Consider the following 57,671-nt stretch of genomic DNA (forward strand, 5'->3'; position numbering starts at 1 on the left):
GAGAATAGCTATGCCTGCCATAGTGAACGTAGCTCGTTGCCAGGTTCTCCGGTTCCCTTTCTCAGGGAGCCTTTTTTTGTTTCTCGCATCATTCAAACCCAAACAGATGATAAAGCACGTTGTATAAATTGAACGTGTGGAAAATGAATTCGCAGAGAAAAAGGCAGAATGCGGCTTCAATAAAGCGGAAAATTTCTTTCCTGATCGCAGCGACGTCAAGCTTGCGGCTCAATTTGTGAAGAAATATAATTGAAAGTAGGGAGGATGAACAATGAGAACAAGAATCTACAATAAATGCACTGACGCAGAAATTACGGAATATTTGAAAAACGGCGGGGATACGCTGTTTATGAGCGTCGGGGTGACTGAACTTCACGGTCAGCTTCCGGTGGACTGCGAATCCATTCTGGCAGAAGCCGCCGCCATCATGATGGCGGAGAAGGCTGATGGGCTGGCGGTGATTAATCTTCCATTTTTTCATGCCGGGGCAACCGCGATCGGACAAAGTACGGTGAATATCTCCATTAAAGCGGGATATGATTACCTGAAAACTCTGGTTTATGCCTTTTATAAACTGGGATTCAAGCGGATCTTTTTCCTGAGCATGCATGGACCGGCCTATCTGACGATCAATTCCGTCTGCATGGATTTTTTTCATGAAACACAGAATCCAATATGTCATCTGGAGCTTGGCCACGTCATGGAAATCGCAAGAGAAAACGGTTGGGAATGCGGCGAGGATCGCATGGAAACATTCACAGATTTGATGTATGGTGCGTATAAAGCGATGAATCAGCTGGAGTTCATTCCGGTTCTGCCTGACTTTGATCGGGAAGCCTTCCTGACTAAACGCCGGGAAGGAAATGCGAAACAATGGTTTAAGAAAGATTTGCATAAACTGAATTCCGGCACCGGCGGATTCGGCTCCTTCTATGCGGAATTAGAAGAACATGGCGGACTGGAGTATTCTGTTACAGAAGAAGAACGCGAACAGCGCGGAGAGAAAGGGTTAAAGCTGCTGCAGGACATGATCGAAAAATTTGATCCCCGGCATTTCAGCACGCTGCTTCAAGCTCTGGATCAGGCGGTGAATGAAGAGATTGTTCCCCGTTATCCGCACTTAAAGATGGATAAGCCGTATAAATAAGAAATACGGAATATTGAGATTCTCATAAAAAAACCTGTTGTTTTTGCCTTATTGAAGGACAGAATCAACAGGTTTTTTACAATGTGTTCAGATAAAGTGTTCCGAAACCGATCAATCTGCGATGTGAAATCCCCGGTTTCAAAAGAGGCAAGTCGGAAAAAAGTGAACGCCCCACTGGCTGGGAGTGATCTCTTGCACTTTACTGAAAACTCTGCGAATGTGAGTTTGCGGCATCGAGTAATTCCTGCTGCTTTTGACGAAACACGCCGTTGACACCGTCAAAGATAAGCAAACCGGTGATTTTGGAAATCTCTTCCAATGAAGGCTCTGATTCATTCGCATCGAACCACTGCTGATAAACGGCGATCAAACCGGATGCGATGAATTCCAGCACATATTGCGGCAAAACCGTATCGTTGGGGAAGTACTTATCAAATTGAATCAGAAGATGATCTTTGATGACGCCTTTAATTTTATTTAACAAGTGACTATGCCCTGAGGATTGAAGCAGACAATGGAAAAACTCCGCGTCCTGATTGATCATCGCCGTCAATTTCTCGAACAGAGGATACGGATTCAGCCGTTCTGCGGAAAAATCCGTACTGTCCAGAATCTGAATCAGCGATTGGATGATTTCGTTTTCAATATCGTTAAGAACATCGTAAATCGAATCATAATGAGTATAAAAGGTCTTGCGGTTAATCAACGCGGTATCCGCTATTTCTTTAACAGTAATCTGTTCGATTCGTTTAACGCCCATAAGTTGAATGGTTGCGCCGATAATTGCTTTTCGGGTTTTGATCACGCGCTTGTCTTTTGCATTTAAGTTTTTTTCCATATCCTCACCTGATTTGAGCCTAGTATAATCCCCATGTGTTGCTTATGTCAATAAAGAAGCAGGTTTGTTGAACAAAAGCCTTTCTATTTCATTTCAGAGCAGAAAAATTTCTTAATAAAACAACAAATGCTGTGAAATAAGTCACATAAACCACGCTGCACAAGAATCTGACCGTTGTTTCAGATAACGATAGGGCTTATACTTCTATCATCCAATAAGTACCAGGTGTTGCTTATTCTCCAAAATGATAAAAAAACACCATGACTTGTAGTTTATAACGAGGAGGAAGTTCCTATGAGCGAATTTATTCTGATGACTGACAGCACGGCGGATATGCCGGAGTCTTTCTATCGCGAGAATCAGATTCCTGTTTTATCCCTGACTTATACACTTGACGATCATACCTATACGCTGGCGGACAGCCTGCCGATGACGCAATTTTATGACAAGCTCCGGCAGGGCGCAATGCCAGTCACTTCCCAGGTGAATCCTGAAGCGGCCTTGATGGGCTTTCGCGAAGCGGCGCGGCAGGATAAAGACATTCTGTGCGTGTGCTTCTCATCGGCGCTCAGCGGCACGTACAACAGCTGCCGGATCGCGGCCCAGATGTTGAGTGAGGAAGGCTTCAGCCGCCGGATCGTCGTGATCGACTCGTTGTGCGCTTCAACGGGAATGGGATTACTTCTTTATCAGGCCAATCAGATGAAAGTCAGCGGCGCTTCGCTGGATGAAACGGCATCCTGGATTGAAGCGCATAAGCTGAACGTCTGCCATGTGTTTACCGTGGATGATCTGAATCATCTCTACCGCGGCGGACGGGTGTCGAAGACCGCCGCTATCGTTGGCTCAATGATCAGTATCAAACCGATCCTGCATGTCGACGACGCCGGCACGCTGCAGGTGATCGGAAAAGTCCACGGCCGCAATAAATCATTGAAGACGCTGGTAGATCTGATGGAAGAAAAAATGGGCAGCTGGAAAGACAAAAATGAGATTTTCATGATCTGCCAGGGCGATGTCCAGCCGGAAGCTGAACAGGTTGCGCAGATGGTGAAAGACCGCTTCGGTATTTCCCAGTCGCTGATCAGTTATACCGGACCGGTGATCGGCAGTCATACCGGCGCGGGCGTTATCGGCTTGTTTTTCATGGGTGATCACCGATAATCCTATTGAATAAACGGATAAAGAAGACACGTCTTCTCCTTTTTCGGGCAAGCAGCTGTCAAAGGAAGGGGTTCGTGTCTTTTTGATTTAAGAAAAATTCCCAAGATCAAACAAAGCTGAAAAGGATATCAAAAAAAACAGCTTTCCTGCGGTATTCTGCAGGTAAAGCCGTCTCCTTAAATAAAGACCGCCGGTTTCACTTCAGGTATTGCAGCTGACGTGATCCCAGTCGTTCTGTCCATCGACGTCGATCAGCCAGTTCAGTCCCCAATGCCGTTCATAGACGACTTCGCTGTTCAAGCCGGCCGGAGCCGGTTCGCCTTTGATCCGCGCGTCGACGCACGCCCAGTCATAGCGGAAGATTAAATCCGCTTCGTCGAGAATGTCGTCGATCGGCCGCAGCTGCACGTCCTTCATGAATTCGTCAAACGTCGCTTTGGTGCTGACGACTTCGATTGCTTTCTGACAATCGCAGATCTGATCCGGGAAGGCCAGCGAATCGACCAGACCCAGCGCCCAGATCAGCGGCCAGTAGGCTTCGTATTTCCAAACCATGTTGACCCAGTCCTGTTCCGTTGCCGTACCGTTAAAGATCGCTTTTTCTTTCTCCGTCAGAAACAGCCGAACGCCGAAGCGGTCTAACAGTCCGGTCATAAACAATCGCGAGTCCTCAACGTCCTGTTGATTCTGTAAATCGCAGGCCAGCTGGATCGTGATCAGGCAGCAGATCGCCCGGCGCGCGATTTCCTCGGCGCTGCGCAGGCGGACGTCGTCGGCGGTTTCAATGACTGGCAGATGTTCAATATAAGGCACGCCCTGCTCTTTCAGCAAAGCGATGGATTGTTGCTTTCTCTCTTCAGCGCTTTTCATGGCAGCCTCCTTTTTTTATCTCCTCTATTCTATCACGAACAGGTGATGAAAAGCTGACGTCTTTGTCAACGATTGTTGAAATTCATGAATTTAACTTGAATATCGTTCAAGAAAAGCTTGCGGCAGTCCCGCTCACCCTCTATAATAAGGAGGAAGTAGTCATTCCCAAGCATTTTTTTAAAGAATGATGTACAATAGAAGCACTCTTGGGAAAGCTATATGAAGCGAGGTGTAAGAACATGCAACATGATAAAATTGTGATTAAAGGCGCGCGTGAAAACAACCTTAAGAATATTGATCTGACGATCCCGCGGGATAAGCTGGTCATCATGACAGGTTTGTCCGGATCAGGGAAAACGTCGCTGGCGTTTGATACGATCTATGCGGAAGGACAGCGTCGGTATGTCGAGTCGTTAAGCGCCTATGCGCGGATGTTTTTGGGCGGTGTGGAGAAACCGGACGTCGATTTGATCGAAGGCTTGTCGCCGTCGATTTCGATTGATCAGAAGACCACGAGCAACAACCCGCGTTCGACTGTCGGCACGGTCACGGAAATCTACGATTACCTGCGGCTTTTGTATGCCCGCGTGGGCGTTCCGTATTGCCCGGTTCATAACGAACCGATCGTTTCCCAGACGATCACGCAGATGGTTGACCGGATTATGGAACAGCCGGAAAAGACGCGGCTGGAGATCCTGGCTCCGGTAGCGCATCGGGAAAAGGGAACGTTTAAGGACGTCTTTGAGAAACTGTTGAAAGACGGTTATCTGCGGGCCCGCGTCGACGGACAGATGATTCTGCTGGAAGACGTCAAACCGTTAGAGAAAAACAAAAAGCATTCGATCGACGTCGTTGTCGACCGAATTGTGAAAAACGACGGTATCCGCTCCCGGCTGCATGATTCACTGGAAACGGCAGTCAAGCTGGCCAATGGCATCGTCGTGGTGCTGGCGGGCGAAGATGAGCTGTTGTTCTCTCAGAATTATTCCTGTCCAAAGTGCGGCTTCTCGGTTCCGCGACTGGAACCGCGGTTATTTTCGTTTAACTCGCCGCTGGGGGCGTGCGACGAATGCAAGGGTCTGGGCATCACCCAGCGGGTGGACATTGATTATCTGATTCCGGACCGGTCGAAGTCGATCCGCAAGGGCGGCATCGTGTATTACAAAAACATCGTCGACACGGAGAATATTGAATGGCAGACATTCAATACCTTGTGCCGGCATTACCATATCGACCTGGATAAACCGATTCGGGATTTCACGCCGGAAGAACTGGAAATTGTTTTATACGGTTCCAAAGAACCGATTGCTTACAGCATCGCTTCCCGTTCGGGCAACCGCTTCAGCCGCAACGATTACATTGAAGGCGTCAAGACGTTGATCGAGCGGCGTTTTGTCGAAACAACCTCGACGATGTCGCGTGAATGGTACGCCTCGTTTATGGCGGAGTCGCCGTGTCCGAAGTGCGGCGGCAAGCGGCTGAACGAGATGGCGCTGAGCGTGCGCGTGGGCGGCAAGAACATCTATGAATGGACGACGATGTCGGTCATTCAGGCGCTGGACTTTATGAAAAACCTGCAGCTGGATCCGATGCGGGCGGAGATCGCAAGACTGGTCATCAAGGAAATTGTCAGCCGGCTGACGTTCTTAAAGGACGTGGGTCTGGAATATCTGACACTGGACCGGCTGGCGGGCACGTTGTCCGGCGGCGAGGCGCAGCGGATCCGGCTGGCGACGCAGATCGGCTCACAGCTGACCGGCGTACTGTACGTGCTGGACGAGCCGTCGATCGGGCTGCATCAGCGTGATAACGCGAGACTGATCAAGACGTTGAAGAATATGCGCGATCTGGGCAACTCGCTGATCGTCGTCGAGCATGACGAGGAAACGATGATGGAATCCGACTGGATCGTCGATATCGGGCCGGGTGCGGGCGTGCATGGGGGCGAAGTGATCGCCAGCGGAACACCGCAGGAAGTCATGCAATGTGAAAACTCGATTACCGGCCAATATCTCAGCGGCCGCAAAAAGATCGACGTTCCGGACAAACGCCGCAAGGGCAACGGTTTGTTTCTGGAAATCAAGGGCGCGCAGGAGAACAACCTGAAAAATGTGAACGTCAAGTTCCCGTTAGGCACCCTGACCGTCGTCACCGGCGTCAGCGGCAGCGGCAAATCCTCACTGGTCAATGAAATCCTGTGCAAAGCCGTGCAGCATTCGCTCGGCCGCACGCGCATCAAGCCGGGCAAGCACAAAGCGATCCTGGGCTTGGAAAACATCGACAAGGTGATTGAGATTTCGCAGGATCCGATCGGCCGCACCCCGCGTTCCAATCCGGTCACCTACACCGGGGTGTTCGATGATATCCGCGATCTGTTCACCCAGACGCCGGAAGCGAAGCTGCGCGGCTATGACAAGGGGCGTTTCTCCTTCAATGTCCGCGGCGGCCGCTGCGAAGCGTGTCAGGGCGATGGCGTGAAGCGGATTTCGATGCACTTTCTGCCGGACGTCTACGTACCATGTGAGGAATGCCATGGCAAGCGCTACAATGAGGAGACGCTGCAGGTCACCTATAAAGGGAAGAACATCTACGACGTGCTGGAGATGACGGTTGAGGAAGCGATTGAGTTCTTTTCCTCCATCCATCGCATTAAATCCAAGCTTCAGACGCTGCACGACGTCGGTCTCGATTACGTCAAGCTGGGTCAGCCGGCGACGACGTTGTCCGGCGGCGAAGCACAGCGCGTTAAGCTGGCGAGCGAGCTGCAGCGCAAGGCGACGGGCAAGACCGTCTTCATCCTGGATGAACCGACGACCGGCCTGCATACCCACGACGTTAAAAAATTACTTGCGGTCTTACAGCGAATCGTCGATAATGGAGATACGGTCATTGTCATCGAGCACAATCTCGATGTGATTAAATGTGCCGACTACATCATTGATATTGGCCCGGAAGGCGGCGACCAGGGCGGTACGATCATCGCCAAGGGCACGCCGGAACAGATCGTCAAGGTGGAAAAGAGCTATACCGGCCAATATCTGAAATCCATGCTTGAGAAAGGATGAGGCTATGGAATACGAAGGCAAGGTCATGATCAGCGAGCTGCAAAGTTATTTTAAATTTGAACAGCTCTCTGGCAATGAGGAATCATTAAACCGATGGGTGATCGTTCCGGATGTCAATCGTCCGGGCTTGGAGCTGGCGGGCTTCTATAAGCATACCGAGCCGCGCCGGATCGTCATCATCGGTGATAAAGAACAAGCGTATATCGACACGCTCTCCGTGGAAATCCAGCGAGAGCGTTTTGAGCAGCTGACCGACGGGTATACGCCGACGATCATTCTCACCCATCACCGCGAATGTCCGCCGGTGCTGCTGGAAGTCGCGGGGTACAAGAATTTCCCGATTTTCCGCACGGCGATGACGACCTCCCGGCTGATGGTCGATCTGATCAGCTTTCTGGACGAACGTCTGGCGCCGTCCGACAGTATTCATGGTGTCCTGATCAGCGTCTATGGCAAGGGCGTGCTGATCTGCGGCGAAAGTGGCATGGGCAAGAGTGAAACCGCGCTGGAACTGATCCGCAAGGGTCACATTCTCGTCGCGGACGACCGCGTCGACGTGGTCCGCGTCCACAACAGCATCATCGGTCATTCCCCGGAGCTGCTTCAGGGAATGCTGGAAATCCGCGGCATCGGTATCATCGACGTTGCCAAGATGTTCGGCGCGAGCGCGTTATTGCCTTCGGCAACGATCGACCTGGTCGTGTCGCTGGAGAAGTTTGATTCCAGCGCAGAGTATGCGCGGGTGGGAATTGAAACGGAACAGTTCATGCACATTCTGGAGGTCGACGTACCGAAGATCGTGCTGCCGGTTAAAGAAGGCCGGACGATCGCGGTCCTGATCGAATCGGCGGTCACGAATTTCCGCCTGAAAGAAATGGGCTTTGACAGCGCGAAAGCGTTTGAAAACCGGGTGTACGACTACATCGAGCGGCAAAACGCCGCCAATGCCGTACCGCCGGAAACAGAAAAGGAGTAATCGACAATGCAGTTTTTTCCTGATCCGCAGACTTTTATCGCTATCGGAAGTCTGTCAATTAAATGGTACGCAGTGATCATCCTCTGCGGAGCGGTCCTGGCGTATTCTTTCTGCGTCAAGGAAATCAAAAAGATGGGGTATAAAGCCGAAACCGCGGAGGATCTGTTCCTCGGCTGTCTGATCTGCGGGCTGGTCGGCGCGCGGCTGTGGTACTGCGCGTTCTACAATCTGGAATATTACCTGGCCAATCCGATCCATATTCTCTATACGTTTGAGGGCGGTCTGGCGATCCAGGGCGGATTGTTCGGCGGGGTGCTGTTCGGTCTGTGGTATGCGCACAAGCATAAGATCAATTTCATGCGGATGGCTGACGCGATCGTGCCGAATGTGCTGTTGGCGCAGGGGATCGGCCGCTGGGGCAACTTCATCAATCAGGAGGCGTTCGGCCGCACGGTCAGCGAATCCTTCTACCGGTTTTTCCCGGAGTGGTTTAAAAACCAGATGTATATCCAGGGAGCCTACCGTGAACCGACGTTCTTCTATGAAAGTGTCGGCGATATTCTGGGCTTCATTCTGATCGTGTTTGTCTATAAGAAATATTCCAAACCCAAGCGCGGCGATATGGTCTACGCCTATCTGCTTTGGTATGGGGCGGTGCGGATCGTCGTCGAGGGTCTGCGTACAGACAGTCTGATGTTCGGCCGGCTGCGGATGGCGCAGGTGATCTCGGTCGTCTTCATCATCGTCGGTCTGCTGGGGATGCTCGGCGTCTTCCGCAAGGTCATGAAAAATCCGAAGCCGGTGATTCTGTTCGATCTGGATGGAACGCTGCTGAACACGGAACCGGCGATCTTAAAGAGCTACCGCGAACTGTTTAAAAAGTACAGAACAGAAGAAGAATTCACCCGCGATAAACAGCTGGCAGTGCTGGGGCCTTCGCTGCAGACGATGTTTGCGCAATATTTCCCAGAGCAGGATACCGAGCAGCTGGTCAAAGAATACCGCGAGCACAACCGCGCCGCGCACGCCGATCTGGTTAAGCCGATGGACGGAGCGGTCGAGCTGCTGGAAAGTCTGAAAGCGCAGGGCTATAAGCTGGGCATTGTGTCCACGAAGGTTAAGGAAATGGTTCTGCTGGGGCTGACGTTGAATCACATGGATCATTATTTCGATGTGATCGTCGGTCATGATGATGTGCAAAACGGCAAGCCGGATCCGGAAGGCATTCTGACGGCCTGCCGGCTGGTCAACGAGGGTCACGACAGCGTGATCTACATCGGCGACAGTCCGATGGATATTCAGGCCGCCCGTAATGCCGGCGTCTTCTCGGTCGGTTATCTGTTTAATCTGGAACGCCGGGAACAGCTGGAAAAGGAGAAACCGAACCGGATCATCGACGATCTGCGGCAGGTGGAAGCACTGGTGAAGGAGGATCTTGCATGGACTTACAATATGATGTAATCATCATCGGCGCCGGTCCCGCCGGCATGACCGCGGCGGTGTATGCCAGCCGTGCAGGTCTGAAAACGGCGATGTTGGAAAAAGCGGCGCCTGGCGGCAAGATGATTAAAACCTTTGAAATTCAGAACTGGCCGGGAATCAAGGAGATTAACGGCGCGGAGCTGGCGTATCAGATGTTCGAGCATTCCACCCATTTTGGCGCGGAATATCTCTATGGCGACGTCGAAAAAATCATCGACGGTCCGATCAAGCAGGTGGTCTGCGCGGATGGTCAGATCTATGCCGCTCCGGCGGTGATCATCGCCACGGGAACGCGCGAGCGGCTGTTGGGCATTCCAAATGAGAAAGAACTGACGGGCAAGGGCGTATCCTATTGCGCGGTGTGCGACGGCAGCTTCTTCCGCGATCAGCCGGTGACGGTCATCGGCGGCGGCAATTCTGCGCTCGAGGAATCGTTATATCTGACGCAGTTTGCCAGCGAGGTTCACATCGTGATCCGCCGCGACGTCTTCCGCGCGGAGCCGATCATCCAGCAGGCGATCGAACAGAACCCGAAAATCGATATCATCCGCAGCCATGTTCCGGTCGAAATTCTGGAACAGGAGGGGAAAGTCGGCGGCATCGTATTGAAAAATGTTCATGACGGGCAGCTGATGAAGCTGGAAACCAAAGCGGTGTTCCCGTACATCGGCGCAGATCCGTGCACGGAATTTGCGCAGGATCTGGGGATTCTGGACGAGCGTGGTTATATCCGGGTCAACAACAATATGGAAACTGCCCGGGCCGGCATTTACGGCGTCGGCGATGTGACGGCCAAGACGCTGCGGCAGGTGGTCACCGCGGCCAACGACGGCGCGATCGCCGCGCAGCAGGCTTTCCATCAGATTAAGCAGTAAGCGCATCGACATAATCGTCAAAGCGTAGAGTAAGAAGGAACGCGCAGGGAAACCGGAAATGGAATCCTGCGGATTCATGAAGAAGCAAAAAGGAGGAACGAAAAAGATGACATCAAGAACAATTCGATTTGCCAACGGCTTCAACGGCGAGCTGCTGCTGGACGAGGGCAGCGTCAAGATCGGCCGCGGGGCGGGCGAGGCAGCGCCTTACGACATGCTTTACGGCGCGCTGGCGTCCTGTTTGTACGCGACGTTCTCAGGCATTCTGGAAAAGAAACGGATTGAAATTGAAGGCGCGGAAATCGTGGTCGCAGGCGAAAAGCGCACAGAGGTTCCGACAACCTTAAAAACGGTGCATCTGACCGTAACGATTCACGGAACGGATAAGGAAGACGCGGTCCGCAAATCCTTTGATCTGGCGACGAAATACTGCTCTGTCTACCAGACGATCAGCCACGTGGCGGAAATGAGCTACGAGCTGCATTTTGCCTAAGCGTTACGAATTGAACCTGAACCTTATCCGGTTCAGGTTTTTTTCAATCATCTGCGGTTTTTGATGAAGGGAAAACGGCACGAAGAAAAGAGGAAAATTATGATCTATACTGTCACCTTAAATCCGGCGCTGGATTATTACTGCACCATGGAAACGTTCAAGCTGGGGGCAACGAACCGCTGTGTCACCGAGAGTCTGATCGGCGGGGGCAAGGGTATCAACGTGTCGCTGATGTTGGCGCAGCTGGGCGTGCCGACCACGGCGCTGGGCTTCGCCGCCGGGTTTACCGGCGAGGAATTGATCCGCCAGCTGCGGGATCAGGCCGTCAATGCGGATTTTATCCGCTGTGCGAGGGGGCAGACGCGGATTAACGTCAAAATCAGTGCGGGAGTGGAAACAGAGATCAACGGCCGGGGACCCCAGGTCAGCGCATCGGAAAGAGAAGCGCTGTTAGACAGGATCCGCCGGATTCAGCCCGGGGATACGCTGGTGCTGTCCGGGAATGTGCCGCCCACGCTGCCCGGATCGATTTATCAACAAATTCTGGCACAGGCTGCGGATCCCGCCATTCGCGTCGTTGTGGACGCCGAAGGCGAACTCCTGCGGGATACCTTGCCCTTTCATCCGTTTCTGATCAAGCCCAATCTTGCGGAACTACGCCAGCTCGTTGCCAATCCTCAAGCGCCTATATCGGATCAGATTGAGGAGCTGCGGGATCAGGGCGCCGGGCATATTCTGGTGTCGATGGGGGCGGAAGGCTCAGTCCTCTTTGCGGCCGGGGGCGGCGTCTATCGCCAGCTGCCGCTGGCAGGCCCGACCGTCAGTACCGTCGGGGCCGGCGATTCTATGGTCGCAGGCTTTCTGGCAGCGCTTGAAAATCCTGCCTGCACGCTGGAAGACAGTCTGCGCTGGGCAGCCGCCTGCGGCACCGCCACGGCGTTCAGCCGCGGGATCGCCCGGCGGGAAAGGGTCGAAGCTTTGCGGGATCAGATTCAGATCGAATTCTGAAAAACCGTTTCTATCCTGATGAATTCCGTGCAGATGAGGAATAAGGCTCGTCCTGCGAACGATCCGGATGGGTTCTTCCCTGGTTTTGGTTTCCATTGAAACCCGAACTTTTTCTGATGGAAATTCAGGCGCTGCTTCTTTATAGTGAAATCAGAGCATTGCAGAAAGAAGGTACAAATGAATGAGAAAGCTACTATCCCGTCAGATCGTGACAGAACAGGGCATCGTTGAAGGCAGTTTGACATTTCAAGGAGATACGATTACCGCCATTCAGCCGGAATCGCTGAATGAAGCGGAAGGAAGTGAAGCCTGGGCGATTTTGCCGGGCATCATCGACATTCACACCCATGGGGGCGGCGGATATCTCACAAATTATCTGGCCAATTCCGGCTCGATTGATGAAATCCGCAAGCTGTCCCGGTTCTATGCTTCCCGCGGCGTCACTTCGTTTATGGCGACGGTATCGCTGTGGTCCGAGGAGAAAATGGGCGCGATCATGTCTGGCATCGCGGATCTGGTCCATCATGAAAAAATGCCGGGCGCACAGATTCTGGGCATCAATCTGGAGGCGCCGTGTTTCAGCTTGAAGAAATCCGGCGCCGGGTTTATGACGCCGCAATGGATGCCGAATCCGAGCCGTGAACTGGCTGAGCGTTTCATCGAAGCCGGGCGCGGTTTGCTGAAATATGTAACGCTGGCCCCGGAGCTGCCGGGGGCGCAGGCGGCGATTGAAACGTATCGGAAAGCGGGAATTCAGGTGGCGGCCGGTCATACCGACGCTTCTTCGAGCCAGATGAAGCAGGGAATTGAATGGGGCGTGCGCAGCGTGAGTCATGCCGGCAACGCGATGTCGATGATCCATCAGCGGGACATCGGGGTGTTGGGCCAGCTGATGCTTCATCCGGAAGTGATGGCCGAGCTGATTTGTGATTTTATCCATCTCAGCCCGGAATTTATCCAGCTGATGCTTCGAGTCAAGGGCAGCGATCACTTGTGCATGATCGCCGACGCCTCGGAGCTGGCTGGCCTGGAGGAGGGCGTCTATGATACTCAGCCCCGGCCGGTGCGGCTGAAGCCGGATGGCCGGGTGGTTGTGGAGGGCAGCGACGTCCTGTGCGGAAGCAGTCTGTTCGTCATCGACGGTCTGCGCAATCTGACCTCCGCTCTGCACTTACCGTTGACGGAAGCGGTGAAAATGTCTTCGCTCAACGCCGCCCGGCATTTCCAGCTGGATTCTCGGATTGGCAGTCTCAAGCCGGGGAAACAGGCGGACTTGATCGTCATTGACAAGGAATTTCACGTCCTGGAGACCATTGTGCAGGGACGGACGGTCTATCGCCAGAATGATAAGATCGAACGGAATCCGGCGATTACAGATCTCAAAATCGGCTGAATGCCAAAATGGCAATAAAGGTCCGGAACACTCGGGGTTGACCGAGGAGTTTCAGATCTTTTTTTTGATTTCCTGCCAGCGAAATTCCCTGCATAAACTCCGGGTTTATCCCGTTGTTTTTGTATTTGACAATCAGGCAGTCTTGAAAATGCAGGGAAAAGAAACCTTTTACGCAGGAAAAAAGCCTGGAGAAATTACCGGTTAAACACGAATTCTGTGCGATGGTATTTGCTTCCCAAGCTCTTTACAATGAAGTTATCAGAAGCGTACCGCAGGATCTCTTCACACGATCCCAAAAAGAAAGATGAATTTCTGGAAAGAGAAAGCGAGGTGAAAGTGAATGATTCAGTTATTGCGGATTGACGAACGTCTGATCCATGGGCAGGTCGCTACGGCCTGGACGCGCCAGCTGGGGATCACCGCCGTGGTGGTGGCCAACGATGAGGCGGCAGCCAACGAGCTGGTTACCATGACGCTGCGAATGGCAACACCGCCGGGGATAAAGGTCGCGGTAAAAACCGTCCGGGAAGCGGTCAGCCTGTTCCACGACAAGCGCACGGCAGGGTTAAAGATTCTGATCGTTGTGGACAAGCCGTGCGATGCGCTGAAGCTGGTTCGGCAGGTGCCCGGGATTCCCTGTGTCAATATCGGCAACTTCGGCCGCGTTGGCGACCGCCGGGGACGCCGGGCGCTGACTGACAATTTCTCAGCCAGTGAAGAAGAGCTGGAACAGCTGCGGGAAATCGCCCGATCCGTCCGCTGCGAGGTGCAGGTGCTGCCGTCGCTGCCCAAAAAAGACCTGAAACAATTTCTTTAAGAAAGAGGAGGAAAATCCATGTTACAAAGTGCCTTGATTCTGGCGTTTGTGTACTACATCGTCTACCTGCTGGACTGCAGCATGGCCTGGGACGCTACCTGGCGTCCGCTGTTCGTCGCATTTCTGACCGGACTTGCGTTAGGGGATATGAAAACCGGTCTGATCATGGGCGCTTCCCTGGAAGCGATCTACATGGGCATCTCCGCGATCGGCGGCGTAATTCCTTCCGATCCCTGTTCAGCTTCGATTCTGTCGGTGGCCTTCGTCGTGCTGACCGGCGCAGATCTCAATCTGGCGCTGGCGCTGGCGGTGCCGATCGGCACGGTCATGCAGTATGTCAGCACGCTGATCTCCCCGATTGATATTTCGTTAGTCGGCTTGTTTGAAAAATTTGCCCGCGAAGGCAAGGATAAATCTTATACACTGCTGCATTATGCAAGCCTGTTTATCATCCGTCCGCTGCCGAAAACTCTGGTGGTTTTCCTGGCCGCTGCGCTGGGCGTGGAAAATCTGCAGGCGGTTACCAACCTGCTTCCAGCCTTCGTCATGAACGGGCTGAGCGTCTCCGGCGGCATGTTAGTGGCCGTCGGCTTCGCGATCCTGACCTCGATGATCTGGTCGAAAGAGCTGGGGATTTACTTCTTCATCGGCTTCGCCTGCGTCAAGTTCCTCCATCTGCCGATCATCGGCGTCAGTATCTTTGCCCTCGCCGCAGCGATTCTGAACTACACCCGCCAAGGCCAGATTAAGAAAATGAAGGATGAAATCATCGCGCAGCTGCCTGAAAATCAGGAAGGGAAGGAGGACCTGTTCCAATGAAAAAGACGTATACACCGGAAGAAAAGAAAAACCTGAGACACCTGTTCTGGCGTTCCGGTCATTTCTGGGCGACCTTCAACATGGTGAAGATGATGGGCCAGACCTATGCGTTCTGCCTGTTCCCGATTCTTAACGAAGTCTACGCCGGAAAGGAAGACCTGCGCCGGGAAGCGATGCTGCGCAATACCGAGTTCTTTAACTGCAATGCCAGTATGTCCGGTCTGTGTCTGGGCGTCAGCTACGCGCTGGAAAAAGAGCGGGCGGCCAATCCGGATTCCGTCTCGCCGCAGATGATTACCAACATCAAGACGTCCCTGATGGGACCGCTGGCAGCGATCGGCGATTCCCTGTTCTTCAACTGCATCCGCGTCATTTCCGGCGGCATCGGCATCGCGCTGGCCTCGCAAGGCAATCCATTAGGCGTCGTGTTGTTCGTGGCGATTTACGGCGGTCTGTTTCTGGCGCTGAAATGGACGCTGATCAAGCTCGGCTATGGCTTGGGTACCAACGTTATCACCGAAGCCTTCCATTCCGGCATCATCGGCATGATCACCCAGTCGGCGTGCATCATGGGCTTAATGATGGTCGGCGCGCTGGTGGCGCAGATGGTTTCCGTGCAGATTCCGCTGGTTGTCCCGATGGGCGGCGGCGCGGAGATGGTCGTCCAGACAATCTTCGACGAGATCATGCCGGGCTTGCTGGAACTGGGATTGTTGTTCGGCATCGTTGCCCTGCTTAAACGCAAATGGAAGCCGATCACCGTGATCGCGCTGATTCTGGTCATGGCGATCACCGGCTCATTCTTCGGCATTTTCTGATCGGCTCGCAAAAAAGGAAGTCCCCTTCCTTTTTTGTGTTGATTCAAGCTGAGAAGACAGGAATTCCCAAGAAAAGGAAAAATTTGGCATAGGATTGCTGACCTGAAAGAAAGCGGCGCAATGCTATAATGAGGAGGAAACAGGCATGAAAAGCAAAGGATGTTGGGCATGAACGCAAATTACCGGCAGCTGTCCCTGCTCTACGAATTTCTTAATCATACGGGACAATATCTGACTTATTCGATGCTGTGCGAACAGATGAACGTCTCCGAGAAAACAATCCATAACGATATTCAGGTGATCAACGATACCATCCGCAAGAATAACCTTCAGATCTGTCTGCGCAAGAACCGGGGATTTCTTCTGCAGGCGCAGGATCCGCGGGTGATCCGGGAGCTGAAAAACCAGTTCCGCTACCGGTTCTACAATGTCTACGATCTTCAGGAGAACTTCAAGCTGCGCATCAACACCATTTTGAAACAGCTGCTGATCAGCGAGGAGTATATCAAGCTGGAGACGATCGCCGATCGGATGTGGCTGAATCCGCAGTCGATTTCCCGGGAGATGAAGGAAGTCCGGAAAATGCTGGGCGATTACAATCTGGAACTGATCAGCCGCCCTTACCGGGGGATGAAGATCGAAGGCAACGAAATCAACTACCGGTTCTGCTACATGGATTCAATTTGTTACTACAACCACAAGGTAAAGATGATGGACGTGTTTCTGGACGTCGATCACAAGGATCAGATGGAAGGCGAGGAACGCGAGGCGATCGCGAAAATGGTTTCCGATTTGATCTGCACGCGGGAAATGGGGATCAGCGACCTGGAAACCCGGAAATGGATCGTCATGATCATGTTGTCGGAAAAACGCCGGAAGGCCGGCCATTTTGTGAGCTTTTCTGAGGAACAGGCGCAGCTGCTCGATCAATTCCGGCCGCTGTTTCCGTTGGATGATCTGGGTTCGCAGCTGGCAGCGTATTATGGAGAACCACTGCCGCCGCAGGAACAGCGCTTTCAGCTGTTGTTTCTCTTATGCAATCTGGACCTGTCCGATACGGCGATCGAAGAAACCCGATTCGGGCCTTTTTATGATTTGGCAGTCGTCCTGTTTGATAAAATCCGCAGAAAATTCGCCTCTTTAGACATTTTAAACCTCACGGCGATGGAGGCGATGAAGACGGAATTTCTGCGTTTTCTGATCCCGATCGTCGTGCGGATGTCGTTTAAAATCCCGGAAAACAACACGACCTCCGAGCTGGTGCGGATTGCCAAGCAGACGCCGGTTTCCTGTCAGATCGCGATCATCATTCACGATATCATTCAGAACTGGTTCGACTGCGATAGCGGCGAGGTCTCGCAATGTCTGATTTCACTGTTTATCTATCGTCAGATCAAGAAGATCGAGAATAAGCGGATGCAGCTGCGGCTGGCTCTGTATCCGGTCGCGAATGTGTTTGTCGGGGAGGCGCTAAAGGAAGCGCTGCTGGAACGGCTGCATTATTATGTCAAATCCGTGGATATTCTAAGAGAGCGGGAACTGGCGGACATTTCTTCGGAAACCGTGGACTTCTTAATCTGCTTTGACGAAAGCGTGCCGGTTTCCGTGTCCTCTTCCATCCCGGTTTTAAAAATTGACTACTATCTCAACAACGATGACTACCAGTCGCTGTATCAGAATATGATTCAGCCGTCGCTGAAATATGAAACGCCGTTCTCGCCGCTGAGCCGGGAGGACGTTTATCTGGACGCCCGTTTTTCCAGTATGGAGGAACTGAAGCAGACGCTGATCAGTTTTTATCTGGAAGAGCTTGACCAGCAGTGGCTGGCTTATTTATTGTATCGGAAATTTCTGCATCTGGACTGGCTGGTATGGGATGAGACGCTGAATATCATTCTGTTTACCTCGGAAAAAAGACGGATGATGACCAAGCTGTTCGATCTTGCGAAACCCTTGCCGGTCAAAAACAAGAAGATCAAACGCATCTATTTTTTCGTGATTCAGACCGGCGGCGACCCGATCCGGTTAAATACGGCGGAAACATTGATCCGGCGGATGACGGAGGGACAGCCCCGGATTCTGAGGGATGAGGCGGGAAGTCTGTTAGATCCGTATGCCTATTATATTCATCACCGCAAGGTTAAAATCAGCTGATCGGGAAGTCGGCCGGGCGTTTCGGAATAAGAAAGCGATAAGGTTACAAGGTTTGATAAGCCGCCGCCATCTTATTGACAAGGAGCCGCCGGATTTTGACTTCTCTTTTTTTGTGAAACAGATGCGCTCCTCAGGAATCTTTTCCGGACTAAACGCTGAAGCTGAAGAAGAAAGTTCTCCGAATAAAAATCGGCATGTTCCCGATTGAGAACCGCCAGGGGCTGTGGTAAAATACAGCTAACAAAACAAGAGGTGATCGAGATGAAGAAAAAGCGTGTAATCCTGGTCAGCGGAATGTCCGGCGCAGGCAAGACGAGCGCGACCAGCGTTTTGGAAGATATGGGTTATCACTGCATCGACCAGTTTCCCGTTCAGCTGTTAAGCCTGTTGGTGGATCTAATTGAAAGCAGTACCGATCCGCGCTATTCCTATCTGGCGCTGGCAACGTCGGCCAAGGATTTCCCGGAGTTCCTGAATGCTTTTGAGGGTGAGGATATGGATGTGCGCGTACTGTTTCTGGACGCATCCAATGATGTGCTGCTGCACCGCTACAAATCCACGCGGCGCACGCATCCGCTGCTGATCTCCAACGTCTGCAATACGCTGGAGGAAGCGATCAGCGTCGAGCGGCAGATGTTTCAGAATTACAAAGACACCGCGTTTCTTTCCGTCGACACGACGTTTTTAAAAGCGTCGGAACTGAAGCAGAAAATCGAGAAGTATTTCTCACTGAGCAGCGCGCCGGTCTTTTCGATCAGCTTCATCTCGTTTGGCTATAAGCACGGCGTCCCGCTGGATGCCGATCTGATGATCGACGTGCGCTTTCTCCCCAATCCCTATTGGGAAGTCGAACTGCGTCCCTACTCCGGCGACGATCCGCAGGTCTACCATTACGTCATGGACAAACCGGAAACCCGGGAATTTATCAAGCGGCTGCTGGAATTTCTCGATTACGCGTTTACCGAATATGTCAAGGAAGGCAAGAATCACTTCACCGTAGCGATTGGCTGTACCGGCGGCCAGCACCGCTCCGTCGCGATCACGAATTTCCTGTATGATCACTATAAGATCCAGTATAACTGCTATAAAGAACATCGCGATAAGCGGGGGCTGGATGAACAATAACCCGTTGAAGGTCGTCGTTATCGGCGGCGGGCATGGCCAGTCGGTCATCCTGCGCGGCATTAAATTCATTCAGGATATTCAAATCTCGGCGATCGTCACCGTGGCGGATGACGGCGGCAGCACCGGACGGCTGCGGCGTCAGTTTCATATCCCCGCGATGGGCGATATCCGCGCGGTGCTGATCGCGCTGGCGGAGTCGGAAACCTTGCTTAAAAATCTGATGGAGTATCGCTTTGAAGGCGATCCGGATCCTGATCAGGAAGATCAGGGCGTCATGGGCCACAACCTCGGCAATCTGATTCTGACCGCCCTGACGCAGAGCTGCGGCAGCTTTCTGGAAAGCATCGGAATTCTTTCCAAGATCCTCAATGTGCGCGGCGATATCATTCCCGCTACTACTCAGGTGATCACGCTGTTCGCCCGGATGGCCGACGGCACGATCGTGCGCGGGGAGTCCAACATTCCCAATATCAATAACCGGATCGACACGGTGTTTTATCAGGAAACCGTCAAGGCCTCCGAGAAGGCAGTTCGGGCGATCCGCGAAGCGGATGTGATCATTTACGGCATCGGCAGCATCTTCACCAGTATCCTGCCGAATCTGATCATTCCGGAGATCGCCGAAGCGATCCGCCAGTCGGACGCTTACGGCGTGTATTTGTGCAACGCGATGAGCCAGCCGGGTGAAACCGACGATTTTACAATGGAGGATCATGTCGACGCACTGGTCCGTCACGGTGCGAAGATCGACGAGGTGCTGGTCGCTCAGGATCCGATCCCGGATGCGGTCCTGAACCGCTATGCGTTAGAAGGCGGAAAGCCTGTCAGCATCCTGCAGCAAGAGCATCCCTATCAGGTTACCCCGGCGCCGCTGCTGGATTTCAGCGACGATTTGGTCCGCCACGACGCCGATAAGATCCGCCGCTGCATGCAGCAGCTGTTAGCGAAAATAAAGGAGTAAGTATGTCGTTTACCACTGAAGTCAAATCCGAAATCGCTCAGAATGAGCTGAAACCCTGCTGCCAGAAGGCGGAGCTTTCCGCTTTGGTGCAGCTGTGTTCGTCGTTAACGATCAACGCTCAGGGCATGTCGTTGATGATCAAGACGGAAAACGCGGCGACGGCAAAACGAATCCTTAAGCTGCTGAAGGAAAATTACGCCGTGGAAACCGATCTGTCGGTCATCAAGAAGATGAATCTGAAAAAAAACAACATCTACCGGCTGCAGGTGCTGAACAAGACGACCGAGATTCTCAACGATCTGGGCCTGTTCACCGATCACGGGCTGCAGAACCATCCGACCCGCAAGCTCGTTCAGAAAGAATGCTGCGCACGGGCCTATCTGGCCGGGGCGTTCATGGCGATGGGTTCAGTCAATTCCCCGCAGAAGACCAATTATCATCTCGAAATTGTAACCAACGACGAAGCTCACGCGCTGTTCATTCAGAAGCTGATGCATAAATTTGATCTGCCGGCCAAGGTGATCGCCCGCCGCACGTCCTTCGTCGTGTATTTGAAAGCGGCCGATAAGATCGCTGATTTCCTGCGCTGCGCCGGTGCGTATGAAGCGCTGATGAAGTTTGAGGATATCCGCATCCACCGCGATTTCCGCAACAACCTGACGCGGCTGGACAACTGCGAGGTCGCCAACGAAATGAAAAGTCAGGCGGCGGCCAAGAAGCAGCTGGAGGATATCGCCCGGATCGAGAAAGCCGGCCGGCTGCGGTTTCTCGATGAAAAGCTGAAAGCTGTGGCCCAGCTGCGCGTGCAGTTCCCGGAGGCCAGTCTGAACGAACTGAGCGCGGAATATGAAAAACAGACGGGGGTTGCCATGTCCAAATCCGGCATGAAGCACCGCTTCGGCAAGCTCCACGAGATCGCGGAGCAGCTTCCCCCAATTTCGGAAATCCAGAATGAATCCTGAAGAATCCGCATAAAAAAAGCCAGGATGTTCCATACTTCTAAGGAGGTGAGGACATTGGCTTTTTTTCTTTTATTGATCCAGCTGGCCGGTTTATCCTGGAATTTAACGTACACCGCGGAAGAATGGAACTGCGATCAGGGGCAGATTACCGTCGTGCTCCACGAACAATCGCTGCCGATTTCCCTGTTTGATGTCGAGCTGACAGACGCCGGGAAAACCCGGGCTTGCGAAATTGTGAGTCAGGCGGAAACACTGACGTTGGAAATCGACGATCATGTCGCCCAGACCTCGCCGCTGCCGGTATGGCTGTTTGCGGATGGGGAGCTGGTGCAGCGCTTGTTGATTGAGGAAGGGCTGGCTTCGGTTTCGATCTCCAACCCGGAATACACCTATGCCGCCCAGCTGCAGGCCGCCCAATCTCAGCCGGTAATCGCCCACGGCTCTGTCAATTCAGTCACGGAGTACAGCCGCCGGCGGGGCGAGGTGGGACTGGCGGTGCTGTGCTTTATGACGTCCGGCTTTCTTGTCCTGTGGATTCTTGGCGTCCGTCATGCCCGCCGCCGTCATCCGCAGAGAAGCTGAAGAAATTCTTAAATTTGAGGTTCGGGTTGCAAAACTTTTCTCTTTTGCGGTCAATTAGGATATAATGAAACCGGTGATAAACATGAGATTTCTAACGATGATTTTTACAATCCTGCTGATCATCGCCTTTCTCAGCATGGCCTGGCCGTTTATTCTGGCGATGCTGGCAGTCATGGCGGTCTTGGGGATCTTTGGCATGTTCAAGATCAGAAAGATGACCAAGACGATGAACGACCAGTGGTCGTCGAAGGATCAGAATCAGGATTCAGTTTGGATTGACGAACAAACTCAGGACAGCCCGTTTGAACAGCGGGTAGCTCAGCCTGAGGTTTTTGAAGCGGAATATACTGAAAGAAGGACGGATGAGGATGGAAGCCAGTCAGATACAAAGGGACTTTGATCCCGTTACCGTAGACGATTATCCGCTGATCCAGCGTTATTTATCGTTGGCGCAGTATGAAGAAAGCAACCACAACTTGGTCAACATGATCCTGTGGATCAATTCCTATCCGCTGTTTAAGTGTCAGAATGAAAACTGGCTGCTTCTTTTGGGCGTGCACGAAGGCACGTTGTTTATTTACATGCCCTTATGCCGGCCGGAATATTTCAAGGAAGCAATTCTGGCAGCCAGAGGCATCTTTGAGCATTATCGGCTGCCATTTGTGCTGAGCTGCTTCACAAAGGAAGCGGCGCAGTGGTTTGCGGATACGTTTCCCAACACCTGTCTGGAGGAAAACCGCGACAGCGCGGATTATGTTTACCTGTGCGAGAAGCTGAAAACCTTCGCAGGCAAGAAGCTGCAGAAGAAGCGCAATCATCTCAACGCATTCTATAAGGAGTATGCGGGACGCTGGGAATATGAGTCGTTCAACGCGGATAATGTGAAGGAATGTGAAGCGTTTCTGCGGCAGTGGCATGCCGAGGATCCGGATGAATTTCTGCAGACGGAACGGCGCGGCGTTTTCCGGATTCTGGAATTATTCGGGCAGATTCCTTACCGCGGCGGTCTGATCCGCATCGACGGGGAAGTGAAGGCGTTTGCGGTCGGCTCCTGGCTGAGCGCGCGGATGTGTCAGGAAAACATTGAAAAAGCTGACGACGAGATTCGGGGATTATATCAGGCGATCATGAAGGAATGGCTGACGCATGAGTTTGATGAAGCCGAGTACGTCAACCGTGAAGACGACATGGGCCATGAGAATATCCGTCAGGCTAAACTGGCGTACCATCCGGAGTTTTTGATCGAGAAGTACCGGATTTGCGGAAAGGAGAATCAGCTATGATCAGCAAGGCGCTGCCGCAGGAAAAAAAGATTGTGTACGGCATCTGGAAGCAGGTGTTTGCCGGCGATGACGGTGGTTATACGGATTATTTCTTCCGCACGCTGTATAAGCCGGAGAATACGCTGGTGCTGAAAGATTCGGGGAATATCGTATCGACGCTGATGCGGATTCCGCATTCGATCATGTTAGCCGGGCATGTTCTGGAAACGTCGATGATTTTAGGCGTGGCGACGATTCCGTCTTACCGCAAGCGGGGCTGCATGCACGAGCTGATGAACGACGTGCTGGACGAGGTGGAGCACAGGGAGCTGGTGACCTTGATTCAGGCTTACAATCCGTCGATGTATACGCAGTTTGGCTTTGAAATGGTGTATTACCGCCGGCGGTATTCCATCCATCGCTCCCAGATTCCCCTTTGCAGCAACGAGGGCCTGACCTACAAGGTGCAGTCGCAGGATCTGCTCGATGTGTATACGGCGTATGTGCGGCGCTTCGATGGTTTCTATCTGCGGACGAAAGAGGACTTCGATCATCTGCAGGAGGAGTGCAATGCCGAGGGCGGCAAGCTGATCGCCTACTATGATCAGAACAAACAGATTCAGGGCTACGCGTCATTATATCAGACCGCGCAGGGCATCGAGGTGCGCGAGTGTATTTATCTCAACAGCGTCGCGTTGTTCAAATTGTTGAATCTGGCGCTGCAGCTGAAACCGGAGATTATCCTGCATACCACGCAGGATGAGCATCTGGAAAAGATTATTCAGGGCCTCACATGGCAGGACTATGGCTTCACGATGGCGCGGATTAACGATTACGATCTGTTCAACCGGCTGTACGGGAGCGCGGTGACTTCGCCGAAGGAAGCGTTTGCGCTGAGCGGCAAGCCGTTGTTTATGCACGAATACGCGTAAAAGAGAATGAAGTACCAAGCTTTAATGATAAGGGTTATCTCGCGGTTCTGTCAGGACAGGAAGCAGTCTGCTGAAAAGAGTTATGCCGCGCATGCTGGTGATCCAGCGCTTGAAAAGTCTTGTGGACAGAGATCGTAATCAGAAAGAAGCGAAGGAGGATCCTGCCGATGATTATGGTATTGATCATTGCGTTTTGTTTCTGGTATGGCGGATATGCTTTTAAAAATCCTGAGAAAGTCTGGGAGTACCAGCATTTCCTCACGGTTAAAGATGGAACACCGACTCTATTTTCCATCTATTTTATCAAAGCTTGCGGTATTTTATTGATCATGACTGCCATCGTCATGGTATTCCCTTTTATTGAGGTGATATTGGATAAAACAATATTCAAATGATATTTTTAAGAGTCATTATAAAAATCAGGAACAATGTAAAAACAAAGGCATTGGGTTAAGTCATCGAAACAACTTAACGTAATGCCTTTATTTTACAGTTTACAAACTTTTCAGGGATTCTTCTATATTCCAATCTTGGACTTCGCCAACCTGCGAAGTGAAACCAGAAACGCCCGGAGTACAACGGCGGGTGATTCTATGTTAAGATAGAAATGATCATCATGAAATCAACAAAGAAGGCAGGTGAACGGCGGTGCTTTCGGGGAAGCATCCGCAGAAATATGGTCACAAGCAAGAAGTTTTGCGCTATTTCAGGGATTACCCTGGAGACGCTGCGGCATTATATCGACCTTGAGCTTTTAAAACCAGCGAAAGTGCTGGCGAACGGCTATCGGGAATTTTCCATTGATAATGCGGTCGAGGTCTTCTATCTAAGACATGAACGGGGACTGGGAGCGAGTCTGAATCAATTCCATCCCGAAAACGAGGCCGAAAATCTGGCGGATCAGGATGGGCGCTATCAGGAAAATCTGCTTCAGCTGCAAAAACAAAAAGCATTGCTGGAACGGCAGATTGAGCGTAATATCTATTATCGGAATTTAATTCAGCGCGCGATCCATCAGAAGGGGCAGCCCTTGTATTTGAATGTGCAGCAGCTGTTCAGCCTGAGCTTCCTGGAGTTTTCTCCCGCCAATCTGGATCGCCAGAACGTCTTGAAAATGATTGAAAAATGGATGCAGTTTCCTGAACTGCTGCATCTGGCTTTCCGGATCGATCCAAAGCAGCTGACATCTGATTCTGATATCTTGGAACCGCGTGTCGGATTAGGGATCCGAACCGATTTTGCCAGACAAAACGAACTTCCGTATGCGGAAGCCGAGACCAGCTGCGGCAGCGGAAAAATGGTAATGATTGTTTCGCGCAGTGAAAGCTTAACACAAATCCCGAAAACGGCGCTGGCCTCTTTGCTGGAATGCACCGATCAACCCATCCGCAAGGAGCTGGTCGGTCGGCTGATCACACGGGTTCAGGAAGACGGCAAACTCTGGTATTATTTCAGCTGCAGTCTGGACTTGGGATCTTGACCCCGTGGTAACCACGGGGTTTATAGTAAGGTCAGATCGATTGTGAAAATATCGACGAGGGAGGAAAATATGAAAAGACTTGGCCTTATCTTGATTTCTCTTTTCATGGTGCTTTCCTGCGCTGCCTGCGGGCAAACGAAGGAAGAAACGAAGAAAGCAGAACTCAAATTCACGGCTGGAAGCTATACGGCTTCAGCACAGGGCTACAACGGGGAAGTGTCGATTGAAGCGACTTTCTCAGAAAACGCAATTACGGACATTCAGGTTCAAGAACAGAAGGAAACGGCGCATGTCGGCGATGTCGCTTATCCCATTTTGATTGAGGATATCCTGGCAGCCAACGGCACGGGGGTTGACGTTGTCAGCGGGGCGACCTTTACGAGCATCGCTTTGAAGAACGCGGTCAACGCAGCGGCGGAAGCGGCGGGCGCTTCTGATCTGGACGCCTTTAAGAAGAACACCGTAGAACATGCGGCGCAGGAAGAAATTACAGGGACCTGGGACGTCGTCATCGTCGGCGCCGGCGGAGCAGGCATGATGGCCGCCGCGCAGGCAGCCCAAAACGGGGACACGGTTCTGGTATTGGAAAAGAACGCGGAAATGGGCGGAAATACGTTAGTTTCCGGCGGCGCTTATCAGTCGACCTTTGACGCTGTTGTCTGGGATCCGGCCAATCCGGATGCGACGACCGGCGAATACAATGGCGAAACCTATGAAAAAGTTAAAAATGACGCGGGACGGATTGATACGCTGAAAACAATTCTGAACTGGTCGGAAGAACCGTTTGACGGAACGATTGACGACGAACATCCGTTTGTCGCGGGCGATATTGCGCTGAATGCGGTGCGCGGCGTCCATGAGGAATATCTGCCGACGCTGAAAGCGCTGAAAGAAGAAATCCGGGCTTATCTGGATTGGGCCCAGCCGCAGCTGGATGCGGGCGTCCATGAAACAAAGCTGACGTTGTTCTCCACGATCAACCTGCATATCTTCCAGACATATTATGGCGGCTTGCGTCCAAACCGGGAGAATACGGAATGGATTTACGGCGATGAAAAGCTGGTTCGCCAGTTTGTCGAAGGTGGTCAGGAAATTAAAGACTGGCTGGAAGCTCAGGGAGCTTCGATTGATCAAAGCCGTGCCTTTACGTTAATCGGATGCTTGTGGCAGCGTGAAAACGCAGTCAATGGCGGCACGGTTGACGGCGAATTCTATGAAGGCAAGTGGGGCGGATATTTCGCGGTCCCGGCCAATACGGTTTTAAAAGCGAACGAAGCGAATAAAATTATGACCCGCACGACGGCGAACGAATTGATCACGGATGAATCCGGGCGCGTTACCGGCGTGAAGGCGACGCAGTTTGACGGAACTCCGGTCACAGTCATGGCCAACAAAGGCGTCATTCTGGCGACCGGCGGCTATGGCGCGAATATTGAGATGGTCCAGAAGACAAATGATTACTGGAAAGATGAATTTATTGCCAACAATATCGGGACAACCAATCGTTCCAGTCTGAAGGGCGACGGCACGACGATGGGTCAGGCTGTTGGTGCAGCGACAATCGGCGAAGGCTGGACACAGATGATGCCGTTAGGCTGGGTTGATAATGGAAATCTGGCTGGCGGCGCCGGCGAGAACGTCATTTACGTCAATCCGGAAACGGGCAAGCGGTATGTCGATGAATCCGCGGAACGCGACGTTCTGTCAGAAGGCGGCTTTGAAAACGGAATGAGCGAAGCAAAAGCAAAGGAACTGGGATTAAAATATGTACCGGGGATCTACGTTGAAATTTCCAATGTGGGAACAACGGCTGGCACCGGCGGTTTCAACAACATTCCTGAAGATGTTGAAGGCCGGATGATTTTCAGAACGGTGGAAGAAACCGCGGAATTGATCGGCTGCGACGCGGAAACGCTGCGGCAGACAATTCTGGATTACGATAACTACGTCATGGGCGTTGCCGATACGCTGGACGTGGAGAAGCTTTCGTATCGCGGAACTGTCGGTCAGGTCGAAATGGACGACGAAGGCAATTATCTGCCGGATACGTACAAGCTGGACATGATCCGGGTTCGTTTCCTGGCTCCTTCCACGCATCACACGATGGGCGGATTGAGGGTCGATACCGATCGCCGCGTCCTGAATGAAAACGGCGAAGCGATCAAGGGATTGTATGCGGCAGGCGAAGTCACCGGCGGCTTCCATTCAGGAAATCGTCTGGGCGGCAACGCAATCACGGAGATCATCGTTTCCGGACGCATTGCCGGAAACAGCGCTTCCAACGAGAAATAAAGAACATCAGGCAAACATGGTGAATCCTCTTATCGAGGGCTCGCCATGTTTTTGTTTTCAGAGGTGATTGTATCCTTCCTTTCTCGCAGGACATGCAGCGTTTGCTATAAATCCGTTGTCCAAAAATTTTTTCGGGCAGACCCGGCTTCAATTTACGATCCGGGAAAATCAGGATAACGAGGCAACTTTGCATGAAATTTCGGATCAATACCCGAATTATCAATTTTGCGAAGGAGAAGAGAATGATGCATGATTCCACCATGTTCTGGTTTTATCTGAACCAGATTCCCATCGTCATGTTCTGGTCTTATTTCTTTAACGGTTTTTTGCCGGTTCGCTGGAATCCGCAGCCAGTTATATTGTGATGACGCAGCGGCGAATGCAATCTTTAATTATTTTGCGCATCAATGCGAACAGGGAAAAATCGCGTTTGAAATTCAGATTGAGGGCAGTCTGCTGGGATTGCCGGAGAGTCTGGATTTGAATACTTTATTAAGCAATATTCTGAAAAATGCGGTCGAAGCGTCGCAAGGCTGGATTATGCTTAAGATAAAGGTTAAAGGAAATCTTCTGGCTGTTGAATGCAGGAATTCCTGCGATCGTCAGAAGCTGTAAAAGAAGAAGTATCCAGGTCAGGGAATGACGATTATTAAAGGAATTGTAAAGAAGTATTGGGGAACATTGGAATTCTCGGTGGCGGATCAGGGGACAGTCAGCTTAAAAATGTTATTGCTGGGAAAGAAAGCACCGGAAGATCTGAATTGAACTTTGCGCTGCATAAGTAAAAGTCAGATCATTTTATGCTTTCTTTGTGCATGTCTTTGGTAAGATGAAGGAATCCCTGCGGCTTTTCTCAGCTTGGCGATCAGTTGGCGTGATAGGCGAATTCCTTTTTCCTGCAGCCGCATTGATATCTGGATATCGCTTAATGGATAATCGGGTGATTCCTGTTTAATCTGACTCTGAATGAAAGCAGTCAGCTCTGCTGTACTGTAATTCTGAACGCTGGATGAAGCAAAGAGCGCTTCAATGGGAAGCAGTTTTCCCCGAAATAGAAAATACTTGTTCTGAACCGCTCGTGTCAGCGTGGAGGGGTGAATACCCACGCGCCGGGCAATCGTTTTTTTCTGGCATGCGTGCAGCGGTGTCTGACGAATCAGCGGAATTTCCTGAATTTGAAGCAATTCGTTCATAATCAGGCTTAACGTGAGTGTACGCCGGTTCACAGCGTCGAGGAAAAACCGTGCTTCGTGGAGCGCCTGAGCCAATTCCAAAGAAGGATTTTCATTTAATTCCAGATCAACTTCCTGCATGCTTTCCAGAACGCAATGTTCATCTTCAATGCGAACTTCAAATTCTGGAAGAATCCAGCTGACCGTTTCCGATTCATAAGCGGCGCAAGGGAAAGGTGTGCATTCCTGCAGCTGTTGGAAATAAGTCTGAATCATCTGTTCGCTGCAATGGAGCCTGGCTGCGGCGCCAGCCCAGTCATGCACCAGAATCTCCGCTTCACACTGCGTTAAAAAGGCGATGGCCTCGGTCTGACCGCGGCGCTGCAGCTGCAGGATCAGACATTCTTGAGCGGAGCGGGCCGCGATGCCCGCAGGTTCCAGCTGTTGGAGAAGCCGCAGTTGTTCTTCCCAATCAGACAGCGGCTGATGAAATGCCTGCGCTAATTCATCGAGCGGTTCATCGAGGAAACCCCGGTCGTTTAAGGATTCGATCAGGATCTGACAAATCGTTTCTCTATATGGTTGGTTTAAGGTGTGCAGCTGGGCGTAAAGATCATCCTTGAATGAGGAGGCTTGTGTTTGAAAATCAAGCCAGCTGGATTTCAATTCCCGCAGAAACGGATTAGTCCGCTGCTTCCGGCGCAGCTGAGCGACCAGCTCAGCCCGGTTCCAGGTTAAGATCTGCAATGATTTTTCCAGACTGGGTGTAAAATGAAGCGCAGGCTTCGGTATCGGCCGGATCTGAATTGAGGATGACATACGTGCTCCTTTCCCGCTTTACTTTCTGATCTGTAAAGCAATGTTCAATCCTATAAGATAATAGGAATAAATTGGATAAATAAATAATTACATTGACCATGGACACGATTGATTCATGCTCCTAAAACGATTATACTAAATTTATTAAAATACTACTATTTATCTTTGAAGGAGAGGCAATGAGGGAAAATCAAACCTGGATTCAGAACGAGATACTGGCCGTTTTAAATAGAACGCCGCTTGATTCCGATCATGTCGAACGGTTTACGGCTGTCTGGTTATCACAGAAATTGAATTACAGCCGCAATTTTATCAGTCAGCTGTTAAATGATTTAGTCGCGCAGCGGCAGTGTGTGAAAATTAACACCCGGCCTGTATATTACCTGAGCCGCCAACAGCTTTTATCGCTGGGCTATGAAATTCCTGACGCGATTAGCGTTATATCAGGCTGGCCGGATTTAAAGAAATATAAAAACCGGAAAGAAGCTGATGTGTTTGATTCGCTGATCGGCAAAAATGGCAGTCTGGCTTACGCGATTGAGCAAGCCAAGGCCGCGGTTACCTATCCCCCGCAGGGCCTGCCGATGCTTCTGACTGGTGCGACAGGAACCGGGAAAAGCTTTTTAGCGCGGTTAATGGTACAGTATGCCCGCAGCCAGGGAACGCTTAAAGAGAATTGCCCATTTGTAACGATCAACTGCGCTGAATATGCGGATAATCCCGAACTGTTTCTGATCCATCTATTTGGCTATAAAAAAGGTGCATATACTGGAGCCGACAGCGACCGCCAGGGTTATTTAGCCTCAGCTAACGGCGGCGTGTTGTTTCTTGACGAGGTTCACGCGCTGAAACCCGAATGCCAGGAAAAAATCTTTCTGTTTCTGGATCAGGGTATCTATCACATGATCGGCGATCATGATACGTTGTATTCCAGTGAAGTCCGGATATTGATGGCAACAACAGAGAATCCGCAGGAGATTTTATTGAAAACACTGCTGCGTCGAATTCCGATTCTTGTGCAGCTGCCGGATCTTGAGCATCGCCCTTTGCCGGAGAAGCGGGAGTTAATTTTGACCCTGCTAAAGAAAGAACAGGAGAAGCTGGGGTGTTCGTTATTGATCAGCGACCTGGCTTATCATACACTGGAAACTGCCCATTTCCCGGGGAATGTCGGGCAGCTTGAAAATGCGGTAAAGGTCAGCGTCGCCAATGCGTTTTTGCGGCGTGGTGAGAATCAGCTGGAAATTCATATTCAGGATCTGCCCGCAGCACTGGCTTCCGGGATGACCTTTGATTTGCTTCAATGTTCCGATCAGATGCTGCATCCGCTTCGAGCCGTAGTTTCACCTGTGCAAAGTCCAAGCGGCTACGGGGTTTTCAATCAGGCTCTGCTGCATACCTTTCAAAGTTACCTTGACCGACAGATGAGCTTTGACAGCTTTCTCGCTGTCGCTTACATTAAGCTGGAACAATACGCCGACGCGCTGATTCAGGATCGGTGGATTACGCCTCAGGAGGAAATCTTTCGCAATTTGTCCGGGTTGATTTTATCGCTGACCTCTACGCACAGTTCCCACCGTCGGCTGTCCAATAATAAAATTAAAATATTAACACGCTATTTAGCTGACGCGGCCCGCCAACTCCAGCAGGAATTTCCGCTGGGTGTCCAGGATAAGGAGGCTGTGGAGGCTTTTCTGGCCCTGATTCAGCAGCGGTATCCGCTGGAAGCTCGCCAGATTCGGGAAATTTTAGACCTGGCAGTCAATACACTCTCGCTTTCCTCGACCACTCTGCCAACACTTGATCTGTTTATTTTCCTCCAATATTTCAGCCGTGATTTACAGCGGGCTTCAATTCCAGTGGTGATTTTAGCTCATGGCTATGCGGTAGCCAGCGGAATGGCCGAAGTTGCCAATCAGCTGCTGCGGACGCAGATGTTCGACGCGATTGATATGCCCGCGGACTGCCGGCTCGACGACGTGACCACCCGGTTAAACGAATATATCGACTCATTGGAAGGTTGTCTGGAACTGATTATCCTGGTCGATATGGGATCTTTGGAAAATATCAGTGATACACTGGGACAGGATCGGAAGATGAATATCGGAATTTTGTCGAATGTTTCAACCAAGCTGGCACTAGACGTTGGTTCGATGATCATGGAAGGCACGCATTCGCTGAAAACAATTCTTAAAGAAGCCAGTGAGCGCAGCGTACATCGCTATGAAATCATAGAAAATCAGTACAAAGCCAATGCAATCCTGGCCGTATGCTCTACGGGAATCGCCACGGCGGAGAAAGTACTGGCCCTGTTTCAGTCCAGTTTGCCTGCGCCGGTGAAGGTTGAACTGATTCCCGTAGATTATGCTTCACTCCATCAGGGCAGAATGATGAGCCTGAGCGCACAGTATCATGTACTGTTGATCGTCGGTACCCTTGACGCGGCAGTGCCGGGCATTCCGTTTGTTTCAGTGGAGGAGCTGGTCGATCAGAAAAATATGGACGTCCTCGACCGGTGTCTGAAAGGCATTCTGACAGAGGACCAGATGCGGTTGTTTAAGCGCAGCATTATAAAGAACTTTTCATTAGAAAACCTGTTGAACTATTTGACAATTCTCAATCCTAACCGGATTTTGGTTTACGTCGAAGAAATCCTTGATCGGATTCAGGAAAGACGTCAGTGCAGTTTCAGCGGCCGTACGATTATCGGTCTGTATCTGCATATCAGCTGTTTAATTGAACGACTGGTGATTGGTAAGGAACCTGCCCGGTATCCTGATCTGGAGACGTTCACGCTCAGCCAGGCAGAATTTATCCGTATAGTGCAGGACAGTTTCGTTTCCGTTTGCAAGGCGTACAACATCACGCTGCCTGTCAGTGAGATCGGATATCTGTATGATTATATCGAACAGGGCAGTGTCGCAAACAAGACGGACAGTGTCGCTGATCCGCAAGACGAAGATTTTTTTGCCGGTCAAGCTTGAAAAAACAGAATAATTCATGTGATAAAAAAACAAAAAAAGATGAGAAACGGCAAAGAAAACCGAAAAACTCATCTTTTTTTACATGATTGGATTGGTTGCCACAGAAATTGCTGGAAAGAGGGCAGAACAACCCAAGAGGAGGTGGAAAAAGGATGATTAAATTATTACGCGTGGACGACCGGCTGATTCATGGACAGGTGGCAACGACCTGGACGAAAACGCTGCAGGCGGATTCCATTATCGTCGCGAATGATGAAGTCATTCACAATGAGCTTCAGATCATAGCATTGAAGCTGGCGGTGCCGGCGGGCATGAAGGTGGCGATCCGCAGCGTGGAGGACGCGATCGGACTGCTTCAGAATCCGAAGGCCCGGTCAATGAAAATCTTTGTCGTCGTCAATCATCCCCGGGATGCGCTGCGCATCGCGCAGGCGGTTCCGGAAACTGTGGAGGGAATCAACATCGGGAATTACTACGGAAGCAAACAGCTGCGGACCGAGGAAAAAATCAAACTCGACCGCAATATCTATCTCAATCCGGAAGACGTCGAAACATTGAAGAAAATCTGCGCCCTGCCGGTTGAATTTACCATACAGATGGTGCCGCATGAACCGAAGAAAAAGGTCAGCGACTGTCTGCAGCACCTGGGATGTTAAGGAGGAATGAAAAATGATGATCGTCCAAGGTTTGTTAGTCGGGCTTGTCTATTACGTCTGTGATTTGCTTTCCCTGGCTTGGTGTGCCAATCCGATGGTGAACCGTCCGATTGTGCTGGGGCCGCTGGTTGGTCTGGTTCTCGGCGATTTGCAGCAGGGTATCCTGATCGGCGCTTCAGTGGAACTGGTTTTCTTAGGCGTCGCCAGTATCGGAGCGACAATGCCGGCCAACGCGGCGCTGGGCGGCACGATTGCCACGGCGTTCGTGATTCTGACTGGCGCGGATATGGAGGTCGCGCTGGCCTTAGCGGTGCCGATCGGGATGCTCGGCGTATTTACCAATGAATTGCGCAAACTGATCACGGCGAATTTCCTGCCGATGTTTGACCGCTTTATCGAACAGGGGAATATCAAAGCCTATGACCGTTCGATTTTGTGGGTTTCCGCGCTTGTCCAGTCGTTCCAGGCGATTCTCGTCTTCCTGTGCGTAGCGTTCGGCACGCAGTCGATCGACGTCATGTTAGCGGCGATTCCCGCCGCGATTATCGACGGAATTAAGGTTGCCGGCGGAATGCTTCCTGCGTTAGGCTTAGGTATTCTTACGATTATGCTTCTGGGGAAGAAAGGCGCGTTTCTGTACTATCTGCTGGGTTTCGTGCTCGTGATTTTCTTTAACGTTTCAACGACAGCCGTTGCCTTAATCGCCTTCATTCTGGCGGGGATTGAACTTTACCGGGAGCTGGATTTCCAGGCGTTAGTCAAGCTGAAACAACCAGCGTCGGATCCTGCAGAAAAAGAGGAGGAATTCTTTCTATGAATAAAAATTTACAAGCCTATCCCAAAGAAGAAGTCACCGCTTTAAAGCGGATGTACTGGCGTTCTAACTTTCTGGAATCCTGCTTCAACATGGTCCGCTTGCAGGGGCTGGGTTTCGGTTACGCGATGATTCCAATGCTCGAGTATTACTATAAGGATAACCCTGAAGGTTTAAAAGAAGCCTTAAACCGGCATACGCAGTTCTTCAACACCTGTCCAAACGTCGTTACGTTTAATCTTGGCGTAGCGGCGGCGATGGAAAAAGAAGCCGCCTCCAATCCGAACTTCGATCCAGCGGCAATTAACTCCGTTAAGACCGCCCTGTTAGGCCCGACCGCGGGGATCGGCGATGCGATCTTCTGGGTCGTCTTACGCACGCTGGCAGCCGGCATCGGGATTTCCTTAGCCCAGACGGGTTCCATTCTGGGGGCCATCGTGTTTGTTCTGTTGATTAACGTGCCAAGCTTCATTGGCCGCTGGTATCTGGAAATTGCTTCGTATACCACAGGTACCAAACTGGTTCAAAAAATGGACGAGAGCGGTCTGATCACCTTGATCTCCAAAGCAGCCGGGATTATCGGCCTGACGATGGTCGGCGCGATGGTTGCTTCCAATGTCAGCTTGTCTACCCCGCTGACCTTGAATTTCGGCGACGTTCCGTTTGAACTGCAGAGCGCCTTTGATATGATTATGCCGGGCTTCCTGCCGCTGATGCTTTCGCTGCTGGTCATCGCGCTGCTGCGCAAAAACGTCAAAGCCAACTGGATTATCATCGGGATGATGGTCGTCGCCATTGCGGGACGGTTTATCGGGATCTTGTAGAAAGATGCGGAAGTTCTTAATCGCAACGCACGGCACGTTGGCTTCAGGAATCCGGAACGCGCTTCAGATCATCACTGGCGATACGGACAGGCTGACGGTGATCGACGCGTTTGCCGGCCCGGAAAATCCGGCAGATCAAATCCAGATCTATTTCGATAAGATCAATGTTCAAGACGAGGTGATCATCCTGACCGATCTGCCTGGAGGAAGTGTCAACCAGATGCTGGTGAACTATTTAAAACGACCCCATACACATCTGGTCAGCGGCGTGAATTTAAGTTTGGTTCTGGCATTGATGTTGGATCCTGGTGAAATGGATACAGGTTCACTGATCCGACAGGCGATCCCTGAGGCCCGGCAGCAGATGTTGTATATCAATGAAAAAGTTGAACAGATGAGCGCGGAGCTGAACGCCTTTTTCTAAACACATAGAAATAGATGTTTGTTCCATAGACTACAAGAAAGGAAGGTGGAATGATTTATGAAAAGTATTCACAGTCATCACATCGTCACGGAAACTGAAGTCGTCGACGGATGGCTGACGATTGACGACGAAGGCCGAATTGCGGGGATCGGCGATACACCCGTGGGCACACGGATAGAGGAGGTTCAGGACGACTGGCTTTTACCTGGTTTGATCGATCCTCATCTGCATGGCTTTATGGGCTGGAACGCCTCGAAAACAACCGATGAAACGCAGATCCTCCACATGGCCGATGCACTGTTGTGGGCGGGAGTGACTGCCTGTGTACCTTCCTGCATTTCCTCCCCGATGATGCTGGAAAACGTCCGCGCGCTGCATGAGGCGAGAATCCATCAGCGGCAGGGGGCTGAAATTTTGGGCCTATATATGGAAGGGCCGTTTTACAACCCGGAGTATAACGGCGGGACGCCGATGCAGTATTTCCAGAAGCCTTCGGTTGATCAGGCCCTGCGGTTTTATGAAGCCGCTGGCGGCGATTTAATCAGTCTGGGTCTGGCTCCGGAACTGCCGGGAGCGATGGAGGTCCTCATGGTTTTAAATCAGAAAGGCGTGCGGGTCGGCATTGCGCATACCGGGGCCGACTATGATCAGACGATGGACGCGATTGACGCCGGCTGTAAGATGGCGACGCATTCGTTCAACGCGATGCGCGGATTACATCATCGGGAAGTTGGCGTGACCGGCGCGATTCTTCTGGATCCGCGGATATACAATGAAATCAACTGCGATTTCATCCACGTCTGTCCGCAGATGATTGAAATTCTGCTGAAGATGAAACCGTGGGATAAGATTTTGATGATGACTGACAGCGACAGTCTGACCGGCATGCCGCCGGGCACGTATCAGATCGGTGAGACCCCGGAAACGCTGGAATCGAACGGGAAAATTCATTTGCCGGACGGCACGATCTACGGCAGCGGACGGCTGCTTCTGCAGGACGTGTTCAACCTGATCGACACTCTGAAAATTCCAGTGCCGGAAGCGGTGGCCATGGCGTCGCTGAACGCTGCGCGGTTCCTGAACGTCGACGACCGGCTGGGTTCGCTCAAGGTGGGAAAGCAGGCCGACTTCATCATCGTCGACCCATTGCACCAATGCCGCGCGACATTTAAAAAAGGGGTGCAGGTTTGCGGCCGCGATCAGCGCAATACGCTGGTCAATCCGGAGTTTATGAATCTGAAAATCGCATAGAAAAAAAGAGAACGTTTTGCTTGGAAAGCAGGGCGTTCTCTTTCTATCTGGTTTGAATGCGGAGTAAGAAAGATCGGCCATTCCTCTCTTTCACCTCTGAAAATCAAATTATTCCCAATTCTTATTGAATAACGTGCGGAAATCACCCACCGGCATCGGCTTGCCATAGAAATACCCTTGCCCCAGACTGCATCCCAGCTGCCGCAGTTTATCCCGCTGCGCTTCAGTTTCGACCCCTTCGGCGATGACGCTGACCCCCAGCTGATGACACATGGAAATAATGCTGGCAACGATGATCTGATTCTGCGCGGAATCGACCAGTCCCTGAATCAGACTGCGGTCCAGTTTCAGGACGTCGAAATCCGCAACCGTCAACATGCTTAAATTGGTGTATTTTGTCCCGAAATCATCCAGGGAAATTCGCAGATGCAACCGTTTCAACGATTGAATGACCGTGCGCAGCGTTTCCTTTTCAATTTCACCGACTGTTTCAGTGATTTCAATTTCAATTAACGAAGGATCGAAATCATAGCGCGATAAAATTTTCTCCACCTCCAGCGCCATGTTTTCTTCCAACAAGGTCAGGCGTGAGAAATTTAACGACAACACCGCGGCATTCCGGCTCTGCCGCTGCCGGCGCTGCTGCATCTGGCAGACCTCGTCGAGGACAAACAAATCAATGACCCGAATCAGATGTTCGTTTTCCAGCACCGGGACAAAGCGCGCGGGCGGAATCACACCCATCTGCGGATGCAGATAGCGGATCAAGGCTTCCCCACCCAGGATCCGTCCGCTTTCCAAGTCGGCTTTTGGCTGGATATAGACGGTGAACCGGTTTTCTTTGAGCGCCTCCATCAGCTGTTGATAGGTCTCCGGCCGGTAATGCTTGGACAGATTGTAAGTCGTTTTATAATAATTCTGCTTGGCGATATACATCAGCTGATCGGCATGATTCATTAAGGCGCTGACGTCCGGCTCGTCCCCGCTCCAGCTGCTGCCCATTGACACGCCGTTGACAATGATCGTAAACGCGTTTTTCAGCCGGGCCAGCCGCTGCTGGAATTCCGCGTGCGAAATATTCTCGTAGACAGCAATGAATTCGTCGCCGCCTAAGCGGAATAACTGCTCCGGCCGGGCATGCAGATTCAGAATCCGCGCCAGTTCGATCAGGACCTGATCGCCATAGTGATGCCCATACAGCTCGTTGAGCTGCTTCAGCCCGTTGACGTCGCAGACCAGAACGCCCGCCTGCGATAAGGGATGCCGCTGCCAATGCTGGAGCTGCTCGACATACCGGTTGCGGTTGCCCAGCCCCGTCAGCGGATCGTGATAGCTCATAAACCGCAGCTGTTCCACCGCCTGATATTTAAGCAGTTCACTGACCAAAAAGGCGATCAGCGATTCCGCAAAGCTTAAATCCTGTCCCTGCGCCGACGGATTGACGATGGCGCAGCAGCCGATAATCTTCTCCTGGGAAAGCAGCGGCACCGCAAGCAGCGACCGCACACCCAGCCGTAAAAACGTGCGCACCAGTTCGGCGTTCTGACTCTTCAAGGCGTCGATATCCACTAAGACATAGGCGTCGTGCGCATGAAAATAGGTGTACCCCGGTTCCAGCAGCACTTCCGCCAGATTGTTCCAGACTTCCTTGAACGAAGGCAGCGGCGTCTTCATCCACTCGTAAACCGGAGGCGTTTCCTGCAAAAAGCTGAGCACGACCCGCTCCGCCGCGTAATAGCGGCCGATACCGGTCAGGCTTTCCTCTATCGCCAGACTGACGGAATCCGCGTCGACGATCTGGCGCACATGTTCAAGCAGCGCGTTGCCGCGCTCCAGCTGCAATGACAGTTCCTTGCTTAAATGATTGTGTTCAGCGATATCCATCGCAAATTCCATCCGCGCAGTCCGGCCCTGCCACTGGATCAATTTATCTTTGACGATGAAATCCCGGTTCATCAGCTCGTTGGTATGCTCCCAGACATAATATTCGTTGAATTTCAGCTTGTCGTTGGTGCAGAACGGACACGGCGTATCGCGGCCCTGCAGCACCTTATAACATTTCTTGCCGATGTAGTCGTCGATGATATTGAGATCTTCTTTGATCGTCCGGTTGATGAATAACAATTCGTAAGTCTTTGGATCGCTGACATAGATCACGTCGTTTAATTCCTCAAGCAGCTGCGAGGTCAGATGTTCTTCCAGCCCCGGCGCTGCTGCGATCACCGGCATTTCCGTGCGCAGCTCGTCGATTTCGGTACTGTTGACCGTCCAGCTTTCCTGCTTCATCGAAGGCAGGTAAAACTGCACCTGATTCTTGCCCTGACGTTTGGATTGATAGAGCGCGATGTCTGCGTTCTGGTAGAGCTGATAGAAATAAGTTCCGTCCTTGGCATAGAAAGAAACGCCGATGCTGCAGGAAACGCTGTCGTCAAACAACGCCGCCAGCTTTTGACACAGCTGTCCTGCTTTTTCCCGTACGATCTGTTCCGTCTTGCAGTTTTTCATCAGAATCGCGAATTCATCGCCGCCGATCCGGCCCAAAACATCATCGCCGCGGAAAACCTCGCGGATCTGCCGGGCAATTCGGGAAAGCACCTGATCACCATAGAGATGGCCGAAGGTATCGTTAATTTTTTTAAACTCGTCGATATCCAGAACCAACAGCGCGTGCATTGCCTGGGGATCGTTTTCCAGCACCGACTGAATCTGAGCTTCAGAGGAGCCTTTGTTCAATAAGCCGGTCAGCGAATCCCGCTGGGATTGATATTGCAGGATCAGCTCATGTTTCTTTTCTTTATCAATATCGCGGATAAAAAACAACACCTTCAGATGCTGGGTCGCCGGATCCTGAATGATATGCGCAGTCGTTTCCACCCATACCATCTGGCGTTTTTCCGACAACCGGCGATATTGCAGCGTGATTTCCCGCTGTTCCTGATTAAACGCGGCTTTCAAAGCGTCCCGGCTGAACGTCGAAAGAAACGTCGGACGGTCGTCGGGATGGATCTGCTGCCGGGCGATGCGGCGCTGGAACTGATCGTAAGGCGTCCGCAGCGCGTCGTCGATCAAAAAGCCCCAGTCGCCGCTGATTTTTTCCACAAGATTGTCGCACAGATTGATCTCAATCATCAGACAGGCGCCGGCCGCGATGGCCTTGCGGTACTGCTGCTCCTTGGCGTAAGCCAGTTCGGCATCTTTCTGCAGCGTGATGTCTTCAATGATGCCGACGGCCTGTTCCGTCTGCCCAAACTCGTCGGGCAGCGTGACCAGCGTTAGCTGCGACCAGTGCACGATGTTGTCCTGATTGCGGTTTTTAATAATGCAGCTTACGCGTTCCTCTCCCTGACGCAGCCGGTGAATCATCGCGAGGAAAGATTCCCCGAAGGGCGGCAGGATCAGTCCGCGGTCGATAAAATATTCCGGATTGACGGCGGTGTCTGGAAAATTGTAGCGGGCGCAGGCTTGCGGCGTACCGAGAATCTGATTGGTTTTAAAGTCATAATCAAACAGCACGCAGCCGACCTGTTCAAGAGCTTTCGTCATCCTCTGCTCGTTGATCGCGATATTCATTTCCCGCTGCTTGCCCTCGGTGATGTCGAGCACAACGCAGTTGATCGTCTGGACGCTGCCGGTCAGCGCGAAAGAAGCATAGACCATCAGAAATAAAATGCCGGTTTTTGTCGGAACCCGCAGCTGATAGTGCAAGCCGGGCAAGCCGGCGGTGAAGGCTTCTTTGATCTGGGCTAAAACGGCGTTTCGGTCATCGGGATGAACCATCCGGATCCATTCGTTTTGATAACGCTGACGGATTTCATCTTCCGAAGTCTGAAGCAGCTGATAAAACCGGCGGTTGCCGTAAAGCAGGGTCTGCGCGTCGTCGAGCTGAAGCAGGCAGATTCCACCCGGCAGATTGTCCGTTAACATCGCCATCTCATCGTTGCGTTGGCGCAGCTGACGAATCTGCGTCTCCAATTCAGCCTGACGTTCTTTCACAGCGTGGATATCGGCAAATCGAAGCAGGATCGCAATGCGGCCCTGATCTGTCAGAAAGCGGTAGCCCTGACATTGCCGCCACAAAGCCGTTCTGTCCCTGCGCACAAACCGCAGAGGCATCTGAAATTCATCGCCATGCTGAAACGCGTCTTCACATTGGGTTTTCATCGTTCCGACATCGTCGGGAACCAGGATCAGATCAAGCTGATTCCGACAATGAGCATAGAATTCTTCGTAGGTGAATCCGAGTTGCTTCAGCAGCGGGGAACTGATATAAAACAACGGCATGTTGGCTTCCAGATACACACCGGCCATCTCCGCCTGCAGCGCCGGTTCCGCCATTGTGAACAGCCGCGGATGGGCAGTGAAAAGTTGCGGCTGCGGCGAGAAGACCCGCGAGGCAGGCAGATCGAGGTCCAGCCGCACATAGACGGGCCGGGGTAGTTCTTCCAACGTTGCCCGCAGCTGCAGACAGGCGGTCTTCCCGTCGGGATAGTCCAGCTCAAAGGCGGCGAACAGGGCGCAGAGATGGGGCTGTTCGCGCAGGACTTCCAGACTGATCCAGCGGATCTGCACAGGCGGGAGGGTCTGTTTATAGTAGCGGTTTAACGACAAAAGCAGATCGTCGCGGCCGGCAATCATGTCCGGATAGAGCCCGCGGCAGATCAGCGCTTCGCTCAACGCTTCCTTCAATGCCGGCCAATCCCGGCAAAGAAAGACGGCGTCCACTAATTGTTCAAAGGCTTCGCGTAATTTAACTGTATTTTTTTCCATGATCGGTTTGCCTCATTTTCGATATCCGTGCGAGTTTGATTCTCATTTAATAATATAAGGATAGCATAACCCCGGGGCAAAAACCAGCGCGGGGTCAGCGCGGACAGCGAATTTTCGGGAGCGGCAGGGGGCGGATAAAAAAACGGGCAGACTGAGGGTGGGCAAACCGGTCTTGAGCGGCAAAGTTTCACTTCACTCGCCTTGAATTCAAACGATGGGAAAACAGGCGGAAATCAGTCGGATTGAAGGAAGCGGCAAGAACCGGCCATAACATAAAAAAAACGTCCGCAGAGAACCTGCGGGCGATTTAAGAGCTCGGTGGATGGGAAACGGGGATTGGAAATTCGTGCAATCTTCGCAGCGCTATTTTTGTTTATGCACCAGATCGTCGATCAAACCGTAATTCTTTGCCTCTTCGGCGCTGAAGTAGCGGTCGCGGTCGCTGTCTTCGCTGATTTCCCGCAGACTGCGGCCGGTGTCGCCGGCTAACAGTGTATTTAAGCGCTGGCGGATCTGCAGGATATGCTCGGCGGCAATCTTGACGTCGGCGGCCTGTCCCTGGACGCCGCCCAGGGGCTGGTGAATCATGATCTCACTGTTGGGCAGGGCATAGCGCTTGCCGCGGGTTCCTCCGGCTAACAGGACGGCGGCCATACTGGCAGCCATGCCCATGCAGATCGTCGATACGTCGCAGCGGATCAGCCGCATCGTATCGTAAATCGCCAGCCCGGCGCTGACGCTGCCGCCGGGGGAATTAATATACAGCTGGATATCCTGAGACGAACGCGAGGCCAGGTATAACAGCTGCGCGCACAGGCTGCCGGATACCGTGTCGTCAATCGGCGAGGTCAATAAAATGATCCGCTCCTTCAACAGACAGGAGATCAGATCGTAAGCCCGTTCGCTGCGGGCGGACTGTTCAATAATCGTAGGAATTAAGGTCATGGAGAAGACTCCTTTCCTTTTACAGTATGCCAGAATTCAGCGGATCAATACCTCGATGAAAAAAAATTGTAAAACCGTCAAGTGAAGTCATTCACAATTGACATTTTATGCCTTAAACACTATAATTAAGTCGTGTCATAAGGAGGTCTATAAAATGACAGTAAAAGTTGCGATTAATGGTTTTGGACGCATCGGACGTCTTGCTTTCCGCCAGATGTTTGTAGCCGAAGGTTATGAAGTTGTAGCCATCAACGATCTGACAAGCCCTAGAATGTTAGCTCATCTGTTGAAATATGATTCAGCTCAGGGCCCTTTCACAGGACATACAGTTGAAGCGAAGGAATCTTCGATCGTTGTCGACGGACACGAAATCGAAATCTATGCGAAGGCTGACGCGAAAGAACTGCCTTGGGGAGAACTGGGCGTTGACGTCGTTCTGGAATGCACAGGCTTCTATACATCGAAGGCAAAGGCTTCCGCTCATATCGAAGCCGGCGCGAAGAAAGTCGTCATTTCCGCTCCTGCCGGAAACGATCTGCCGACGGTTGTCTTCGGCGTTAACGAAGGCGTTCTGACAAAGGAAGACACCGTAATTTCCGCGGCTTCCTGCACCACGAACTGCTTAGCTCCAATGGCGAACACATTGAACAAATACGCTCCGATCGTCAGCGGCATCATGACGACAGTTCATGCTTACACAGGCGATCAGATGACTCTGGACGGCCCTCAGCGTAAAGGTGATCTGCGTCGTGCTCGCGCGGCTGCGATCAACATCGTTCCAAACAGCACCGGCGCTGCCAAAGCAATCGGTCTGGTTATCCCGGAACTGAACGGCAAGCTGATCGGCTCTGCTCAGCGTGTACCGGTTCCGACAGGCTCCACAACGCTGCTGGTTGCGGTTGTTAAGGGCAAAGATGTTACGAAAGAAGGCATCAACGCTGCGATGAAGGCTGCTTCCAACCCGTCTTTCGGATATACGGAAGAAGAACTGGTTTCCAGCGATATCATCGGTATCACTTATGGTTCTCTGTTCGATGCAACACAGACCATGGTTACCAAGATTGACGACGATACTTATCAGGTTCAGGTTGTTTCCTGGTACGATAACGAGAACAGCTACACAAGCCAGATGGTTCGTACAATCAAATACTTCGCTGAACTGTAAGAGCGAAAGTCAAAGGCATAAAGAAAGCGGCTTTTCCAAAGTCGCTTTTTTTTGCGCTTTTTTGTGGAAAAAAATAAAAATTTGACAGGAAATCCCCGGTAAAAACGGACTTTGCGGTCCACAGCGGTTGACAATCGGAGTGAAAACAGGGATGATATTAATGGATTTTTATGGCCCTTTTTATATCACAACAGAGGAAAGGAGTGCTGGACATGAATAAGCTGCCTGAAAAATTAACACAGCTAAGAAAATATAACGGGTTTTCACAACAGACTGTCGCCGAGAAAGCGCAGGTTTCGGTTCTGGATTATATGGCATGGGAGAACGGAAGAGCGATTCCGGATGTGGATCATCTGATCTTATTAGCGGAATGCTTCAATGTCAGTCTGGATGAGATGGTCCGCAACGAAGCGGTGAAGCTTCCGGAAAAGGATCTGCATGAAACACTGGATATTCCATTTATGAAGAAGCCGGAGGAGGAAGTGCCTGCCCCCCCGCTGATCAATGAGCCGATTCCGCCGCAGGAAAAGCTGGGTCAGACGCGCGTCATTCCGGCTGTGAAAGATCTGGAGAAGACCAAACCGCTGAACGTTGTTAAAGAATCCCCGGTATCGCCGCATGCCGCCGGTACAGCCCGGCCGAAACCCGGACCGGCCAGCGTCAAAAAGAAGAAACAGACTCAACTGATCGGCGCGGCTGTGGGGATCGGATTAGGCGTGCTGCTTCTGATTCTGGCGCTGAACAGCTTGAGTGGCGGAAAAAAGGAGAACGTCACCAACATCATGACCGCGGAAAATCGGATTGCGGCGGGCGAGGAGTTCACGCTAGTGCTGAATACCGACGGGACGGTGAAAGGCCAGGGCAGCAACGACGAAGGTCAGCTTGACGTCGGCAGCTGGGCGAACATCACCTCCATCAAGGCGGGAGCACGGCACAGCGTCGGCTTGAAGAAAAACGGCATGGTCGTCGCGGCCGGCAGTTCCCGGCAGCATCAGACCGAAGTCGGCGAATGGAGCGGGATCACGGCCATTGCGGCAGGTGAAAATCACACGCTGGGATTAAAAAAAGACGGGACTGTTGTCTGCACTGGCGACAACAGCGCTAAACAATGTGAAGTTTCTGAATGGAAGGACGTTGCGAAAATCGCCGCGGGCGGAGATATCAGCGTCGGCATTACCCGGGAAGGAAAAGTTCTGACCGCCGGCAGCAGCGCGGATGTATCCTCCCTCACCGACGTGCAGAATGTCGTGATCAGCGGCGATACGTTGTTGATTATAAACAAGTCCGGAGGCCTTGACTGCATCCCGGGCAAAACCGGCGTCTGTCCGGCGAAGACGCCGTCGAACATCACGATGGCCGCTGCTTCCGCAGAGCACGTCCTGCTGCTTGGCAGCGATGGCACGGTGAGCGCCGAAGGCGATAAGGAATACGGCCGGCTGGAAGTTGAAGCATGGAAAGATGTGATCGCGGTTGCCGCGGGAGACAAGCATTCCGTCGGTTTGCTGAAAAATGGCAGTCTGGTTGCATCCGGAGATAACAGCCGCGGTCAGAGCGAAATGAACGATAACCACGAAGAAGAAAAACAGCTGGAGGCGGTTAAAAATATCACGATCAGTCAGACTGGCGATCAGATCAAAATCAGCTGGGATAAAGTGGAAAACGCGGATTACTATGAAGTCAGCGCCGCTTTGAAAAAGGAATATTCGGCCAAGATCGACGGAACTTCCGTTTCCTTAAATGGAAATTTGTTCGAGGATGGCAAGCAGGTGACTTTCAGCATCGTCGCGTATTCGCGGCAGGATGGTTTCAAGCCGTCGGAAGCGGCAACGCAGGTTTTCAATTATTTCGCTCCGACCGCCACGCCGTCGCAGACGCTTGCTTCCGTCGCCAACGTCAAGATCAGTCAGGACGCCAACAATGTCCGAATCAGCTGGGATGCGGTGGAGAATGCCGATTACTATGAAGTCAGCGTTACCAATCAAAACGGCTATCATGAGAAAGTCAGCGGGAACTCGGTTACGCTGCCCAACAGTTCCTTTGAGGATGGCAGACAGGTAACGATCACGATCATCGCCGGATCCAACAGCACGCTGTATGAGAATTCGGTGGAATCCGTTACCAATTACAATTATATCGCGCCGACCCCAACCCCAACGCCAACCCCGACGCTAACGCCAACCCCGACGCCAACGCCAACGGTGCTTCCGTCACCGTCAGAATCATCAGAGCCGACGCCGACTCCGGAGGATGGGGGCCAAGGCGCAGATCAGGAAAGCGAGGATAATCATGGAAACGAATAATCGCTGGTATGTGCGCAGAAAAGATGGAAAGAAAGATGGCAGTTTCTCCGACGCGGAGCTGGCTGCTTTGATCAGTAAGGGGATCGTTGAGCCGGAGGATGAAATCTGGACGATGAAGATGACCGACTGGATGGCATTGAAAGATTCCATTTACAGTTTCTATCTGCCGCGTGAAGAAATGCCGTTCGTCCTGGAAGACACCGAAGTAGAGTTACAAACGGAAGTTCAATCCACAGCTGACGAACAAGTTTAAAAAGCATAAAGAAAAACCGATTTCTGGATAAAGGAACCGGTTTTTTTCTATGGAGTGAGAAAAGAGAGACGAGCGTTAAACGCTACAGCTCTGTGTGGGGAACCGGCGTTACATGTCAGGGTCGTTGTTTCGCTGATCCTTTAAAATGAACAGACAGTTCAACAGGCTTAACGTATCAGTGTCGGCCAGATCCAGTCCCCAATCTTCCCGGAGTTTTCCAATTCGGTAGAACACGGTGTTTTTATGGACGCACAGTTGATCGGCGGCAGCCTTGATATTGCCGCCGCAGCGCAGATAGGTCCGAAGGGTCTTCAACATTTCCGTTCCGCTTTGCCGATCACAGGTTTCCAGAGCTGTCAGCGGACTGTCGTCAAGTACGGCGGCGGCTTGATCGGCGGGAATCAGAGAGATCAAATAATTCAGCTGATAGTCGCCAAATAATGCCAACCCATAGTTTCCAGCCTGACTCGCAAACCTCAGGCTGTGCCGCGCCTGATCGTAAGACCGACGCAGAGCCGCAAGGGTATTTCCAGGCCGGCCAACACCAACCCGAAGCTGTAGATCCTGCAGCTGCCGCGTCAGCTCAGGCTGCACCTGGCGCAGCGCGTCCGCATCTGCCAACAGCGCGAAACCGGCGCCGCAGTTGGTCATACAGGTAGAAAGGGAGGCGAAGCTCTGCTGGTAAAGCGGCAGATTGCTTGTATAATCCGGATAATATTCCGGGATGAACCACAACACGCAGAGTGAATCCCAGGCAGGGATGGATGCGGCAAACAATGCGTGCAGATCGACCAGCGAAGCGTCCAGCCGGTCGTTTAACAAATTCCACAGGCAGTTTTGATCTTCACTGCGGGAGGTGCGCAGCACATAAGCCACACCGATCAAGGCTGCGGTTTTCCGGACTAAATCCATGTCCAGATCTTCCAAGCGATTCCCGACATCCGGCAGCCGGATTCCGCCGACATGCCGGCCATAGACCAGACAGCCGCAGATCAGGCGTTTGCGGCGGATATGCGGCCAGACCAGTACCTGCGGAATCCCGGTGCGGGATAAGGCTGTGACGTAATCTGTATTCTTCTGATATTCCTCATCGCTGATCTGTTGCCGGCGGTAAGCTTTGTCCTCCATGTCTTCTTCGGGATAATGTGCGGACAATGTCGTCTCATTCTGAGCAGTGTCAATAAAAGCCACCGGGTTGCCGAGAACTTGTTCTGCCAGGTCGATCACCGTGGAAAACTCCGCGCCGGTAAGCAATAAATCATATAAAGGATGGTCCATCGTATTTCCTCCTTGGATCAGCGTCTAATCGAATTCCGTTTTTTTTGGATAAAATCCAAATTTCCGTCAGATTGTTAAAAATCAGTCACGTTCATTATAAGAAGCATTGTGCAGAATAACAAGCGGATTAAAAACTTTTGAAATTCAGCCCATTTCTCAGTGAAAAAGGGAATGGTATGATGGACGACAGGAGGAAAAGAAATGAAAAATCTGAAGAAAGTAATAGGCGTCGTCTTGATTCTGGCGTTGTCCGCCTGTTCGTCAGCGCCTCAAACTCAGGCGCCGACTTCATCACAAACACCTTTGCCATCAGAGGTCCGGGAGGAAACCACGGACGTCGTGGTGATCGGCGCCGGGGGCGCCGGATTAACTGCGGCATATTTTATCAAGCAGGGTGGCCGGGACGTCGTCTTGTTGGAAAAACGGGCGATGACCGGCGGCAATACCGCGTTGGCAGGCTTCTTTGCGGCCAACAGCACAAAGATGCAGGAAGCGATGGGTGACGTTTATACCCAGCAGGATCAGATTGATTTTCTGATGGAAACTGAAGGTACAGATCCTGAGTTTGCCAGATTGTTTGCGGAAAATTCCGGCCCGAGCGCGGAATGGGCTGTCGATACGCTGGGAATTGAGGTCACCCGTGTCAACGGCCGGGAAATCTATGCGGTCGATGAAAAAGGGACCAAGTTCCCGGCGCAGTTTGTCAGTAAACTGACGGCGCTGAATCAACAGATCGGCGTTGATCTGCGCACAGAATGTCCGGCAATTTCGCTGATCAAGGAAGATGGGAGAATTACCGGCGTCGAAGCAGAAGACGCGCAGGGGAAAATCCTGTTTCACGCTCAGACGGTAATTTTGGCCAGCGGCGGATATGCGGCCAATCAGGAAATGCTTCAGGAATACGTCCCGGAATGGGCAGGTGGCACGACATCCAACACCGCGGCGACAACTGGCGACGGGATCCGGATGGCGCAGGCGATCGGGGCAGCGTTAAGCAATATGGATCAGCTGACACTGAATCCGACGTTCTATGACGATCACGGCACGACAATGTCGGTTAGCGGCGTCCGCTATGAAGGCGGGATTCTGGTCGATCCGACAGGGAAGCGCTTCGCCAACGAAATGGCGAATTATACGGAAGTTTCGGAAGCAGAAAAGGCAATCGGTTCGCACGCCTTTGCGATTATGGATTCCACTTCGCTGGCATGTAATCCGAAGTATGCGGTCGAAGCGGAGTCGATCGAAGCGCTGGCGGAAAAGATCGGCGTCGATCCGAAAACTCTGTCCCAGACAGTGGCCAGCTATCAGAAATACTATGACAATGAGAATGACGAGGAGTTCGGCCGCACGGATATGCGCAGCCGCCTTGATACGGCCCCATTCTATGCCGTGCCGGTGTTCCCGGGCGTGCATCATACCCGCGGCGGCGTGTCCATTGATCTGCGTTCTCAGGTGCTCGATCTAAAAGGCAACCCAATCCCGGGCTTATACGGCGCGGGTGAGGTCACGGATAACAAACTGATGGGCAACGATCCGGTAGCGGCCGGGATCACATTTGGACGGCTGTGCGCGCAATCGGTGCTGGAAGATTTACAATCGCAATAAAAGTTTCAAACAAATTGCGGGAAAACAGATCCTCATTTTTAAGGAACGAACGAAATCCTGGCGATCAGTCCATTTTGAATTTGATTGAAAAGCAATGAAAGGGGACAGAGATATTATATCCACTAAGACAGCGCGGCGCTTTCGAAGGCCACGCTGTTTTTTCATTCAGGCGTAAAGCAAAGACAATAAAGTAATCCTTGTCTTATAATAACGTGTGGATAACTCCGCCGCAAAGCGGTCAGGCTGGAACCGGAGCTGCCTGGCCGTTCTTTCAAGCCGCTGCGTATGGACTGTTGCCCCGGAGTATAGAATTTGTTTAACACAAACAGTTCCTGATGATTTCCACATTCCACGATGTCGCCGTCACGCATAATCAGGATCTGATCGGTGCTTTGAAGGGGGAACATCAGGGCCTGTTCGCCCGGGATTGGAGTTCAAACAACGGTCAGGAGAATAAGAATTGTCCAAAACGGGTTGAATCTTGACCAAATTAGTTGCTTTTCTATACTTCTTTAAGGAATGATGTTAAAATGAAAACGATAACAATTTACTTGCCGAAAGAGGGTAAGATGACGATGGGGACGCTTTTGACAAAGCTTGAGCCAGCCTTGATGCTGGGATTATTTTTTCTTGCGGAGCTGCTGGCCGCGCTTTTTCTGTTGTCTGTATGGCAGCGCTTACAGGCGAAGCAAAAGCAGGACAAGATCGAAACCTTAGCCCAGAATCAGGGCGACGCTCTGCTTTTAAAACAAACGAAAGCGGCGCTGCTGACGCTGCGTTTAAGCGACAAGATGCCGCTGGCGGCGTCCAGCGGTCTCAGCGCGCTTACGGGACTTTCATTTTCAGAGCTGAAGAGCGATATTCGAAAGCTGATGGACATTGGCGATCCTGCGGAAAGCCGGGCTTTTTTAAAACGTTACCAGAACTGGGACGGGACTGCGCTGCTCCATCAGCAATTTCAGACAGTAAATTCCAATCGGTGGCTGCGGTTGACGGTACAGCGCAGCGAGGATCAGACGGCTGACATCTTTCTGTTTGAAGACTGGACGGAAAATCATGAAACGATGCGGGCATTGGAAGTTCAGCTGGAAGAAGCCGAGGCCGCCAGCCAGTCGAAAACGACGTTCCTGTCCAAGATGAGTCATGAGATCCGCACGCCGATGAACGGCATTGTCGGCATGCTGACGCTGGCTCACCATGCGCTCGACGAAAATGCGCCGGCCATCGTTTATCTGCACAAAGCGGAAGAATTAGTTCAGTATATGCTTTCCCTGATCAACGATATTCTCGACATGTCGCGCATTGAAGCCGGGCGGATCGAGCTGGAAGAAAAAGAATTCGACATTCAGGATTTAGCGGAAAAACTGCGCAGTCTGTTTCAGAAAAATGTGGAGAACAAAGGCGTGCAGTTTATTGTCGAGCTGCTGGATTTTGACGTGCATAATTTAATCGGCGATGAACTGCGAATTTCACAGGTGGTAATCAATTTTATCTCCAATGCCGTAAAATTTACCGAGCAGGGGGAAATCCGCGTAACCTTTCGTCAGATGCAGCGCTTAAACGGCCGGCTGGATCTTTTAATCCGCGTCCATGATACGGGAATCGGCATGGATCCGGAGTTTATCAGCCATCTGTTTCATCCATTTGAACAGGAAAGCACGGAAGTTACGAAAAAATACGGCGGCTCGGGTCTGGGGATGGCGATTACTGATCAGCTTGTACAGCTGATGGGCGGCGAAATTGTCGTTGATACGACGCCGGGACAGGGTACGGATTTTACAGTCCTGCTGAACCTGCCGATCGCCGCGGATCAGACCGTGAAAACCAGACGTGCGCCATCGCCGGCAGCCGCTTCCGGAACCACCTCGCTGCAGGGGCGGCACTTCCTGATGGCTGAAGATAATGAAATCAATGCGGAAATTGCCGAAAGCATGCTTGAAATGGCAGGAGCATCGCTGGATATTGCCCGGGACGGCGCGCAGGCGGTCGCGATGTTTGAAAGTCATGAACCGCATACGTACGACGCAATTTTAATGGATATCCAGATGCCGGTGATGGATGGAAGAACGGCGGCCCGGACCATCCGCGCTTTACCCCGCGAGGATGCCCGCCAGATTTTGATTTACGCTCTTTCCGCCGACGCTTTTGTCGAGGATCAGCGCGCTTCGCTGGAAGCCGGGATGAATGGACATTTTTCCAAGCCGATCAATTTTGAAGAAATGCAGAAAACACTGGCTGATGCGCTGAAAACGAGGGATTACCTATGAACGATAAAAAACAAATAAGATTGCGAATCGGGCTGACGGTTGTCGGCATCGCGGCGGGGATCATCGCCGGTTTGGCACTGTGGAAAATCTATCAGGCCGGCAGCCTGTTTGATCCTTCCCGGATTTCGCTGAACGAACAATTTCAGGAGAACCCAATTCAGTTCTCCGATCAGGAACAGCTTGGCACACAGGCAGGCGGTGAAAATGATAACGATCTTTTAAAGCAGGATCCGGACGCTGAGAATACGCAGAAACCAAAACAGAATCCCGGGGTCGCAGATACGCTGCAGAAAACGGAAGCGAACGACGCTCATCAGCTGGTCATCGGCGGGGAAGGGCAAGGCGCGCAGGTCGTGATCGATCCGGACAGCGAGCATGTAATCGTTAAGCCCGATGGCGGTCATCAAGGCGGAAGTGTGCCTGACCATAAACCGGAACCTGAGCCGGTTGTCGATCCCGATCCGGTGCCTGAGCTGCCGCCGGACATCTTTGAACTCTGGGGTACAAAGCCGTTTCCGGAAGAGGGAATTTCGCAGGGAAGCGATCAGAAACTCGAAGTCAACGTCTATGAAGGAGATCTCAGCCTGATTTATTATGGCGCGGTATTGGACGACTGGAAATTGTTATGTGCTGCGAATTTTTATATTTTTGAGGGCGGCGAGATCTACCGGATTGAAGCTTATGGCGAAAATTTTGAAATTGGCGATTATCCGCCGGTCGCGCTTGAGGACTTTACAGTAGCGTTCCGGATCCGGCGGAATCCGCAAAGTCCCTGGCAGACGATCACGGTCGACTATACGATCCAGTCCTATAAGATTTTTGTTCAAAACTGGCAGGCGGGCGATTATCTGACTACCTACAGTCCGGGCCAGAAGATCAATCTGATTCATTATTATCACTCCATGCTGCCGCAGGAAGGCCCGCTGAAGACCTTATTCTTAGGCTGGTCGCTGGATGGGAAAACTGCGGTCAATCCGTTGTTTGTCCCGGATCATGCCGGCCGGCAGGTGCTTGTTCCGCTGCCGCTGGCAGAGTTGGACGCCAATCAGGAAATATCTTGGCAGCAGGATTTTGATGAAAATTCTTTTGCCTATTTGGAATATGTGCAAACGCTGACCGGACTTGTCCAACCGGCAGAACAGCTGAGCGTGTCAGAAGGCGTGCAGTGGGTTGATCTTTCGGCTTCCGTCGATACGGTTTCATTGCCGAAGTCCGTGTATAAAATCAGCAATCAGAAACTGACGCCGCGCTTTGCCTGGAGCGTGGATGCGGGAAATCCGTATCTGAGTTCAGAAGATGGTCTGCTTTACAACAAAGCGAAAACCCGCCTGCTTCAGATCCCGTTATCCCGCACGGAAATAACGCTGGACGAGCAAGTCGAGGCGGTAGAACTTACGACGGGAAATCATATTCAGCGGCTGATTCTGACCTCTGATCAGCCGGTGGAAATGGATCTGAGCCAGCTTCACGGCGCGGAAATTGTAGTGCCTTCGGGAACGGAGTGGCGGTATTTGTCCCGCTGGGGCAGTCAGCTTGCCGATAATCAGCTGGTCCGCGACGATGGTCAGGCGATTCGGTATCGTGTTGAAGGTGAAGCGCTGCTTTCGGAAGACGGTACGCAGCTGTTAAGCATGCTTGCCAGCGCTGAGGGGATTGTAAGAATTCCTGAGGGCGTCGTTGAAATTCTGCCAGGCGCCTTGGAAAATCTGGAAAACGTAGAACTGCTTCTGCTGCCCGCAAGTGTAAGCCAGTTGGATTCCGCGAGTATAACCGCGAATATTCCGCAGATCGTGTGTCTGGGCGAAGCGCCGGAAATTCAGCCGGACAGCTTTACGGATCTGACCGCGGTCAGCGCCTGGGTCAGCGAAGCTCAGGCGGAGAGCTATCGCAGCCGCTGGGCAGCACTGCTGGAGAAGCAGCCGCAGATGTTGCGGACCGCCGCAGAACTGAGCGTCAAAGCGGAAGGCAACTTTGAAATTCTGACGCTGGACCAGGAACGGATTCTGTTAAGCGCGGAAATGTGTCCGACATTCTTAAGCGCCGGGGACTGGCCGCAGGGAATTACCCGAATTGGCAGCCGGGCCTTTGCCGGCAACGCTGCGCTGTTTGCGGCGGAGATTCCGGAAAGCGTGGAAGCGATCGGCAGGCATGCTTTTGCCGACTGTCTTAAGCTGGAAGGACTGGTCAGCTTGAATCCGACCGCAATCACCGTGCAGGATCAGGCGCTGGAAGGCGCACCCAAACTGCATTTTGCGGCATTCAATGCCGGTCATGCGGAATTTGTCAATGACTATCAGCCTTCAATACCGGGGTTCGCGCCGGAAGATACCTATTTCAACTATGAATATCCCTATAGTTTCCATTACGCAAATCATCATTATTCTCTGGAACAGGTCGGGGAGACGGGCTTGTTGTATGGCTGGGGCGAAGATCTGGATCCCCAGGCACTGGCAGTTCTGCAGTCTACTTGGAATGCGGCTGGCGAAATTCCGCTGCTTCCGCATACGCGGGGGATCGACGAGGCGGCGTTTAAAGACTGCGCCAATCCGTTTACCTTAACAAATGGAGAAGAACTGACCTGGATCATGGATTCCGCGTTTGAAAATTCAGGGTACTCCGGAACGTTCATCTTGCCGGAAGGTCTGGAGTATATTGGAATCCGTTCCTTTTCGAATTGTGTGAATCTGGAAGCTGTCCGCTTTACCGGCAGTTCTCTGACGCAGATAGAAGATTCTGCATTTGAAGGATGCGTCTCGCTGGCGACAGTTGAATTTGCACAGGACAGCGCGATCGACATGATCAGCACAGCGGCTTTTGCCAATACGGCGTTGAAAACCATTGATCTGCCCGCCAGTCTGACGGCGTTGGGAACTGAAGTTTTCTATGGATGCACTCAACTGAGTGAAGCGATTTTTCACAATCCGCAGCCGCCGACGCTGGTCGTGCCGAGCTACGCAATGCCATTTTATTTCGGCGACGCGCTGCCGGAAGATTTCCATGTCACATTGACCGATCCAGCCTGGACGCAAGCGTATGTCGACCAGTGGAAAACACAATTAATGGGCTATGGAAGTCCGGATGAAATGACTGCCGGGGAACTGGATGAGGGCGAGCGGCGAGCCTGGCAGCTGTTTGGGGGACAACGGTCTGCGACCTCTCTGATGGAGCCCGCGGCGTCCCTCAGTCCCGAACCTTCTCCGGAAATAGAATCTGCGCCAGAATGGGATCCGGCAATTCCGACTCCCGAGGCAACAGCGCCCATTCCGGAATCAACGGCCGCACCGGATTCGATTCCGCCCAAAGCAATAGAGAACAATGACCCGGCGGTCATCCCGCCGTCGATTGAAGCAACGCCGCCATCAGAGGCAATACCGCAGACACAGGAGGGACAGTCATGATTATTGAACAATCGGAACAAATTATCCGCGAAGTTTCCAAAGCGTTTACCGGGAAAGATGAAATCATCCGCAAGGTGCTGATGACGATCTATGCCGGCGGCCATATCCTGTTGGAAGATTGCCCGGGCGTGGGAAAAACAACGCTGGCCCTGGCTTTTTCCAAAGCGCTGGGGCTGGATTATCAACGAGTTCAGTTTACGCCGGACACGCTGCCCTCCGATATCACCGGTTTCAGCATGTTCAACCGCCAGACGAATCAATTTGAATACCGTGAAGGCGCGGCTGCCTGCAACCTTTTGTTAGCAGACGAAATCAACCGGACGTCGCCGAAGACACAATCCGCGCTGTTGGAAGCCATGGAGGAACATCGCGTCACCGTCGATGGTGCGACACATCGGCTGCCTGATCCGTTTATCTGCATCGCAACGCAGAATCCGTTGGGAACGACCGGCACGCAGCCGCTGCCGGAATCGCAGATGGACCGTTTCATGGTACGGCTTTCGATCGGTTATCCGGCAACGGAGGATCAGGTGCGGATTCTCAAAGCCCGCCGTTATGTGAACCCGCTCGATGAGATCCAGAAAATCGCATCCCGCGAGAATATCCGCGAAGTGCAGAATTATCTGACTTCCGTTCGGATTCATGACGATGTGCTGCATTATCTGATCCGCCTGTGCGAACGGACGCGCGAGCTGCCGGCGATTGAGCTGGGTGTGAGTCCGCGCGGTGTTTTGGCGCTGACGCAGATGACCAAAGCCCATGCGGTATTAATGGACCGCAATTACGCGCTGCCGCAGGATGTCCGCGCTGTGTTTAACGACGTCTGTGCGCATCGTCTGATTTTACGTCCGCAGGCCAGGGTAGAAGGAATTATGCCGCAGGCTTTGATGAATGCGGTCCTGGATGAAATTGCGCCGCCGCAGAAACCGGGAGGCGCCTGGGCATGAAGAAAAGCCGGCGTGCTTACGTCGTTTTCTTAATGACCTGTCTGCTTCTGACGTGGTTTTTCAGCAGCCGGCTTGTGTTTCTGATCCTGCTTCTGGGACTGAGTTTACCGGCGGTCCTGGCGATCTTGTTATTTCTGGATGTCAAACGGATGCGCTTTGAGGTCTGTCTGGATGGCAGCATTTTGCGGGGAGAAAAAACGTTTTATCGCATAATCGTCAATCGTTTTCCCCTGTTGGCCGCCGGCCAGCTGCATGTTCAGCTGACGGTTGAAAATCATCTGATTGGACAAATTCAAGAACAATCCGCGGTTTTTGCGCTGGATAAGAAACGGGAGGCCGCGGTCGAGTGGATTCCGGATTGCTGCGGCGAATATTCAATGAGCTGTCAGGCGCTGTGGGTCAGCGATCTGTTCGGTCTGTGCGCTTTCCGATTGCCTCCGCTGTCCAGCCAGAGCCTGACGGTTTATCCGCAGTCAGTGCCGGTCCAGTTAAAGATCACAAAGATGCCGCATGGGATTCTGGAAGGGGAAACCGTCTATGAAAACCGCAAAGGCAGCGATCCCAGCGAGGTGTTCGATCTGCGCGATTATCAACCGCAAGACGATATCCGTCAAATCCACTGGAAGCTTTCCAGCAAGCTCGATACGATGGTCGTCAAGGAAGCCAGCGATACAAGTCACTACGATACGATTTTGATGTTGGACGCCAGTCTGGAGAATCAGGAGCCGGCGGTACTTTCCGCTGTCGTGGAACTGGCGTTATCGTTCAGTCAGAAGCTGATCGAACAGGGTGTGGGTCATCAGGCGGTGTTTGCGGCAGAAAATCAGCTGGCGTCAAAACCGGTACGTTCAGTTCAGGACGGCGCTCAGCTGGCGGCATTCTGGATTCATCTGCGTCTGCCTTCAAGTCCGGGCAATGGTCTGCGCCTGTTCGCGGGCTTGGGGGATCGGAAGCAATACAATAAAATGATTTATGTGACGGCCGGGGATTTCCCGCGGATGCTGAATTCGCTGGACCCGCAGCTGGACGTGACGGCGATTACTGTCAGAGCGGATCAACAGACGATCCACATGAGTGAAAAAGGGCGCTGCCAACAGATTGAGCTGCCGCTGTCCGCATTGGACAACGCAGCCGTGCAGTTGATGATTTAGGAGAGAGAGCATGAGTGAAAAAGGGCGTCGGAAGAAAACCGAAAGAGAAATTGTTTCCGCGATGGAGATTATCGCGGGTTTTCTTCTGCTTGCCGGTTTTGCCGCCCAGCTGGCTGTGATCTGCGCAAGACCAGTCAGCGGCCTTTGGGGTCCGTGGCTGGTTGGCGCCGCGCTGCTTGGATTGCAGGCGGGATTGACGAAAACCAGCCGGCTGCGGCTTTGCCGAAGCCTGTGGCTGGCATGGCTGGGGTTGACGCTGCTTCTTTTGCCATGGCTGGTTTCCGGACTGGTGGCGTGCGTGAATGGCCTGATTCAGGCCTGGAATGTCTATGAGGAGGACGCCCGGAATATTCTGGCTAATCCCTCGTTAACACGTTTCTCTTATTCGATCTTTTTCACCGTCTTGATGAGCGGATTTGCGATTCTGATCTGGACATGGCGCAGCCATCCGGGTCGGATGGGACTGACCGTTCTGCTTCTGATGATGCCCGGGCTGCGGTTACGCTGTGTGTCTTCCTGGGCGATGGTGCTGATGCTGGCGGGGATTGCGGCTCTCTGGCTTCAATGGGTCAACGCGGCGTCTGCGGGAAAACGCTGGCTCTGGCTTGGCGTGATCAGCGCGCTGCTTCTGACATTCATCGGAAAGAATCAGGAATTAATGGAAATGACGCGGCTGCGGAAGGATCTCTTTGCCAATCTGGATACGCTGCGCTATGGTGGGGATTCCCTGCCGCAGGGCGATGTTTGGAAAGCGGATCGTTTATTAAGCGGGGAAGGAGCGACGCTGACGGTTACGACGGAGCAGCTGAAAACCTTTTATCTGCGCGGCTATATTGGCGGCCGATATGAAGGGGGCCGGTGGCTGGCGCTGAAGAAAGCGGCCTATGCCGGAAGCAATGAAGGCATGTTAAAGTGGCTGGAAATGGAGAACTTCCCCGTCGGGGCGCAGTCAGCCGCAGCGCTGAGGCTGGATCCGGATACCCCGCTGCAGGCGAATCGGATAGAAGTGGCCAATCACGGCGCAAATCGGAAATATTCCTACTTTCCTTATTCAGTGGAAGCAGACACTATAACAGGTTCAGTCCGCAGCTGGCTGGATATGGGCTATCATGCTAACGCTCTGTTGGGTTTTCGGC

At 52.1% G+C, this 57,671-nt stretch carries 48 protein-coding genes (1 of these 48 running past the window's edge); 42 read left to right on the plus strand and 6 right to left on the minus strand.

Going from position 1 to position 57,671, the window contains the following annotated elements; all coding sequences use genetic code 11:
• Window positions 1–271 precede the first annotated feature (271 nt).
• Window positions 272–1,147, plus strand: a complete 876-nt coding sequence (locus tag I2D94_RS12305; RefSeq protein WP_195397078.1) for a creatininase family protein — start codon at window positions 272–274, stop codon at window positions 1,145–1,147.
• A 199-nt stretch (window positions 1,148–1,346) separates the two neighbouring features.
• Here the strand turns inward: I2D94_RS12305 and I2D94_RS12310 are convergent, their stop codons facing one another.
• A complete protein-coding gene (locus tag I2D94_RS12310) occupies window positions 1,347–1,985 on the minus strand; it encodes a TetR/AcrR family transcriptional regulator (RefSeq protein ID WP_072682957.1) in 639 nt (212 codons plus the stop codon).
• Between the two features lie 294 nt (window positions 1,986–2,279).
• Here I2D94_RS12310 and I2D94_RS12315 point away from each other — a divergent pair, with 294 nt between their 5' ends.
• Entirely contained in the window at window positions 2,280–3,149 is an 870-nt protein-coding gene (locus tag I2D94_RS12315) for a DegV family protein (RefSeq protein WP_195397079.1), read from the plus strand.
• Window positions 3,150–3,350: 201 nt separating this feature from the next.
• Here I2D94_RS12315 and I2D94_RS12320 read toward each other — a convergent pair whose 3' ends face one another.
• Window positions 3,351–4,019: a DUF4272 domain-containing protein gene (locus tag I2D94_RS12320; protein ID WP_072682959.1), complete on the minus strand. Its 669-nt coding sequence runs from the start codon at window positions 4,017–4,019 to the stop codon at window positions 3,351–3,353.
• A gap of 239 nt (window positions 4,020–4,258) precedes the next feature.
• Between I2D94_RS12320 and uvrA the strand changes: the two genes are divergently transcribed.
• The 24 genes from uvrA to I2D94_RS18505 all read left to right on the plus strand — a co-directional run bounded on the left by uvrA (window position 4,259) and on the right by I2D94_RS18505 (window position 28,280).
• Window positions 4,259–7,084 (plus strand): excinuclease ABC subunit UvrA, encoded by a 2,826-nt coding sequence (uvrA, locus tag I2D94_RS12325; protein ID WP_195397080.1) that lies wholly within the window; start codon window positions 4,259–4,261, stop codon window positions 7,082–7,084.
• A gap of 4 nt (window positions 7,085–7,088) precedes the next feature.
• Window positions 7,089–8,060: an HPr(Ser) kinase/phosphatase gene (gene hprK / locus I2D94_RS12330; RefSeq protein WP_072682961.1), complete on the plus strand. Its 972-nt coding sequence runs from the start codon at window positions 7,089–7,091 to the stop codon at window positions 8,058–8,060.
• A gap of 6 nt (window positions 8,061–8,066) precedes the next feature.
• Window positions 8,067–9,521, plus strand: coding sequence for a prolipoprotein diacylglyceryl transferase (gene lgt, locus I2D94_RS12335; protein WP_195397081.1), 1,455 nt, complete (start codon window positions 8,067–8,069; stop codon window positions 9,519–9,521).
• A complete protein-coding gene (trxB, locus tag I2D94_RS12340) occupies window positions 9,500–10,417 on the plus strand; it encodes a thioredoxin-disulfide reductase (RefSeq protein ID WP_072682963.1) in 918 nt (305 codons plus the stop codon). Before lgt ends, trxB begins: the two co-directional genes overlap by 22 nt.
• Before the next feature lie 106 nt (window positions 10,418–10,523).
• A complete protein-coding gene (locus tag I2D94_RS12345) occupies window positions 10,524–10,910 on the plus strand; it encodes an OsmC family protein (protein WP_072683278.1) in 387 nt (128 codons plus the stop codon).
• Between the two features lie 99 nt (window positions 10,911–11,009).
• On the plus strand, window positions 11,010–11,918 hold the full coding sequence (pfkB, locus tag I2D94_RS12350; protein ID WP_195397082.1) for a 1-phosphofructokinase: 909 nt from the start codon (window positions 11,010–11,012) through the stop codon (window positions 11,916–11,918).
• Between the two features lie 181 nt (window positions 11,919–12,099).
• Window positions 12,100–13,311: an N-acetylglucosamine-6-phosphate deacetylase gene (gene nagA, locus I2D94_RS12355; protein WP_195397083.1), complete on the plus strand. Its 1,212-nt coding sequence runs from the start codon at window positions 12,100–12,102 to the stop codon at window positions 13,309–13,311.
• A gap of 340 nt (window positions 13,312–13,651) precedes the next feature.
• Window positions 13,652–14,128, plus strand: coding sequence for a PTS sugar transporter subunit IIB (locus I2D94_RS12360; RefSeq protein ID WP_072682966.1), 477 nt, complete (start codon window positions 13,652–13,654; stop codon window positions 14,126–14,128).
• 18 nt (window positions 14,129–14,146) lie between these two features.
• A complete protein-coding gene (locus tag I2D94_RS12365) occupies window positions 14,147–14,947 on the plus strand; it encodes a PTS sugar transporter subunit IIC (RefSeq protein ID WP_195397085.1) in 801 nt (266 codons plus the stop codon).
• Complete coding sequence (locus I2D94_RS12370; RefSeq protein ID WP_195397086.1) at window positions 14,944–15,765, plus strand: PTS system mannose/fructose/sorbose family transporter subunit IID; 822 nt, start codon at window positions 14,944–14,946, stop codon at window positions 15,763–15,765. The genes I2D94_RS12365 and I2D94_RS12370 overlap by 4 nt, the downstream gene beginning before the upstream one ends.
• A 168-nt stretch (window positions 15,766–15,933) precedes the next feature.
• A complete protein-coding gene (locus tag I2D94_RS12375) occupies window positions 15,934–17,919 on the plus strand; it encodes an HTH domain-containing protein (protein WP_195397087.1) in 1,986 nt (661 codons plus the stop codon).
• A 261-nt stretch (window positions 17,920–18,180) separates the two neighbouring features.
• Window positions 18,181–19,044: an RNase adapter RapZ gene (gene rapZ / locus I2D94_RS12380; protein ID WP_072682970.1), complete on the plus strand. Its 864-nt coding sequence runs from the start codon at window positions 18,181–18,183 to the stop codon at window positions 19,042–19,044.
• Window positions 19,034–20,005 carry a uridine diphosphate-N-acetylglucosamine-binding protein YvcK gene (gene yvcK, locus I2D94_RS12385; protein WP_072682971.1) on the plus strand — a complete coding sequence of 324 codons (972 nt, stop codon included), beginning with the start codon at window positions 19,034–19,036 and terminating at the stop codon, window positions 20,003–20,005. Before rapZ ends, yvcK begins: the two co-directional genes overlap by 11 nt.
• A gap of 2 nt (window positions 20,006–20,007) precedes the next feature.
• Entirely contained in the window at window positions 20,008–20,967 is a 960-nt protein-coding gene (gene whiA, locus I2D94_RS12390; protein WP_195397088.1) for a DNA-binding protein WhiA, read from the plus strand.
• Between the two features lie 54 nt (window positions 20,968–21,021).
• Complete coding sequence (locus I2D94_RS12395) at window positions 21,022–21,549, plus strand: hypothetical protein (RefSeq protein ID WP_072682973.1); 528 nt, start codon at window positions 21,022–21,024, stop codon at window positions 21,547–21,549.
• Window positions 21,550–21,646: 97 nt separating this feature from the next.
• The gene (locus tag I2D94_RS12400) at window positions 21,647–21,949 is read left to right on the plus strand and encodes a hypothetical protein (RefSeq protein WP_195397089.1); all 303 of its coding nucleotides are present in this window, start codon (window positions 21,647–21,649) and stop codon (window positions 21,947–21,949) included.
• Window positions 21,918–22,832 carry a DUF2156 domain-containing protein gene (locus I2D94_RS12405; RefSeq protein ID WP_195397090.1) on the plus strand — a complete coding sequence of 305 codons (915 nt, stop codon included), beginning with the start codon at window positions 21,918–21,920 and terminating at the stop codon, window positions 22,830–22,832. Before I2D94_RS12400 ends, I2D94_RS12405 begins: the two co-directional genes overlap by 32 nt.
• Window positions 22,829–23,743 (plus strand): GNAT family N-acetyltransferase, encoded by a 915-nt coding sequence (locus I2D94_RS12410; RefSeq protein ID WP_195397091.1) that lies wholly within the window; start codon window positions 22,829–22,831, stop codon window positions 23,741–23,743. The genes I2D94_RS12405 and I2D94_RS12410 overlap by 4 nt, the downstream gene beginning before the upstream one ends.
• Before the next feature lie 167 nt (window positions 23,744–23,910).
• The gene (locus I2D94_RS12415; RefSeq protein WP_072682977.1) at window positions 23,911–24,138 is read left to right on the plus strand and encodes a hypothetical protein; all 228 of its coding nucleotides are present in this window, start codon (window positions 23,911–23,913) and stop codon (window positions 24,136–24,138) included.
• Window positions 24,139–24,359: 221 nt separating this feature from the next.
• Window positions 24,360–25,223, plus strand: a complete 864-nt coding sequence (locus tag I2D94_RS12420) for a MerR family transcriptional regulator (protein WP_195397092.1) — start codon at window positions 24,360–24,362, stop codon at window positions 25,221–25,223.
• Between the two features lie 69 nt (window positions 25,224–25,292).
• Window positions 25,293–27,515 (plus strand): FAD-dependent oxidoreductase, encoded by a 2,223-nt coding sequence (locus tag I2D94_RS12425; RefSeq protein ID WP_195397093.1) that lies wholly within the window; start codon window positions 25,293–25,295, stop codon window positions 27,513–27,515.
• Between the two features lie 191 nt (window positions 27,516–27,706).
• Window positions 27,707–27,880: a hypothetical protein gene (locus I2D94_RS12430; RefSeq protein WP_195397094.1), complete on the plus strand. Its 174-nt coding sequence runs from the start codon at window positions 27,707–27,709 to the stop codon at window positions 27,878–27,880.
• 115 nt (window positions 27,881–27,995) lie between these two features.
• Window positions 27,996–28,130, plus strand: a complete 135-nt coding sequence (locus tag I2D94_RS18705; RefSeq protein WP_370544622.1) for a hypothetical protein — start codon at window positions 27,996–27,998, stop codon at window positions 28,128–28,130.
• Window positions 28,131–28,154: 24 nt separating this feature from the next.
• Window positions 28,155–28,280, plus strand: a complete 126-nt coding sequence (locus I2D94_RS18505) for a hypothetical protein (protein WP_255524746.1) — start codon at window positions 28,155–28,157, stop codon at window positions 28,278–28,280.
• Window positions 28,281–28,303: 23 nt separating this feature from the next.
• On the opposite strand, the gene I2D94_RS12435 is transcribed toward I2D94_RS18505, so the two are convergent.
• The gene (locus tag I2D94_RS12435) at window positions 28,304–29,506 is read right to left on the minus strand and encodes a hypothetical protein (protein WP_195397095.1); all 1,203 of its coding nucleotides are present in this window, start codon (window positions 29,504–29,506) and stop codon (window positions 28,304–28,306) included.
• A gap of 179 nt (window positions 29,507–29,685) precedes the next feature.
• Between I2D94_RS12435 and I2D94_RS12440 the strand changes: the two genes are divergently transcribed.
• From I2D94_RS12440 to nagA (I2D94_RS12465), 6 genes are all read left to right on the plus strand, one after another.
• Window positions 29,686–32,490 carry a sigma 54-interacting transcriptional regulator gene (locus I2D94_RS12440; RefSeq protein ID WP_195397096.1) on the plus strand — a complete coding sequence of 935 codons (2,805 nt, stop codon included), beginning with the start codon at window positions 29,686–29,688 and terminating at the stop codon, window positions 32,488–32,490.
• 152 nt (window positions 32,491–32,642) lie between these two features.
• Entirely contained in the window at window positions 32,643–33,146 is a 504-nt protein-coding gene (locus I2D94_RS12445; protein WP_195397098.1) for a PTS sugar transporter subunit IIB, read from the plus strand.
• Between the two features lie 13 nt (window positions 33,147–33,159).
• Complete coding sequence (locus I2D94_RS12450) at window positions 33,160–33,963, plus strand: PTS sugar transporter subunit IIC (protein ID WP_195397099.1); 804 nt, start codon at window positions 33,160–33,162, stop codon at window positions 33,961–33,963.
• Window positions 33,960–34,784, plus strand: coding sequence for a PTS system mannose/fructose/sorbose family transporter subunit IID (locus tag I2D94_RS12455; protein WP_195397100.1), 825 nt, complete (start codon window positions 33,960–33,962; stop codon window positions 34,782–34,784). Before I2D94_RS12450 ends, I2D94_RS12455 begins: the two co-directional genes overlap by 4 nt.
• Window positions 34,785–34,788: 4 nt before the next feature.
• A complete protein-coding gene (locus I2D94_RS12460; protein WP_195397101.1) occupies window positions 34,789–35,208 on the plus strand; it encodes a PTS sugar transporter subunit IIA in 420 nt (139 codons plus the stop codon).
• Window positions 35,209–35,265: 57 nt separating this feature from the next.
• On the plus strand, window positions 35,266–36,459 hold the full coding sequence (gene nagA / locus I2D94_RS12465; protein WP_195397103.1) for an N-acetylglucosamine-6-phosphate deacetylase: 1,194 nt from the start codon (window positions 35,266–35,268) through the stop codon (window positions 36,457–36,459).
• A gap of 108 nt (window positions 36,460–36,567) precedes the next feature.
• On the opposite strand, the gene I2D94_RS12470 is transcribed toward nagA (I2D94_RS12465), so the two are convergent.
• The gene (locus I2D94_RS12470; RefSeq protein ID WP_072682981.1) at window positions 36,568–41,226 is read right to left on the minus strand and encodes a GGDEF and EAL domain-containing protein; all 4,659 of its coding nucleotides are present in this window, start codon (window positions 41,224–41,226) and stop codon (window positions 36,568–36,570) included.
• Between the two features lie 363 nt (window positions 41,227–41,589).
• The gene (locus I2D94_RS12475) at window positions 41,590–42,171 is read right to left on the minus strand and encodes an ATP-dependent Clp protease proteolytic subunit (protein ID WP_072682982.1); all 582 of its coding nucleotides are present in this window, start codon (window positions 42,169–42,171) and stop codon (window positions 41,590–41,592) included.
• Window positions 42,172–42,325: 154 nt separating this feature from the next.
• Here I2D94_RS12475 and gap point away from each other — a divergent pair, with 154 nt between their 5' ends.
• The 3 genes from gap (at window position 42,326) to I2D94_RS12490 (ending at window position 45,889) form a co-directional block, all read left to right on the plus strand.
• Entirely contained in the window at window positions 42,326–43,336 is a 1,011-nt protein-coding gene (gene gap, locus I2D94_RS12480) for a type I glyceraldehyde-3-phosphate dehydrogenase (protein WP_072682983.1), read from the plus strand.
• 212 nt (window positions 43,337–43,548) lie between these two features.
• On the plus strand, window positions 43,549–45,636 hold the full coding sequence (locus I2D94_RS12485) for a helix-turn-helix domain-containing protein (RefSeq protein WP_195397104.1): 2,088 nt from the start codon (window positions 43,549–43,551) through the stop codon (window positions 45,634–45,636).
• Window positions 45,623–45,889, plus strand: coding sequence for a DUF4339 domain-containing protein (locus I2D94_RS12490; protein ID WP_195397105.1), 267 nt, complete (start codon window positions 45,623–45,625; stop codon window positions 45,887–45,889). The genes I2D94_RS12485 and I2D94_RS12490 overlap by 14 nt, the downstream gene beginning before the upstream one ends.
• A gap of 108 nt (window positions 45,890–45,997) precedes the next feature.
• Here I2D94_RS12490 and I2D94_RS12495 read toward each other — a convergent pair whose 3' ends face one another.
• Complete coding sequence (locus I2D94_RS12495) at window positions 45,998–47,167, minus strand: CdaR family transcriptional regulator (protein WP_195397107.1); 1,170 nt, start codon at window positions 47,165–47,167, stop codon at window positions 45,998–46,000.
• Window positions 47,168–47,368: 201 nt separating this feature from the next.
• On the opposite strand from I2D94_RS12495, the gene I2D94_RS12500 reads away from it, so the two are divergent.
• From I2D94_RS12500 to I2D94_RS12530, 7 genes are all read left to right on the plus strand, one after another.
• Entirely contained in the window at window positions 47,369–48,772 is a 1,404-nt protein-coding gene (locus I2D94_RS12500; RefSeq protein ID WP_195397108.1) for an FAD-dependent oxidoreductase, read from the plus strand.
• A 335-nt stretch (window positions 48,773–49,107) separates the two neighbouring features.
• Window positions 49,108–49,257 (plus strand): hypothetical protein, encoded by a 150-nt coding sequence (locus I2D94_RS12505; protein ID WP_159432741.1) that lies wholly within the window; start codon window positions 49,108–49,110, stop codon window positions 49,255–49,257.
• Between the two features lie 45 nt (window positions 49,258–49,302).
• Window positions 49,303–51,039, plus strand: a complete 1,737-nt coding sequence (locus I2D94_RS12510; protein WP_195397109.1) for an ATP-binding protein — start codon at window positions 49,303–49,305, stop codon at window positions 51,037–51,039.
• Entirely contained in the window at window positions 51,036–54,437 is a 3,402-nt protein-coding gene (locus I2D94_RS12515) for a leucine-rich repeat domain-containing protein (protein WP_195397110.1), read from the plus strand. The genes I2D94_RS12510 and I2D94_RS12515 overlap by 4 nt, the downstream gene beginning before the upstream one ends.
• Window positions 54,434–55,384, plus strand: coding sequence for a MoxR family ATPase (locus I2D94_RS12520; RefSeq protein ID WP_195397112.1), 951 nt, complete (start codon window positions 54,434–54,436; stop codon window positions 55,382–55,384). Before I2D94_RS12515 ends, I2D94_RS12520 begins: the two co-directional genes overlap by 4 nt.
• A complete protein-coding gene (locus tag I2D94_RS12525; protein ID WP_195397113.1) occupies window positions 55,381–56,535 on the plus strand; it encodes a DUF58 domain-containing protein in 1,155 nt (384 codons plus the stop codon). Before I2D94_RS12520 ends, I2D94_RS12525 begins: the two co-directional genes overlap by 4 nt.
• A 10-nt stretch (window positions 56,536–56,545) precedes the next feature.
• Window positions 56,546–57,671, plus strand: the 5' portion of a protein-coding gene (locus tag I2D94_RS12530; RefSeq protein WP_195397114.1) for a transglutaminase family protein. It continues 1,118 nt past the right edge of the window; 1,126 of the gene's 2,244 nt are visible here — the first part of the coding sequence; its start codon is at window positions 56,546–56,548; its stop codon lies beyond the right edge, outside the window.

It is taken from the genome of Holdemania sp. 1001302B_160321_E10, assembly GCF_015552275.1.
Lineage (GTDB): Bacteria > Bacillota_I > Bacilli_A > Erysipelotrichales > Erysipelotrichaceae > Holdemania.

What these genes read in the sequence shown, in the direction of transcription:
- I2D94_RS12365 (WP_195397085.1), top strand. Translation starts at nt 14,147, where the DNA reads ATGTTACAAAGTGCCTTGATTCTGGCGTTTGTGTACTACATCGTCTAC.
- pfkB (WP_195397082.1), top strand. Translation starts at nt 11,010, where the DNA reads ATGATCTATACTGTCACCTTAAATCCGGCGCTGGATTATTACTGCACC.
- uvrA (WP_195397080.1), top strand. Translation starts at nt 4,259, where the DNA reads ATGCAACATGATAAAATTGTGATTAAAGGCGCGCGTGAAAACAACCTT.
- I2D94_RS12345 (WP_072683278.1), top strand. Translation starts at nt 10,524, where the DNA reads ATGACATCAAGAACAATTCGATTTGCCAACGGCTTCAACGGCGAGCTG.
- I2D94_RS12375 (WP_195397087.1), top strand. Translation starts at nt 15,934, where the DNA reads ATGAACGCAAATTACCGGCAGCTGTCCCTGCTCTACGAATTTCTTAAT.
- I2D94_RS12520 (WP_195397112.1), top strand. Translation starts at nt 54,434, where the DNA reads ATGATTATTGAACAATCGGAACAAATTATCCGCGAAGTTTCCAAAGCG.
- I2D94_RS12315 (WP_195397079.1), top strand. Translation starts at nt 2,280, where the DNA reads ATGAGCGAATTTATTCTGATGACTGACAGCACGGCGGATATGCCGGAG.
- whiA (WP_195397088.1), top strand. Translation starts at nt 20,008, where the DNA reads ATGTCGTTTACCACTGAAGTCAAATCCGAAATCGCTCAGAATGAGCTG.
- I2D94_RS12415 (WP_072682977.1), top strand. Translation starts at nt 23,911, where the DNA reads ATGATTATGGTATTGATCATTGCGTTTTGTTTCTGGTATGGCGGATAT.
- gap (WP_072682983.1), top strand. Translation starts at nt 42,326, where the DNA reads ATGACAGTAAAAGTTGCGATTAATGGTTTTGGACGCATCGGACGTCTT.
- nagA (WP_195397083.1), top strand. Translation starts at nt 12,100, where the DNA reads ATGAGAAAGCTACTATCCCGTCAGATCGTGACAGAACAGGGCATCGTT.
- I2D94_RS12470 (WP_072682981.1), bottom strand. Translation starts at nt 41,226, where the DNA reads ATGGAAAAAAATACAGTTAAATTACGCGAAGCCTTTGAACAATTAGTG.
- I2D94_RS12425 (WP_195397093.1), top strand. Translation starts at nt 25,293, where the DNA reads ATGAAAAGACTTGGCCTTATCTTGATTTCTCTTTTCATGGTGCTTTCC.
- I2D94_RS12475 (WP_072682982.1), bottom strand. Translation starts at nt 42,171, where the DNA reads ATGACCTTAATTCCTACGATTATTGAACAGTCCGCCCGCAGCGAACGG.
- nagA (WP_195397103.1), top strand. Translation starts at nt 35,266, where the DNA reads ATGAAAAGTATTCACAGTCATCACATCGTCACGGAAACTGAAGTCGTC.
- I2D94_RS12305 (WP_195397078.1), top strand. Translation starts at nt 272, where the DNA reads ATGAGAACAAGAATCTACAATAAATGCACTGACGCAGAAATTACGGAA.
- hprK (WP_072682961.1), top strand. Translation starts at nt 7,089, where the DNA reads ATGGAATACGAAGGCAAGGTCATGATCAGCGAGCTGCAAAGTTATTTT.
- I2D94_RS12485 (WP_195397104.1), top strand. Translation starts at nt 43,549, where the DNA reads ATGAATAAGCTGCCTGAAAAATTAACACAGCTAAGAAAATATAACGGG.
- I2D94_RS12320 (WP_072682959.1), bottom strand. Translation starts at nt 4,019, where the DNA reads ATGAAAAGCGCTGAAGAGAGAAAGCAACAATCCATCGCTTTGCTGAAA.
- I2D94_RS12370 (WP_195397086.1), top strand. Translation starts at nt 14,944, where the DNA reads ATGAAAAAGACGTATACACCGGAAGAAAAGAAAAACCTGAGACACCTG.
- I2D94_RS12515 (WP_195397110.1), top strand. Translation starts at nt 51,036, where the DNA reads ATGAACGATAAAAAACAAATAAGATTGCGAATCGGGCTGACGGTTGTC.
- I2D94_RS12405 (WP_195397090.1), top strand. Translation starts at nt 21,918, where the DNA reads ATGGAAGCCAGTCAGATACAAAGGGACTTTGATCCCGTTACCGTAGAC.
- trxB (WP_072682963.1), top strand. Translation starts at nt 9,500, where the DNA reads ATGGACTTACAATATGATGTAATCATCATCGGCGCCGGTCCCGCCGGC.
- I2D94_RS12510 (WP_195397109.1), top strand. Translation starts at nt 49,303, where the DNA reads ATGAAAACGATAACAATTTACTTGCCGAAAGAGGGTAAGATGACGATG.
- I2D94_RS12435 (WP_195397095.1), bottom strand. Translation starts at nt 29,506, where the DNA reads ATGTCATCCTCAATTCAGATCCGGCCGATACCGAAGCCTGCGCTTCAT.
- I2D94_RS12445 (WP_195397098.1), top strand. Translation starts at nt 32,643, where the DNA reads ATGATTAAATTATTACGCGTGGACGACCGGCTGATTCATGGACAGGTG.
- I2D94_RS12505 (WP_159432741.1), top strand. Translation starts at nt 49,108, where the DNA reads ATGATTTCCACATTCCACGATGTCGCCGTCACGCATAATCAGGATCTG.
- I2D94_RS12430 (WP_195397094.1), top strand. Translation starts at nt 27,707, where the DNA reads ATGAAATTTCGGATCAATACCCGAATTATCAATTTTGCGAAGGAGAAG.
- I2D94_RS12495 (WP_195397107.1), bottom strand. Translation starts at nt 47,167, where the DNA reads ATGGACCATCCTTTATATGATTTATTGCTTACCGGCGCGGAGTTTTCC.
- I2D94_RS18505 (WP_255524746.1), top strand. Translation starts at nt 28,155, where the DNA reads ATGACGATTATTAAAGGAATTGTAAAGAAGTATTGGGGAACATTGGAA.
- lgt (WP_195397081.1), top strand. Translation starts at nt 8,067, where the DNA reads ATGCAGTTTTTTCCTGATCCGCAGACTTTTATCGCTATCGGAAGTCTG.
- I2D94_RS12440 (WP_195397096.1), top strand. Translation starts at nt 29,686, where the DNA reads ATGAGGGAAAATCAAACCTGGATTCAGAACGAGATACTGGCCGTTTTA.
- I2D94_RS12455 (WP_195397100.1), top strand. Translation starts at nt 33,960, where the DNA reads ATGAATAAAAATTTACAAGCCTATCCCAAAGAAGAAGTCACCGCTTTA.
- I2D94_RS12360 (WP_072682966.1), top strand. Translation starts at nt 13,652, where the DNA reads ATGATTCAGTTATTGCGGATTGACGAACGTCTGATCCATGGGCAGGTC.
- I2D94_RS12410 (WP_195397091.1), top strand. Translation starts at nt 22,829, where the DNA reads ATGATCAGCAAGGCGCTGCCGCAGGAAAAAAAGATTGTGTACGGCATC.
- I2D94_RS12490 (WP_195397105.1), top strand. Translation starts at nt 45,623, where the DNA reads ATGGAAACGAATAATCGCTGGTATGTGCGCAGAAAAGATGGAAAGAAA.
- I2D94_RS12400 (WP_195397089.1), top strand. Translation starts at nt 21,647, where the DNA reads ATGATTTTTACAATCCTGCTGATCATCGCCTTTCTCAGCATGGCCTGG.
- I2D94_RS12460 (WP_195397101.1), top strand. Translation starts at nt 34,789, where the DNA reads ATGCGGAAGTTCTTAATCGCAACGCACGGCACGTTGGCTTCAGGAATC.
- I2D94_RS12420 (WP_195397092.1), top strand. Translation starts at nt 24,360, where the DNA reads ATGAAATCAACAAAGAAGGCAGGTGAACGGCGGTGCTTTCGGGGAAGC.
- I2D94_RS12450 (WP_195397099.1), top strand. Translation starts at nt 33,160, where the DNA reads ATGATGATCGTCCAAGGTTTGTTAGTCGGGCTTGTCTATTACGTCTGT.
- I2D94_RS12525 (WP_195397113.1), top strand. Translation starts at nt 55,381, where the DNA reads ATGAAGAAAAGCCGGCGTGCTTACGTCGTTTTCTTAATGACCTGTCTG.
- yvcK (WP_072682971.1), top strand. Translation starts at nt 19,034, where the DNA reads ATGAACAATAACCCGTTGAAGGTCGTCGTTATCGGCGGCGGGCATGGC.
- rapZ (WP_072682970.1), top strand. Translation starts at nt 18,181, where the DNA reads ATGAAGAAAAAGCGTGTAATCCTGGTCAGCGGAATGTCCGGCGCAGGC.
- I2D94_RS12500 (WP_195397108.1), top strand. Translation starts at nt 47,369, where the DNA reads ATGAAAAATCTGAAGAAAGTAATAGGCGTCGTCTTGATTCTGGCGTTG.
- I2D94_RS12310 (WP_072682957.1), bottom strand. Translation starts at nt 1,985, where the DNA reads ATGGAAAAAAACTTAAATGCAAAAGACAAGCGCGTGATCAAAACCCGA.